Raw genomic sequence first — 56234 nt, forward strand, 5'->3', positions numbered from 1 at the left:
CCGACAATGCCCAGGCTCGCAGGTACGCGAGCTGGCCCATCGGCCAGGCCTCCTGGCCGATGCCCTTTCGGCAGAAGGAACAACGGATGTTCGCCCCCGCCAACCAGACGCATTTCAGCCTGAGCCTGCCCGGCGTCGAGCACGATTTTCAGGTGCTTGAGTTCACCGGCCACGAGGTACTCAGCCAGCCCTTCGTGTTCGAGGTCACGCTGGTCAGCCAGCGTCCGGACCTGGAGTTGGACACGCTGCTCGGCCAGCCGGCCTTTCTCACCCTGGATGCGCAGGGCAACGGCATCCACGCCCAGGTCCATGCCTGCGCCCAGGGCGATTCCGGCCAACGCCTGACCCGCTATCACCTGACCCTGCGCCCGCAGCTGGCCTGGCTCGGCCACCGGGTTAATCAGCGCATCTTCCAGCACCTCACGGTGCCGCAGATCGTCGCCCAGGTACTGAGCGACCACGGCGTCCTCGAAGGCAGTGGTCAGCGCTTCCAGCTGGGCGGTACGTATCCGGCTCGCGACTACTGCGTGCAGTACGACGAATCCGACCTGCACTTCATCCAGCGCCTGTGCGAGGAAGAAGGCATCCATTACCACTTCCAGCACACGCCCGATGGCCATGTGCTGGTGTTTGGCGACGACCAGACCGGTTTTCCCAAGCTTGCTACCACCGCCTACCAGCAGGACTCCGGCCTGGTGGCGGACGAGCCGGTGATCAAGCGCTTCGCCCTGCGCCTGGCCACCCGCACCAGCCGCGTCACCCGCCGCGACTACGACTTCGAGAAGCCGCGCCTGCAGCTGGAAGCCGCGCACAAGGGTGAGGCCAAGCCGGACCTGGAAGACTACGACTACCCCGGCCGCTTCACCGAGCGCACACGCGGCAAGCACCTGAGCCAACGTGCACTGGAGCGCCATCGCAGCGACCATCAGCTGGCCGAAGGCGAGAGCGATCAGCCGCTGCTGCGCACAGGCCATTTCCTCAATCTGTCCGCCCACCCGCGCGCGGACTGGAACCAGCTGTGGCTGCTCAACGAGATCCACCACGAGGGCAAGCAGCCGCAGGTGCTGGAAGAATCCATCACCAGCTTCCTCGGCGGCCGCAAGGAAGCAGGACAAGCCGACGACGGCTTCAACCAGGGCTACCGCAACCGCTTCAGCGCCACCCCCTGGAACACCCCCTGGCGGCCGCCGCTGGCCCACCCCAAACCGCGCATCCTCGGCAGCCAGAGCGCCGTGGTCACCGGGCCCAAGGGCGAAGAGATCCACTGCGACCAGTACGGTCGGGTGAAGGTGCAGTTCCACTGGGACCGCGAAGGCCAGGCCGACGACACCACCAGCTGTTGGCTGCGCGTCAGCTCAAGCTGGGCCGGCGACCGCTACGGCGGCATCGCCATCCCACGCATCGGCATGGAAGTGCTGGTCACTTTCCTCGAAGGCGATCCCGACCAGCCTCTGGTCACCGGCTGCCTGTACCACAAGGAACACGTCGTTCCGTACGACCTGCCAGCCAACAAGACCCGCACGGTATTCAAGACCCTGAGCAGCCCGGGCGGTGGTGGCTACAACGAGCTGCGCATCGAAGACCGCAAGGGCCAGGAGCAGATATACATCCACGCCCAGAAGGACTGGGACGAGAATGTCGAGAACGACCAGAAGATCCGCATCGGCCACGAGCGCCACGACACGGTGGAGGCCAACAGCTACACCGAGCTCAAGGCCGAGGAACACCGCACCACCCACCTCGACCGCAAGACCGAGATCCGCGCCAACGACCACCTCACCGTGGCCACCAACCAGCATGTGAAGCTGGGGACGGGGCAGTTTGTCGAGGCGGGCAGCGAGATCCACTACTACGCCGGCAGCAAGGTAATCATCGACGCCGGCATGGAGCTCACCGCCAAGGGCGGCGGCAGCTGGCTCAAACTCGACCCCAGTGGCGTCACCCTCAGCGGCGCCACCATCAAGATGAACTCCAGCGGTGCGCCGGGTGCGGGTAGCGGCATCGCCATCCTGCGGCCGGGTGCACTTATGCAGGCCGATGCCGACAAGGCAGGCGCCCTGTTGACCCCGGCGCAGATCCAGACGCTCAAGCGCAACGCGCCCTTCTGCGAGGAATGCGAGAAGTGCAAGGGAGGCGCCTGTGCCATCTGAAGCGATCTCGGTCCGAGATTGGCTGGAGGCGGAGTGGCGGGAAGGTCAGCGCCTCTATGTAGTGATGGGCAACGCCAGCGAAGCCAATCCGCTGCAGGCCTACTACCAGCAAGACAGCGCCTGCCTGCCACAGCCGATCTGGGGCGACACGCCCTACGCCGGCTGGCAGGAAGTCATGCCCTATCTGGGCGAGCTGGACTCCGGCAGCAGCTTCCTCGACTGGGTGGACGAGGTCCCCAACCGGGACTGGGGTTGGCTGGCCCTCTCCTTCCATGAGCCGAGCTCGGTACTCGACCACCTGCGCAGCCTGACCCAAGTGCTGATGCCCGATGGTGCCGAGGTGTTCTTCCGCCATTGGGACGGCAGCCACTTACTGCCAATCCTGCGCCACCTGGGCGATGCATCGAATGAGCTGCTACCGATATTTGATCACCTATTGGTCAACGGCCAGACCCTGAGCATCACAACCACCGCGCCTCCAACCCCGCGCGACTATCCCTGGTGGCAGGTTCCGCAGGCAGTGGCCTCGGCCCTCACCAAGGCTTCCTCGATGAGAACGAATTTCTAACAAAGCTGGCGGCCCTCATCGGCAAGTCGTCCAAGACCATTACTTACTAGCCAAACCAACACTTCCAAGGATGGAATCATGAACAACCTGCTGCTCGGTGCACTCGTCGTACTCGCCCTGTCGATCCTCTGCTTCCTGCTCGGTGGGGCCGGCGTCGCCGGAGCCGTGACGGGCGGCGGCCAGGTCAGCGGGAGCGTCGACGTGCTGTTCTTCTTCGCCAAACTATTGCTGGGACTGGCGCTGGTACTCGGCGTGCTCTGGCTGATGCGCTCGCCATCGCGCTGAGGGCTGCGCTGGATCAACACCCGGCGACGTGCTAGCGGGCACCATTTGCGCCCTTTTGCAGATGCCCGTGCCGCCATGTCCCCGTTGCAAGCCCCCGAACTGCTCTGCCCCGCCGGCACCCTCAAGGCCATGCGCCATGCCTTCGCCTATGGCGCCGACGCGGTGTATGCCGGGCAACCACGCTACAGCCTGCGGGTGCGCAACAACGAGTTCGACCATGCCAACCTGGCCATCGGCATCGCCGAGGCGCATGCCCAGGGCAAGCGCTTCTACGTGGTGGTCAACATCGCTCCGCACAATGCCAAACTGAAGACCTTCCTCAGGGACCTGGAGCCGGTGGCGGCCATGGGTCCGGATGCGCTGATCATGTCCGACCCGGGGCTGATCATGCTGGTACGCGAGCACTTCCCGCAGATGCAGGTGCACCTGTCGGTGCAGGCCAACGCGGTGAACTGGGCCAGTGTGGAGTTCTGGCGGCGCCAGGGGCTGAGCCGAGTGATCCTGTCGCGCGAGCTGGGCCTGGAGGAAATCGCCGAGATCCGCCAGCAGGTGCCCGGTATGGAACTGGAAGTGTTCGTCCATGGCGCCCTGTGCATGGCCTATTCGGGGCGCTGTCTGCTCTCCGGCTACCTCAACAAGCGCGACCCCAACCAGGGTACCTGCACCAACGCCTGCCGCTGGAAATACCAGGCCCAGGAAGGCCAGGAGAACGAGCTGGGCGGCATCGTACGCAGCTGCCAGCCGACCCTCGGCGAAGGCCCCGCCACCGAGCGCGTGTTCCTGCTGGAGGAGGAAGGTCGCCCCGGTGAGCCGATGGAGGCTTTCGAGGACGAGCACGGCACTTACATCATGAACTCCAAGGACCTGCGCGCCATCCAGCACGTCGAGCGCCTGGTGGCCATGGGCGTGCATTCGCTGAAGATCGAGGGGCGTACCAAGAGCCACTTCTACGTGGCACGCAGCGCCCAGGCCTATCGCCGGGCGATCGACGACGCGGTGGCCGGCCGGCCCTTCGACAGGCGCCTGCTGGATGACCTCGATTCGCTGGCCAACCGCGGCTACACCGAGGGCTTCCTGCGTCGCCACGTGCATGACGAGTACCAGAACTACGAGCGCGGCAGCTCGCTATCCGAGCGCCAGCATTTCGTCGGCGAGTTCACCGGCGTGCGCCGCGGCGAGCTGGCCGAGGTGCGGGTGAAGAACCGCTTCGAGCTCGGCGACCATTTGGAGCTGATGACCCCGCGCGGCAACCTCGGCTTCCTCCTCGGCGCGCTGGAGAAAGCCAGCGGCGAGCGCACCAGTGCCGCGCCGGGCGACGGCCACATCGTCTACCTGCCGCTGCCGGCGGACATCGCGCTCGACCACGCCCTGCTGCTGCGCCAGTTGGCCTGAGCGGCGCACCTGCCTATACTGCGCGCCCTCGCAGGAGAGCGAGGGGCCGCGAGCCCCTCCGCCGAAGGCGCAAACTCCCATGATCGCTCAGGCCCAGCACTGCGAGATTCCGATTTAGCCGACTGGAGAGCGGTCGCCACGAGCGACCCACCGAAGGGGCAAGCGGCCACGCCGCGTAAACTCTCAGGTACAGAGGACAGGGGGAGAGGCACCTGACACAGGAGTTCTGTGTGCTGCTCTACGTCTATCTGATCGCCATCACCGCCGAAGCCATGTCCGGCGCGCTCGCCGCCGGCAAACGCAACATGGACCTGTTCGGCGTCGCCCTCATCGCCTTCATCACCGCCCTCGGCGGCGGCACCGTGCGCGACATCCTGCTGGGTAACTTCCCGGTGGGCTGGACCCAGCACCCCGGCTACATCTACCTGACCATCTGCGCCGGCCTGTTCACCATGCTGATTGCGCGCTTCATGCACCACCTGCGCCGGCTGTTCCTGGTGCTCGATGCCATGGGCCTGATCGCCTTCACCGTGATCGGCTGCAACGTCGCCCTGGGCCTCGACTACGCCCTGCCGGTAGTGGTGATGGCCGGGGTGATCACCGGCGTGTTCGGCGGCATCCTGCGCGACATCCTGTGCAACCGCCTGCCCCAGGTGCTGCGCCACGAGCTGTACGCCAGCGTCTCGCTGCTGGTCGCCCTGCTCTATCTGGGCCTGCGCCACCTCGGCGTGGACGAGGACCTCAACCTGCTGGCCTCGTTCGCCGTCGGCCTGGCCCTGCGTCTGGCCGCGATCCGCTGGCACTGGTCGCTGCCGGTGTTCTCCTACGCTCCGGGGCGCTGGAACGGCTGATCAGTACATCTCGGCCTGCGCCCGCAGCAGCTCGGCGAAGCGCTCTGCCGGTACCGGCGGGCTGATCAGGTAGCCCTGGATCTCGTCGCAGCGCTGCGCCTTGAGGAAATCCATCTGCGCCTGGGTCTCGACGCCCTCGGCCACCACCTTGAGCTCCAGGCCGTGGGCCATGGCGATGATCGCGCGGGTGATCGCCGCATCCTCGCCATTGGTGGAGAGGTCGCGGACGAAGGTCTGGTCGATCTTCACGTAGTCCACCGGGAAGCGCTTGAGGTAGCTCAGCGACGAGTAGCCGGTACCGAAGTCGTCGATCGCCAGCTTCACGCCCAGGTCGCGCAATTGCTGGAAGGTGGCGATGACGTTCTCGACGTTGTCCAGCAGCTGGCTCTCGGTCAGCTCCAGTTCGAGCAGGCGCGGCGGCAGCCCGGTCTCGTCGAGCACCTGGCGCACCAGCGCGACCAGGTTGCCCTGGCGCAGCTGATGTACCGACAGATTGACCGACACGCGCAGGTCGGCCAGGCCCTGGCGCTGCCACTCACGGGCCTGCAGGCAGGCCTGGCGCAGGACGAATTCGCCGATCGGCGCGATCAGCCCGGTCTCCTCGGCCAGCGGGATGAACTCGCCGGGCGCGACCAGGCCCAGCTCCGGATGGCGCCAGCGCACCAGCGCCTCGGCGGCGTTGAGGCTGTCATCGGCCAGGCACAGCTTGGGCTGGTAGAACACCTCGAGCTGGCCATCCTCGATGCCCTTGCGTAGCTGGGTCTCCAGCTGCAGGCGCTCCAGGGTGCAGGCCTGCAGGTTGTCGGTATAGAACTGGAAGGTGTTGCCACCCAGGTGCTTGGCGTGCTGCATGGCCATACCGGCCTGGCTGATCAGCGCCGAGAGTTCGCGGGCGTTGTCCGGCAGCAGGCTGATGCCGACCGAGGCACTCACCACCAGCTCGTGGCCGCCCACCATCATCGGCGTGCGCAGCTTGCTCAGCAGGCGGCTGGCGGTGCGCGCCAGGCTCGACAGGCTGCCGTAGTCGTCGAGCAGCAGGGCGAACTCGTCGCCGGCCAGGCGCGCCACGGTGTGCGCCTCCGGTACGCTCTGGTTGATGCGGCGCGACATCTGCCGCAGCAACTGGTCGGCCACTTCGTGGCCGAGGCTGTCGTTGAGCAGCTTGAAGCGGTCCAGGTCGACGTGCAGCAGGGCCAGGCGCGAGCCTTCCTGGCGCGCGCGCTCGCAGACCTCGTGCAGGCGCTCGCGGAACAGGCTGCGGTTGGCCAGGCCGGTGAGTTCGTCGTAGTGCGACAGGTAGCGCAGGCGCTCCTCGGTCTGCCGGCGCTGCGACAGGTCGGAGAAGAAGCCGACGATGTGATTGACCCGACCGCGGCCGTCGCGCACCACGTTGAGTTGCAGCCACTGCGGGTAGAGCTCGCCGTTCTTGCGCGTCTCCACCAGTTCGCCGCGCCAGCTGCCGTGCTGGGCCAGTTCCTGGCGAATCAGCTGGTACTGGCGGCGGGTGTCACGGCTGCTGATCAGCGTCGCCACGCTGCGCCCGAGCACCTCTTCCTTGCGGTAGCCGGTGACGTCGCTGAAGGCCTGGTTGACCGACAGCAGCAGATAGTCGGCATCGAGGATCACGATGCCCTCGCCGGAGGCCTCGAACACCGTGGCGGCCAGGCGCTGTTCCTCGTCCATGCGCTTGCGTTCGGTCACGTCGCGGCGGGTGCCGAGCATGCGCAACACCCGACCCTGCTCGTCGCGCTCGACAGCGCGGCCGCGGTCCTCGACCCAGCGCCAGCGGCCGTCCGCGTGGCGCACGCGGTATTCCACGCAGTAGTCCTCGGTGCGGCCCTTGAGATGCTCGACCAGGGCCCGGCGCAGCAACGGCAGGTCATCCGGATGCAGGCGCGGCTTGAGGTGGCTGAGCACGCCCTTCACCTCCTCCTGGCGGATGCCGAAGATGCTCTCCAGGTGGCTGTGGTGCACCTCGTCGGTACTCAGGTCCCAGTCCCAAAGGCCCAGTTCGCTGGCCTCCAGGGCCAGGGCCAGGCGCGTCTCGCTCTTGCCCAGGGCATGGCTGGTATCGTCCAGCTCCAGGGTGCGCTGGGCCACGCGCACCTCCAGTTCGTCATGGGCATGGCGCAGCTCGCGCTCGGCGCGGCGACGCTGCTCGACCTCGCGGGCCAGCTCCTGGTTGAGCCCCTCGGCGCTCTGCCGGGCATGCTCCAGGCGCTCGATCAGCGCCTGGTTCTGGAAGCGCCGCAGCAGGCTGTTCTGCACCAGGCGATTGACCTGCCATGCCACCACGCACAGGCTCAGCAGCATCAGCAGGCCGAGCGCGCCCCAGCCCTGCTGGCTGGCGTTGTCGCTGACCAGCAGGTAGGCCACCGATGGCAGCAGACAGGGCAAGGCGAAGGCCAGGAAGGCCGGGCGACTGACCGCGTAGGCGACGCTGGCGGAAAGAATGGAAGCAGCGATCAGGCCATAGACGATGACCTGCAGCAGGAAGCGGTCGGCCGGCACCAGGTAGATCGCGGCGAACGCCAGGGTCAGGCCGGACAGGCCGGCACCGACCAGGAACATACGATGCCAGTGCGGGTTGGCCTGGCGCGACGGCAGCGCGCTGTTGAAGGCGGCCATCTGGATCAGCCGCAGCACCGCCAGCAGCACCACCCACACCAGCCAGCCGGCCAGCAGCAGGCTCTGTTGCGGTTGCCAGAGCAGTCCGGCGCAGACCAGGCCGCCAAGCAGCATGAATAAGGTGGGAACCTGGGAGCCCTGATACAGCAAGCGGGTTCGCTCCACCGCGATTTCGGTGGCGAACTGCTGACGGATGGCGCGCGACTCCTCCACCACCGTGCCGGCGGAGGCCCCCCGAAGAGACTGTGTCATAGGCGATTTTCTTGTAATGGGATGCCTGACTTTGCCCGAGCATACCCGAGCTAGAGCGGCTTTCCCAAGCCCGATGATGGCTTTTTAACAGCGCGCGGCGACAAAAGGCGAACGAATGTTCACTGAGACTGCCAGCCCGTCCGCCCGCGGTTTGCCGCTCCCCTACCCGGCCCGTAGAATGCCGCGATGCAGAACACTCCCGCCTCTTTCGACCCAGAACTCCTCCTCGCCTCCCTCAACGATGCGCAATGCCAGGCCGTGGCCGCCCCGCTCGGCCGCCAGCTGGTGCTGGCCGGCGCCGGCTCGGGCAAGACCCGCGTGCTGGTGCACCGCATCGCCTACCTGATCCAGTTCCTCAATGCCTCGCCCTACTCGATCCTGTCGGTGACCTTCACCAACAAGGCCGCGGCGGAGATGCGCCAACGCATCGAGCAGATGCTCGGCATGAGCCCCGCCGGCATGTGGGTCGGCACCTTCCACGGCCTGGCCCACCGTCTGCTGCGCGCGCACTGGCAGGAAGCCGGCCTGGCCGAGAACTTCCAGATCCTCGACTCCGACGACCAGCAGCGCCTGGTCAAGCGGGTGATCCGCGAGCTGGGCCTGGATGAACAGCGCTGGCCGGCCAAGCAGGCCCAGTGGTTCATCAACGGGCAGAAAGACGAGGGCATGCGCCCACAGAACATCCAGCCCGGCGGCGACCTGTTCCTCGCCACCATGCTGAAGATCTACGCGGCCTACGAGGCCGCCTGCGCCCGCGCCGGGGTCATCGACTTCGCCGAGCTGCTGCTGCGCGCCCTGGACCTGTGGCGCGACAAGCCGGACCTGCTGGCGCACTACCAGAAGCGCTTCCGCCACATCCTGGTCGACGAGTTCCAGGACACCAACGCCGTGCAGTACGCCTGGCTGCGCCTGCTGGCCAAGGGTGGCGAGACCCTGATGGTGGTGGGCGACGACGACCAGTCGATCTATGGCTGGCGCGGCGCGCGGATCGAGAACATCCAGCAGTTCTCCAGCGACTTCCCGGACAGCCAGCTGATCCGCCTGGAGCAGAACTACCGCTCCACCGCCGGCATCCTCAAGGCTGCCAACGCCCTGATCGCCAACAACAACGGGCGCCTGGGCAAGGAGCTGTGGACCGACGGCAGCGACGGCGAGCCGATCAGCCTGTACGCCGCCTTCAACGAACACGACGAGGCCCGCTACGTGGTCGAGTCGATCGAGGCGGCCCTGCGCAAGGACGGTCTCAAGCGCAGCGAGATCGCCATTCTCTACCGCTCCAACGCCCAGTCGCGGGTGCTGGAAGAGGGCCTGCTGCGCGAGAAGATTCCCTACCGCATCTACGGCGGCCAGCGCTTCTTCGAGCGCGCCGAGATCAAGAACGCCGTGGCCTACCTGCGCCTGCTCGACGGCCGCCACAACGACGCCGCCCTGGAGCGGGTGATCAACGTGCCGACCCGCGGCGTCGGCGAGAAGACCGTCGAGGCGATCCGCGAGCACGCCCGCCACGCCGACCTGTCGATGTGGGCGGCGATGCAGCAGCTGATCGCCAACAAGGGCCTCACCGGCCGCGCCGCCACGGCGCTGACCGGCTTCGTCGAACTGGTCGAGAACCTGGCCGCCAAGGTGCTGGACATGCCGCTGCACCTGATGACCCAGACCGTCATCGAGCAGAGCGGGCTGATCGCCTGGCACCAGGCTGAGAAAGGCGAGAAGGCCCAGGCTCGGGTGGAGAACCTGGAGGAACTGGTCAGCGCCGCGCGCAACTTCGAGAACGAAGAGGACGAGCTGTCCCCGCTGGCCGCCTTCCTTACCCACGCCTCCCTGGAGGCCGGCGACAGCCAGGCCGAGGAGCACGAGGACTGCGTGCAGCTGATGACCCTGCACAGCGCCAAGGGCCTGGAGTTCCCTCTGGTGTTCCTGGTCGGCATGGAGGAAGGCCTGTTCCCGCACAAGATGAGCCTGGAAGAGCCCGGCCGTCTCGAGGAAGAGCGCCGCCTGGCCTATGTCGGCGTGACCCGCGCCATGCAGAACCTGGTGCTGACCTACGCCGAGACCCGCCGCCTGTACGGCAGCGAGACCTACAACAAGGTCTCGCGCTTCGTCCGCGAGATTCCGCCGGCGCTGATTCAGGAAGTACGCCTGAGCAACAGCGTCAGCCGCCCCTACTCGGCGCCGAGCCGCAGCATGAGCGGCGGCTCGATGTTCGCCGGGGCGGCCGTGCCGGAGACGCCCTTCAGCCTCGGCCAGGCGGTGCGCCATGCGCTGTTCGGCGAGGGCGTGATCCTCAACTTCGAGGGCAGCGGCGCCCAGGCCCGGGTGCAGGTCAACTTCGCCAGCGAAGGCAGCAAGTGGCTGATGCTGGCCTACGCCAAGCTGGAAGCGCTCTAGCCCCGCCCGTCAGCCCGGCGCATCCGGCCGGGCTGGCTGACCATACTGTCGAGCGGAGGTACTCCGCATGCCCCGCTCGACGCCTTCCGCCGACACGATCCTCGATAGCGCCCTCGACCTGGCCGAAACCTGCGGCTGGGAACGCCTGCACCTGCATGACGTGGCCGCAGCCCTGGGTTGCGACCTGGGTGCCATCGCCCGTCACTACCGACAGAAGGATGATCTGGTCGAGGCCTGGCTGGATCGCGCCGATGCGGCGCTGTTCGAACGGGCCAGGGCGGCCGACCTCCTCGCGCTGGATGCCGGCAAGCGCCTGGAGGAGCTGCTGGTGGCCTGGCTCGGGGGCATGGCCGCACACCGCGCGCTGACCGGGCAGATGCTGCTGTACAAGCTGGAGCCCGGCCATATCCACCTGCAGGCCGGTGCCCTGCTACGGGTCAGCCGTACCGTGCAATGGTGGCGCGAGGCGGCGCGGCGGCAGAGCCTGCACCTGGCGCGGGTGGCCGAGGAGAGCCTGCTCAGCGCGGTGTTCCTGCGCACCTTCATCCACTGGCTGCGCCACCCCGAGGAGCACGATGCCGACCTGCGCGCCCTGCTGCGCCGCCAGCTGCGCGGTGGGCCGCTGGGCTGGCTGTTGCGCTAGCCGCCGGGTAAACGGACAGGCGCGTACATAAATCCGGAAACATTCTGCGGCTGGCCAGGGTCCCAACACTGCGGCAGCATGGCGCGCGAACCCTAACCTCAAGCGGGACCTTCCCACATGCAGCGTTTTCTCAGCATCGCCCTGGCCCTGTGCCTGGGCCTGACCCTCAGCCTCGAAGCCAGCGCGGCCAAGCGCATGGGCGGGGGCAAATCCTTCGGTTCCGCGCCGACCCACCAGTCTCGTCAGATGGAAGCGCCCAAGGCCAACCAGCCGGCTGCCGCCAACAGCATGAACGGCGCCGCCCGCCCTGCCGCCGCCAGTGGCGCCTCGCGCTGGCTGGGCCCGCTGGCCGGCATCGCCGCCGGTGGCCTGCTCGCCTCCATGTTCATGGGTGACGGCTTCGAGGGCTTCCAGTTCCTCGACTTCCTGATCCTCGGCCTGATCGCCTTCGTCATCTTCAAGCTGTTCGCCGCCCGTCGCCAGCAGCAGGGCCGCCCGGCCATGGCCGGTGGCATGCAGCGCGAAATGCCGCAACAGCAGGCGCCGATCTTCGGCAGCGCCGCACCGAGCGCCGCGCCGGCCACCATCAACGCCCCCGCCTGGTTCGACGAGCAGCGCTTCATCGAGGCCGGCCGCACCCACTTCCTGGCCCTGCAGCAGCACTGGGACGCCGCGGAGATGGACAAGATCGCCGAGTTCGTCACCCCGCAGATGCTCAGCTTCCTCAAGGAAGAGCGCGCCAGCATGGGCGAGGGCTACCAGTCCACCTACGTCGATGACCTCAGCGTGCAGCTGGACGGCATCGACGAGCTGGCCGACAAGACCGTCGCCACCCTGACCTTCCGTGGCGTGGCCAAGAGCTCGCGCTTCGACCAGGGCGACGCGTTCAGCGAAAGCTGGCGCATGGAGCGCGCCAATGGCGACAACCAGCCGTGGCTGGTCGCCGGTATCCGCCAGAACGGCTGATGCCTCGCGCGTAACGAAGAACCCGGGCCATGCCCGGGTTTTTTGTGCCTGCTCGGCTGCTAGAGTGGCGCTACCGCCCTCACCGAGCCGCAGCATGACCACCCTGTTCCTCGATACCGAATTCACCAATCTCACCGCCGACTGCCGGCTGATCAGCCTGGCCCTGGTCGACCCGGCCGGCGCCGAGTTCTATGTCGAGCTGAATGATGGATGGAGCCCGGACGACTGCTCCGAGTTCGTCCATCAGATCGTCCTGCCACAGCTGGACCTGCCCCGCCACGGGCGCAGCCGCGCCGAGGCCAGCCTGGAACTGCGCAGCTTCCTCGCCGGCTACGACGAGGTGGAAATCGTCAGCGACGCCCTGGCCTGGGACTGGCCATTGCTGCTGGAGCTACTCGGCGAACTGCCCGGGAATATCCGCTGCCGCGAGGACATCGACCTGCTGCGTGACCTGGCTGAAGCCGACATCCCCCACCACGCCCTGCTCGACGCGCGCCTGATGGGCGGCGCGGCGCAGCGGCAGAAACGTTAACCACCTCGCACCCCACCGATTCGCCACACAAGCGTCATCGTTCCGTCGTCATACAGCTCTAGCGTCATGACTCCGTCGCAACTCCTCCGCAGAAGGATCCGAACGATGAGCCTTGATGACCACGACGCCGTGCTGTTTGGCAGCGGTGACGAACTCCCCAGCAACCATTCCGCCAACCCGCACATGAGCGAGCTGATCGACCAGCGCCGCCGGCAGATCCTCGCCGGTGGTGCGGCGGTCGGCGCGCTCGGCTTCCTCGGCGTGCTGCCGCAGGTGGCCGAGGCCGCCGAGCAGAGCGCCAAGGGCGCCAAGCACGGCTGGGGCAAGCGCCAGCGCCTGCCCTTCGAGGCCATCCCGGTGAGCCGCACCGACAGCATCAACGTGCCGGCCGGCTACCAGGCCAGCGTCATCCTGCCCTGGGGCACGCCGATCAGCGGGCGCCTGCCGGCCTTCCTCGAGGACGCCAGCAACAGCGCCCAGGACCAGGCCGAGCAGGTCGGCATGCACCACGACGGCATGCACTTCTTCCCCATCGACGGCCGCCATGGCGGCGGTCGCCGCTCCAACCACGGCCTGCTGGTGTTCAACAACGAGTACATCGACGCGCCGCTGCTGCACCCCAACGGCCCGACCACGGTGAGCGGCAAGCGCACCAAGCCCGATGAAGTGCGCAAGGAAATCAACGCCCACGGCGTGACCATCGTCGAGATCCGTCGCGACCGCTTCGGCGACTGGCAGGTGGTGCCCGGCCGCTACAACCGCCGCATCACCGCCGCCACGCCGATGCAGATGGTCGGCCCGGCGCGCGGCCACGCCCTGCTGCGCACCCGCCACAGCCCGGATGGCACCGCCACTCGCGGCACGCAGAACAACTGCGCCAACGGCTTCACGCCCTGGGGCACCTACCTGACCTGCGAGGAGAACTGGGCCGGCTACTTCGCCACCCAGGACGCCAGCCTGCCGCGCGAGCTGCAACGCTATGGCCTGCGCAACGCCAGCCGCTTCGGCTGGGAGACCCTGGCCGGCGACGAGTTCGAGCGCTTCGATGCCACCCGCAAGGCCGCCGATGCCACGGGCGACTACCGCAACGAGCCCAACCAGTTCGGCTGGATCGTCGAGATCGACCCCTTCGACCCGACCTCCACCCCGGTCAAGCACAGCGCCCTCGGCCGCTTCGCCCACGAGGGTCTGATCTTCGCCCCGGTGCAGATTGGTCGCCCGCTGGTGTGCTATTCCGGCGACGATTCGCAGAACGAGTACGTCTACAAGTACGTCAGCCGCAGCAAGTACCTGCCACTGCTGCGCCAGCCCGGCCGCCTGCTCGACGACGGCACCCTCTACGTGGCGCGCTTCAACGCCGACGGCAGCGGTGACTGGCTGGCCCTGGACATCAAGGACAGGGCCTTCCGCGCAGCATGCGCCAAGGCCGGGGTGAGCTTCGCCGACCAGGGCGAAGTGCTGATCAACACCCGCCTGGCCGCCGATATCGTCGGCGCCACCAAGATGGACCGTCCGGAATGGGGCGCGGTCAATCCGGACAATGGCGAGGTCTACTTCACCCTCACCAACAACAGCTCGCGCACCGTCGCCGACGCCGCCAACCCGCGTGCCGCCAACCCCTACGGGCACATCATCCGCTGGCGCGAGAACCAGCGCGACCACGCCGGCAAGCGCTTCAACTGGGACATCTTCCTGCTCGCCGGCCCGCAGAGCGACAGCCGCGGCCCCAACGGCGCGGCGCTGGACGCCAGCAACATCCTGGCCAGCCCGGACGGCCTGTGGTTCGACCCGGACGGCCGCCTGTGGATCCAGACCGACATGAGCGGCAGCCAGCTCTCCAGCGGCCCGTTCGGTCACAACCAGATGCTGGTGGCCGACCCGCGCACCGGCCAGGTCAAGCGCTTCCTCACCGGCCCGCTCGGCGCGGAGATCACCGGCATCAGCGCCACGCCGGACTTCTGCACCCTGTTCGTCAACATCCAGCACCCGGGCGAAGGCTCCACCGCCACCAACCTGCTCAGCGCCTGGCCGGACGGCCCGGGCCGCCGCCCGCGCTCGGCCACCGTGGTAGTCACCCGCGAGGACGGCAAACGCCTGATGTAGTCCCCCTCGCAGCAAAGAAACCCGGGCTCGCCCGGGTTTCTTTTTGTCCGGACTTCCCCTCGCCCGGCGCACAGGGTAAAACGCGCCTCCGATCGGCTACCCTCTAGCCGAATCCGTTTTTGCCTGGAGACGTACCGTGGAAGAAGTCATCGATCAGCTGCGCGAACTCAACGAGACGGTGCCGGTACCCCTGGAGCTGCCGGAAGAGGAAACCCTGGTGGAGATCCAGGAGCAGATCCTCATCCACCTGCCGTTCGAACTGCGCGAGTACCTGCTCAAGGTCAGTGACGTGGTCTACGGCCGCCTGGAGCCGGTCACCGCCAGCGACCCGCAATCGCACACCTACCTGCCGGAAGTCGCCTCGGTAGCCTGGGACCGCGGCCTGCCGCGCGACCTGGTGCCGCTGTGCCAGGACGGCCGCGACTACTACGCGGTGGACGTCGAAGGCACCGTGTGGCTGTGGGACGGCGACGAAGGCGAGCTGACCGACGAGAGCTGGGACTCGGTCTGGCACTGGTGCCGCGACGTCTGGCTGGAGAGCTGAGCCTGCCGCCACGCTGGCCGCTGCACCGCTCCTGGACTTAACTGGCAGACGACACCTCTGCACAAGACCAGGACATGGCCAGCATCAAGACCCGTCTGCTCATCAGCGGCCTCGCCGCCCTCGCCATCGGCGGTGGGTTATGGCTGGGCCTGGCCGGCTCCGCGAGCACGCCGGGCGACCAGCCAAGCTCGGTAGCGCCGACACCGAGCAGCACCGCCAACATGACCACCACCGAGCCCACCCCCGCTAGCCGCCAGGCGCTGCAGGACGACCCCGCCGTGCAGGGCTACCAGGCGCGCCTGCAGTTCGCCGGCGATTACCAGAGCTTCGTCAAAGGCGCCGCCGAACTGAGCGAGGCCGAGCGGCGCCAGCGTGCCGCGGCGCTGGCCAAGGAGATCGACCGGCGCGAGGCGGCCGGTGAACTGGCGCTGAGCGAGGCACTGTTGCTGCAGGTCGGCCTGGCCCAGGCCGAGGGCGGCGACGAGGAAGCGCAGAAGGCCCGCGCCGATGCGCTGGTGTCCCGCTACCAGGCGTTGAGCGCGGCGCGTGAGGCACAGGCCAAGGCGCCCGATGCGCGCTTCAACCGCTACAAGTCCGACGAGAAACGCATCGTCGAGGAAGTCATGGCCATGGACAGCATCCCCGACGGCCTCAGCCGCGACCAGTACCTGCGCCAGCGCCTGCAGGAGGCGCGGGAGCAGGCGTATCAGTAGCCCAAGAGTCTGCTCTCAGAGCAGCTGGTCGAGGATGTAGTAGAGCAGGTTGAACGGCTTGGCCTTGTCCGCCGCCGGGCTGCTCTCCGACGCCGACAGCACCGCGCCGTTGCCCTCCAGCAGGTTGTTGACGAAGTTATCCAGCTGCAGGTTCTGCTCCTGCACATCCGAGTTGGCGAACTCGATGATGCTGGTGCAGTGGCTCTCGTTCACCGCGCGGTACTGCGGGAAGTAGCCGCCGAAGTTGCTCAGGTTGGCCAGTTGGCCGCGCAGGCGGCCGGTGTCCACCGCCCACTTGGCGTGGATCAGTGCCTCCTTGGTGGCGGCGTCCGGGGCGTTGATAATGTCCGGATGGAAGCGCTCGTAGGAGTAGGACGAGTAGTTGAGGTCCTGCCAGAAGTGCGTGTGGCCGAGGCGATCACCCGGCAGGTTGGTCGACAGCGCCGTGTACAGGCTGCCCAAGTCGCTGCCATTGAGCCCCGGCAGGCGGCTCTGCAGGTAGGCCACCGGACCATCGTTGATACCCCAGGCCGCGCGAATGTAGTCCTGCAGCGGTCGCGACGGGTACTGGCTGATGTCGCTGCCGGGCGGTGCGCTGAACACCGGGCCGGAGTCGTCGAGCAGGAAGCCACGGGTCGGCGCCATATCCTGGCGGATACCCACGTAGTTGGTCAGGCTGCCGGCGCCGCCGGCGCTGCAGCCGGTGGTGAGCAGCTGGGCCGGGCGTGGCAGGTTGTTCTTCAGCCAGGCCACCACGGCGCGGGTGTTGCGCATGCCGTTGTGGTGCCACACCAGCGGCGGCTTCTGGTTCTGCGGGTCGTTGTACACCGCCACCTTGTCGCCGGAGTAGATGTCGCCGGTGCAGTAGGGCACGTAGATCATGTTCCAGTTCTGCGTCTTGGTCCGCGTCCAGGGGTGCAGGCGCACCACCAGCGGACTGACCAGGCTGGCGCCGGGGTTGAGCAGGCCCATGTAGTCGTCGGGGATGCCGTCCGGGTTGCGCGCACCACGGATGCCGGTCTGTCCGGTGCAGCTGGCGTAGTCCCAGCAGGCGCCGCCGCCTTCCAGGTAGATGATGGTGTTGGTGGTGTTCGGCACGCGGTTGACGAAGAACTTGTAGGGCGAGCCGTTGCCGCACACCGCGCCGGTCTGCGGCGCCAGCTGGATGGCCTGCCAGCCGTAGTAGTTGCCAGGTTTGAAGCCCGAGTTGAAACCGCCCGGGTTGTTCAGCAGCGGGTACGGGCCGAGGCCCTGTTCGGCGGTGACCGTGTTGTCCGCCGGCGGCGGCGAGGTGAGGTTGAGCAGGGTCTTCCAGACGCTGTAGTCGCCCAGTTCGGCATGGGCAGGCGTGGTGGTGAGCAGCGCCGCCGCGGATACGCAGCAGGCCAGCAGGGCAGACTTCATGGGCACGTCCTCGTCTTGTTCTTCTTGTCGAGGGCATGGGCCACGGCCGGAGACTTCCATGCCCGGTGGCGGTCCCGGTCGGGGACCGAAGCACAAGAGGCACGCTAGTACATGGCGCCGGCATGGCCAAGGCGCGCTTATATTGATTCGGGATAGTGAGGCTAAAAGAAGCTAACCGGCGCGATGCTGCGGGGATCGGCGTACATCCACTCAGGGTAGGTATATGCGAAATTCGCCCCCGCCCAGCGGCCCGCCGTTGCGCAGCTCGATGCGCCCGCGCCGGCCCTGGCGCTCGTGCAGCTCGGCGATGCGCGCGGCGAAGTACAGACCGAGGCCGGTGCTGCCGCTGCTCTGGTTGAGGCCGAGCACGTAGTCGCCCTGATGGTCGAGCATCGCCTGTGGATAACCGGCGCCGTCGTCGTTGATGCTCAGCAGCAGCTCGCCGTTCTCTTCGTAGGCGCTCAGCAGCAAGGAGCTGCGCGCATAGCGGATCGAGTTGGCGATGATGTTGGCCACCACCGAGCCGAGCAGCTCCTGGTCGAAGAAGCCCATCAGGTCGAAGGTCTCCACCTCGCAGCGGCCGGCGATGCCCCGGCTATGCAGCACCTCGTCGTGGCGAGCCAGCTGGGCCTGCAGGAAGTCCTCCACCTCCTGATAACCGGGGCGCAGCGGCAGCTGGTTGACGCCCAGTTTGTACAGGCCGAGCAGCTGCACCAGCATGCCGTTGAGGCGGGCGAACTCGTACTCGATCACCCCGCGCTGCGGGCCGTCCTGCAGCTCCGCCGGCAGCTGTGCCAGCCACTGCGCGTGGGCCTGGCCGAGCATGGCCAGGGAGTTCTTCATGTCGTGCACGGTGGAGGCAATCACCGTGGAGAAATCCAGCCCGCTCATTCGTCGAAGGCCCGGCGCCGCAGCTGCTGGTAACGCTCATAGCGCGCATCGTCGTGGGGGATCATGCGCACCGCGTCGAGGCACGCGCGGCACTCCTCGGTGAGCGCGTCCGAGGCCTCCTCACCACTCAGGCGCTGCAGCGACTGGGCGGTGTTGAGGGCGATGCTGATGTTCTTCGGCTGCAGCACCAGCGCCCGGCGGAACAGCTCCAGGGCATCGGCGAAGCGGCTCAGCTGGTAGGCACGCACGCCCTGGCGGTTGAGCTCCACCGCCTCCTTGGCGCTGCTGAGGATGGCCGGATCGTTGGTCAGCTTGGCCACGCCCTGCAGCACCGCCGGGTCGTCGCCATAGATTTCCACGCAGCTCTTCAGCACACCCTCGCCCGCCTCGGCCTGGCCCAGCTGCTTGAGCTGGCTGGCCACGGCCAGGGCAGCGTCGGCACAGAAGAACTCGCCGAGCTGCGCCATCTCGGCCACCGCCTGCGCGGCCAGCTGGTTGGCCCGCGCCGCGTCGCCGGACTTGTGCAGGCTGCTGGCCTGCATCAGCCGCGCGCGCACCTGCAGCACCTTGTCCTGGCCGAACTGGTTGTCCAGCTCGGCCAGGGTCTGGTTGATCTCGGCCTGGGCGCGCTTGTCCAGGGTCTCCTCGCCGGCGCCGGAGATCAGCGCCTGGCTCAGGCTCAGGTAGTTCTCCGCACTCTTGAAGCGCGAGTTCTTGCCCTGCTCCACCGCGCTGCGGAAAGCCTTGGAAGCGCCGCTGAAGTCCTCGTTGCGCAGCGCCAGCTTGCCCAGCTGGGCCTGGCGGCGGATGGCCAGGGGCGACAAGCGCACGGCGTCCTCGAGGATTTCCTGGGCGCGCTTGGCCTCGCCCTGGGCTTCCAGCACTGCGGCTAGGCCGTCGTAAAGGCCGGGCTGCATGGGAAAGGTCTGCAGCGCCTTCTCGTACAGCTGACGCGCATGCACGTGCTCGCCACGCGCCTGCAGCTGCGCGCCCAGGGCCTGGTAGGCCCAGGGGATGGCGCGCTCGGCCAGCACGGCGTTGAGCAGACGCTCCAGCTCCTCGCCGCGCCCCAGCGTGCGCAGGGCGCCGGCCTTGTAGCGCTGGCACAGCGGTAGCAGGCGCTTGTCCTGCTGGCTGAGGCGGTCGCAGGCGGCCAGCACGTCGGCCGGGGCCTGCTTGTCCAGCGCCTGCAGCACCGGCTTGAGCAGGGCCTTGCGCTCCATCAGCTTGTCCAGGCGCTGGGCCAGGCTGGCGCGGTTGAAGGGCTTGGTCAGGTAGGCATCCGGCTCGTGCTCCAGGGCGCTGAGCACCATGGCCTGGCTGCTCTCGGCGGTGACCATGACGAAGATGCACAAGTGGCTGATCAGCCGTGCGGCGATCAGCTCCTCCAGCACCTGCTGGCCGTTCTTGCCGGCGCCCAGGTTGTAGTCGTGGAGGATGATGTCGTAGCGCTTCTGCCGGCACATGGCGATGGCTTCCTCGCCGCGGTCGGCGGTGTCCACGTCGCGCGCGCCCATCTCGCGCAGCATGGCCTTGACCGAGCTGCGGAAGTCGGAGAAGTCGTCGACGATGAGAAAGCGCTGCTGGCTGTAGTCCTGCATGTGCTTGGCCTTCCTGGAGCCGGGGAAGCTTCAGTGTAAGCCAGGATTGGCTGCCGTCTCGCTCGCCGCGAGACGGCGCAGCGTTCAGCGGCTACGTGCCTGGCTGCCCTCCAGCTCCAGCAGGTTGAGGAGGAAGCGGGCGAAGTAGATCAGGTCCTGCTCCATGGCCTTGCGCGCGGCCTTGGCATCGCCGGCCTCGATGGCGGCGAAGGCTTCCTCGTGGAAGTCGTTGAGCCGCAGCGACAGGTCGGCGCCGGTGAACAGGCGGTTGAAGAACGGACCGATCTGCAGCCACAGCGACTCGATCGAGCGCAGCAGTATCGGGTTGCCGCAGGCGCCGTAGAGATGCAGGTGGAAGCGGCTGTTGGCCTCCAGGTAGTCCTGGATCTGGCGCTGCTCGATGGCCACGTCCATGCGCGCCACACAGTCGCGCAGCTCGGCCATGTCGGCGGGAGTCAGGTTGGGCGTGGCCAGCTCCACGGCCAGGCCTTCGAGGCCCAGGCGCACCTGGAAGATGTTCTGGTAGCGCTCGCGGGTCATCGCCGGCACGCGCACCGAGCGCTGCGGCTCGCCCTCCAGGGCGCCCTCGGCGACCAGGCGCTGCAGCGCGGCGCGTACCGGCATCGGGCTGGTGCCCCACTGCGCGGCGAGGTCGCGGATCTTCAGGCGCTCGCCGGGCTGGAAGCGCCCCTCGAGCAGGCTTTCGCGGATACGTTGGTAGAGAGTTTCCTGCAGATTGTCGGCCATGAAGTTCAGCGTCCCCGTGGTGGCGCAGGGAGCTGGCTGAGGGTCAGAGAACAGTCGCGCATAGAGTGCACCTTGTCTTTTGTGATCACATAAACGGCAAAAAAGCTCTAATAGGCAGTATTAAACCACTCATTGCTATTTCTGTGATCACAAAATAGCATGTGCAGAAATTCGAACGAGGTGTTCAGCATGACTGCCAGTGGTATCAGCCCGTCCGCCGTGGAGACTTTCGCCGCCCGCGAGCGCGAGCGCTTCATCGCCCGCAACCCGAAGTCGGTGGCCCTGGCCGAGCGTGCGCGCAACTCCCTGTACGGCGGCGTGCCGATGCACTGGATGGCCGACTGGTCGACCCCGGTGCCGCTGTTCGTCGAACGCGCCAAGGGCGCGCGCTTCTATGACGTCGACGGCCACGAGTACATCGACTTTTGCCTGGGCGACACTGGCACCATGTTCGGCCACTCGCCGGACCCGATCGCCAAGGCCATCGCCGAACAGGGCAACAACGGCCTGACCACCATGCTGCCGGGCGAGGACGCGGTGGTCTGCGGCGAGCTGCTGGCCGCACGCTTCGGCCTGCCATTCTGGCAGGTCACCGCCACCGCCACCGACTCCAACCGCTACGTACTGCGCTGGGCCCGGGCGATCACCGAGCGCAAGACCCTGCTGGTGTTCGACGGCTGCTACCACGGCACCGTCGACGACGTGATGGTGCGCTACCGCGACGGCGAGACCGTGCCGCGCTCCGGCCTGGTCGGCCAGGCCTACGACCTGACTCAGTACAGCCGCTCGATCCCGTTCAACGACGTGGCCGCACTGGAAGCCGCGCTGGCTAAAGGCGACGTCTGCGCTCTGCTCTGCGAGCCGGCGATGACCAATATCGGCATGGTCCTGCCCGAACCGGGCTTCATGCAGAAGTGCCGCGAGCTGACCAGGAAATACGGCGCACTGCTGATCATCGACGAGACCCACACCATCTCCACCGATATCGGCGGCTGCACCAAACTGTGGGATCTCGACCCGGACTTCTTCGTGGTCGGCAAGCCGATCGCTGGCGGTGTGCCGTGCGGCATCTTCGGCTGCAGTGCAGCGATGGCCGAGGCCATGACCGAGGCGCGCAAACGCGCCAGCGCGGGTAGCCATGGCCACGGCCACAGCGGCATGGGCACCACGCTGTCGGCCAACGCCCTGGCCATGCACTGCATGCGCGCCAACCTGGAACAGGTGATGACCCCGGCGGCCTACGCGCACATGCTGCCGCTGGCCAAGCGCCTGGCCGACGGCTTCCGCAGCCTGATCGGCAAGCACAACCTGCAGTGGTCGGTCACCGAGCTGGGCGCGCGCAGTGAGTTCCAGTTCTGCCCGGTGTCACCGAAGACCGGCGCCGAGGCCGAGGCCGCCTTCCACGACGAACTGCAGATGGCCCTGCACCTGTACCTGATCAACCGCGGCATCCTGATCACCCCGTTCCACAACATGACCCTGTGCTGCCCCAGCACCACGGCGGAGGATGTGGACAAGCTGATCGGCATGCTCGATACGGCCCTTACCGAGCTGCTGGCCATCCCCGGCGCCCGCGAATAACCGAGACGACTCCATGAACTTCGCCGATATCCAGGAAGCCCGCGACTTCCTCGCCAAGCACCCGGAAGTCCGTAGCATCGAGCTGATGCTGATCGACGCCAACGGCATCCCGCGCGGCAAGCTGCTGCACCGCGACGAACTGCTGGCCATCTACGAGAACGGCCGTCCGCTGCCCAGCTCGATCCTCTCGCTGACCATCCAGGGTGAAGACGTCGAGGCCAGCGGTCTGGTCTGGGAAGTCGCCGACGCCGACTGCTGGACCTACCCGATCCCCGGCAGCCTGACCCTGCAACCCTGGCGCACAGTACCGACCGGCCAGCTGCAGGTGAGCATGCACCCGACCCAGGGCCTACCGGCCACGCCCGGCGATCCACGCCATGTGCTGGCCCGCGCCATCGACGCGCTCAAGGCCGACGGCTACCACCCGGTGATGGCGGTGGAACTGGAGTTCTACCTGCTGGATAAACAGCGCGACGCCAATGGCCGTCCGCAACCGGCGCTGCAGGCCAACGGCGTGCGTCCGCAGGCGCCACAGGTGTATGGCGTGTACGAGCTGGAGCAGCTGCAGCCGTTCCTCGACGATCTCTACGCCGCCTGCGAAGTGCAGGGCCTGCCGGTGCGCACGGCGATCTCCGAATACGCCCCGGGCCAGGTCGAGCTGACCCTGGAGCACCGCTTCGACGCCCTGCAGGCAGTCGACGAAGGCGTGCGCTACAAGCGCCTGGTCAAGGGCGTGGCCAACAAGCACGGGCTGCAGGCCTGCTTCATGGCCAAGCCGTTCGGCGACCTGGCCGGCAGCGGCCTGCATATGCACGTCAGCCTGGCCGACGCCGAAGGCAACAATTTGATGGCCAGCGAAGATCCACACGGCACGCCGCTGCTCAAGCACGCCATCGGCGGGATGATGGCCACGCTCAACGACGCCCTGGCGATCTTCTGCCCCAACGCCAACTCCTACCGGCGCTTCCAGGCCAACAGCTACGCGCCGCTGGCCAAGAGCTGGGGGGTGAACAACCGCACCGTGTCGTTCCGCGTACCGGGCGGCCCGGCCAAGAGTCGCCATGTCGAGCACCGCATCTGCGGCGCCGACGCCAACCCCTACCTGGCGGCGGCGGCGATCCTCGCCGGCATCCACCACGGCATCAAGAACCAGATCGATCCGGGCGAGGCCATCATCGGCAACGGCTACGAACAGGCCCGCGAGACGCTACCGACCGACTGGCTGACCGCGCTGCGCAACCTGGAGCAATCGACCTGGGCCAAGGAAGCCCTGGGCGAGGACTTCCTGAAGATCTTCCTGGCGATCAAGTGGGAAGAGTTCCGCCAGTTCGTCGGCGAGGTCGGCGAGCAGGATTGGCGCTGGTACCTGACCCACGCCTGAGGCGAATCAGCGGGCGGCGGGTGCTTCCACCTTGAAGTACTCGCCGGCCACGCTGATGCCAGCACCGCCGTACTCCTGGCAGGCATCGGCGAACACCTCCAGCACGCGCAGGCGCATGCCGTCGCGCAGCAGCTGCACCTTGCACTCGGCCGCCAGGCCGGCGTCCTGCAGCTCGAAGTAATCGCCCGCGCCACTCAGGCGGCCGTCCAGTTCGCCGATGGCCGCCGGCCCCCACTCCTCGATATCCCTGCCGGCCCGTATCGGCGCGAAGGAAGCACGGTAGGCCGTACCCTCGCGGCGGATCTGCAGGGTGCTCCAGGCTGCCTGGCCGGCATAGCGCCGATACTCGCCCTCCACCACGGCGGACAGCGCGGACACATCGCGCTCGCCCACCTTGGCCAGGTTGTGGCGGGTCGCCGCGCCGTCGAAGTCGTTGCGCAGCGCCACCTGCAGCCAGGCGCGGGCCATGCCGGCATGACCGGCCTTGAGATTGGCCAGCATCAGATTGTTCAGCGCCAGCTCCTGGGCGGCACGGTCCTCGGCCTGCTCGGCCTGCTTGAGCTGACGTTCGAACGCCTCTATGGCCTCGGCATGGCGTCCCGCCTGGTAGGCGGCGGTACCGGCCTGGTTGCAGGCGGCCGGGCTGTCGCAACTCTGCTGCGCGGCGGTGCAGAGCGCGCCGAAAGGGAGCAGCAACAGGGGCAGGTAATGGGCTCGCATGGTCGGTCTCCTGGCGCAAAAGCCCCAGCTTAGCGCCTCGGCCCCACCCTGTCGGCCGGCGGCCGCAAAGTTGCATGCCTGGCGGCGCTGGCACAGCGAAGTAAACAGGCAGCATCTATAACAACCAGCAGACCCCGCAGGAACTGCACCGCCAGCACCCTAAAAACTGCCTATGAGATACCCATGGATTTCGAAACCAACACCCTGTCGATGACGGTCCTGATGACCCCGGACATGGCCAACTTTTCCGGCAACGTGCATGGAGGCACCCTGCTCAAGTACCTCGATGAAGTCGCCTATGCCTGCGCCGCGCGCTACGCCGGTTGCTACGTGGTGACCCTGTCGGTGGACCAGGTGATCTTCCGCGAGCCGGTACATGTCGGCGAGCTGGTCACCTTCCTCGCCTCGGTCAACTACACCGGGCGCACCTCGATGGAGATCGGCATCAAGGTGGTCACCGAGAACATCCGCGAGCGCTCGGTGCGTCACAGCAACAGCTGCTTCTTCACCATGGTGGCGATGGACGAACAGGGCCAGCCCAAGCCGGTGCCACCGCTGCAGCCGCAGAGCGCCGACGAACAGCGGCGCTTCCGCCAGGCCCAGCGCCGGCGGGAAATCCGCGAGGAACTGGTACGCCGCTACCAGTCCCTGCACGAGGAGATCTAGCCCCCAGCCGTAGCACCGGTCACTCAGCCAGCGACTGCCTCGGCCCCGCGCCGGGTCAGGCGCTGGCCGATCCATTCCAGCAGCAGCGCCAGGAGCAGCGACGCGCCCACCAGAGGGAACAGCAGCCCCAGGCCCAGCATGATCGCCACCCCGCCCTTCCACAGCGGCAGGTCGTGGCGCAGTGGCGGCACGCCGAAGCGCCCCTGCGGGCGGCGCTTCCACCACATCAGCAGGCCACTGAGCGAGCCGAGCAGGATCAACAGGCACACGGCGAGCATCAGCAACTGGTTGGCCAGGCCGAACATCCTGCCCTCGTGCAGCATCGCCCCGCTCTCCACCGCCCGCGCCACCAGGCCGTAGTCGGCCCAGCGAATGTCTGCCAGCACCTTGCCGCTGTATTGGTCCAGGTGCAGAGTCGCGTCATTGCGCGGGTCGTCGGCGAAGATGGCGATAGTGAACACGCCCTTGGCATCGCCTGGCAGGGTCACGCTGTAGCCAGGATGAACGCCAAGGCGGCTGGCCGTGTCGACCACCAGCTGCAGACCGATACGCTCGGCCGTGGCCGGCGCGGCGGCGGCATGGCCGTGGTGCGCGGCATGCGGGTCGGACTGCGGCAGCGGGGTGTTCTCCACCGCCCAGGCCACGGTCTGCCCGGAGGCGCTGTTGAGGCTGCGCGCCAGCTGGTCCGACTGCGGCACCGCGTCCCACATCTGCGCCGGGAAGTGATTCCAGGCGCCGGCGAACTGCGCGCCCCAGAAGCCGGTCCAGGTCATGCCGGTGAGCAGCATGAACAGCAGCACCGCGCTGCCCCAGAACCCGCTCACCGCGTGCAGGTCACGCCAGAACAGACGCCCGCGCGCCGCCAGGCGCGGCCACAGCACCCCGGCGCCGCCCTGCCCGCGCGGCCACCACAGGTACAGGCCGGACACCACCAGGACGATGCCCCAGCCAGCCGCCAGCTCGATCAGGCGGTCGCCCAGCGGGCCGATCATCAGCTCGCCGTGCAGGGCACGGGCGATGGCCTGCAGGTTGTTCTCGGCATCCTGCTGGCCAAGCAGCGCGCCGCTGTAGGGGTCGAGGAACAGATTGGTCTTGCGCCCGTCGAACTGGGCGACGAACTGCGCGCTGCGCTCGGCGGACTCCGGCGGCAAGTACTGACTGACCTGCACCTGCGGCAGGGCCTGCTGCAGCCGCGCCAGTTGCTGGTCGGCGGACAGCACCACGCCAGCCGGCTGCACCTCGAGCAGCTCGGCGTACATCAACTGGTCCAGCTGCGGCTTGAACAGATACACGATGCCGGTCAGCGATAGCAGGACCATGAAGGGAATGACGAACAGCCCGGCATAGAAATGCCAGCGCCAGGCCAGGTTGTAGAAGGATGGCTTGCTCACGAGAAGACTCCGCAATGGTCGGATCGAGGGCTCTGCGGCCCTGTGCAAAAACGATCAGGCCAGGCGCTGCGGAGGCGCGCGCGGCGCAGCGTCGTGCGCAGTGACGCTCGCAAGCACGATATGGGGCCGCATCGGCAGCGGCGCGTCGGCAACGAACCCCGCGCCGCCCTGCAGCACCGGCGCGGCTCCAGCCAGCGCCGGGCTGGACAGCAACAGGATGCAGTAACCGCACTGGGCCCAGGCAGGTACATCGTGCGCCGGCTGGTCGTGCCCGCCGTCGCCGCAGACCATCTCGCTCATCCAGCCCGGCGCCTGCGCGGCTGCCAGAGCCTGGGAGAACAGCGGCGCGGCCAGCAGCAGGAACATGGCCAGCAGGGCCAGGCACGCGGATCGCTGTAGATGGCGGGTCGAGGGCAAGGTCGGTATCCGGGGGCAGTGAACGGGGCGCCACTGCGCCCCGGCTGCAAGGATAGCCGCTACGACGCCGCTGGTGGGGTCCAGGGCAGGCAGCGCAGGCCCTGCTTGTCCGCCAGCGGGCCGGCGAAGCAGTAGGCCTGGCGCTTGGCATCCCAGCTCGCACGCTGGTCTGCCCGGTAGGGATTGTCGACCTCGGGCACGGCCTGGCCGAGGGCATTGAACAACACCAGCTTGGCGTCCAGGTCGTGCAGACGGGCCAGGTACTGGTTGAAGTCAGGCGTCGCTACCTGGCCCAGGATCGCCCCCAGCGGGTTGCGCACGCGGCGCCACAGGCTCGGTTCGGCGCGCGCCGGCGACTGCAGGCTGCGCACGAAGGCTGCGGTGTCCAGCTGCGAAGCGTTCGCCACCCGCCGGTATGCCGGCAGGCTGTCGTTGACCGTCATCTGCGGCTTGTACAACCAGCGCAGCTGCCAGCGAAGCACGCCCAACTCGGAAGCAGTCTGCGGATTGTCCAGCAGCGTCATCAGCCCGAAGCCTACCAGGGCGAACTCGCGCTGCATGGCGCCCTGCAGGGAGCGCTCGGCCTCGCTCAGCGCGGGTTGCGCCGCGGGGCGCGGCAGCAGGCCGGCGTCATGCAGCACGGCGATGGCGTCCAGATCGGCAGCGAGCAAGCGCACCAGCATCATCTTCAGGATCAGGTTGTCGGCCCGCCCCAGCCACTCGCGCAGCTGGCGCACGTCCTGTTGCAGCAACGCCAGGCCTGCAGCGCCGAGACCACCCTCGGCCAAGACCAGGGCCTGAGCGGCAAGCAGCCGGTTGGCACGGTCCAGGCTGGTGTAGTTGGCCAGTGGCTCGTCCATGCTCGGCTGGCTGAGGGTGCGGTAATCGCTCTGGGCCAGCAGGTTCTCGTAGCGCTGCCGCAGTTCGGCATGGCGCGCCAGTAGACCGGCCAGCTGTGCGGGGTTGTCACGCAGCTGCTGCAAGCATCCGGGCTCACCCAAAGCGCAGAGGCCGGCGGGCAGCTCGATACGCTCGGCGGCCGCGGCCGGCTGCAGCAGATCACTGAAGCCATGCTCGGCGCGCCATTGCCGGTGCGCATCCAGCAGCTGACGCCCCGCGGCCTGCGGGTCCTGGCCGGCGGGCGCATCCAGCCCCAGCAACTGGTAGTAGGCGACACTCTCGGCGGCCGCTGGCGGAGCCTGCAGCCAGGCACGCGCGTCGGCCAGCAGCGGCTCATCGCGCAGCCATAGCCAGGCCAGCGCCGCCAGGAGCAGGAAGGAGACAAGGCTGATCCACTGCCATTTCTTCATCGGGCAAACGTCCTCTGTTCGTCGTGAGCGGCGACCCTAACGGGATCGCGATCGCAGCTCAATCCCCTCCTCCACGGATAGGTTAAGCTTGGGCCTGTGACTGCCGGAGTTCCCATGATCGACCTGTTCGATGTGCTGTTGCTGATGCTGTTCGCCACCGCTTGCGCCTGGTTGTGGCGCGGCCATGGCATTCGCGAGCGCGCCCTGGCGCTGGCCAAGCAGCATTGCGCCAAGCTCGATATCGAGCTGCTCGACGGCAACGTCGCCTTCCGCCGCCTGGCCATGACCCGCGACAGCCGCGGCCGGCGCCGTGTGGCGCGCATCTACGACTTCGAGTTCACCGTCACCGGCGAGCAGCGCCTGAGCGGCAGCATCAGCATGTACGGGCGCCAGCTGGGCAGCATCGAGCTGCAGGCCCACCCGTTCCAGGCGCCCATGCAGCACGACGACAAGGTGATCCAGCTGGATGACTGGCGGCGCAGCCACCCGCGCCCGGATGATCGCCGCCGCGTCGACTGAGTCAGCCGCGCAGCTCCTCCATGCGCAGCAGCACCTGCTGCCACTCCGGCTCCGCCGCGTAGGTCATCGGCCTGCGCAACAGGCGGCAGCGCCAGCGATGCCAGCTCCGCCCGCGTAACTGCTGGAAGCGCCGGCAGCCGGCACTCAGCCAATGCGCATCGAAGCCATCCCAGACACCCGCGGTCGTCCAGTGGTTGCCCCACAGCAGCGGCGCCACTTCTTCCAGATAGATACCCTGCAGCTCGTCGACGGACAGGCCGCTGGCCAGCAGCACGCGAGCGATATGACGGTGGTCGTGCTCGTCCAGCTGGTTGTCCAGCCACAGTTCGGACAGCGCCAGCCACACCTCCTCGCGGCTGGCGCTCATCTCAGACCTGCGCCAGGAGGAAGGCCTGCACCCGCTCGGCCGTGTCCTCGGGGTGCTCCTGCATGAAGCAGTGGCCACCCGGCACCTCGGCGATGCTCACCGCCGGATTGAGCCCGCTCAGGCGCTTGGCGGACTGGCCGACGAAGGGGTAGGTTTTGTCGCCGTAGAGCAGCAGGCTCGGCGTGCGGATCTTGCCAAGCGACGGCCACAGGCGCTTGGGGAAGGAACTGAAGATATCCACCTCGCGGCTCGGCCGGCACTTCAACTCGACACCGCCGCCCTCCGCATCCTTCAACGCGTGGTCGACATAGGCCTGCAGCGCGGCATCGGTCCAGCCACGGAAGATGCCCTTGCCCTGCAGCAGCCCGAAGGCATTGTCCCGGTCCGGCCAGTGGCGCCGACGGCTGGCGGACTTCTTCGCCATCACGTTGCGGCGGTGCAGGCCGACCAGTTCGGACAGCGCCATCGCGCCGATCATCGACTTGCTGAAGAGCACCGGGTCGAGCAGCGCCGCACGGCGGAACAGGTGCGGCTCGCGCGCCAGGATCAGGCTGGTCAGCACCCCGCCGAAACTGTGGCCCAGCGCGTAGCGCGGCACCTCGCCGAAGATCCCGCGCCCGGCCGCGAAGGCCTCCACCGCCAGCTCGGCGCTGCGGTTCCAGCCGTGGAAGCGGCCGCCGTGCTCGGTATCACCATGGCCCTGGGCATCACACAGCCACAGGTCGAAGTACTCGGCCAGGGGCGCCAGCAACGGCTCATAGGTACGCCCGCAGAAGCCGTTGCCGTGCAGGAAGTGCAGCAGCGGCTTGCCGCTCGGCGCGGTATGCCAGCCAGTCAGGGTGAAGCCGGCGGAGGTGGGGTGGGACCAGGGAAGCAGGTGCATGGGAAAAGGCGCCGCAGCGGAAACTGCGGCCAGTGTAACGACGCACCGCGAGAGAGTCAGGCCGACAAAGGTGCCGAATGTTCGGCGATAAAGGCCTGCAGTAGCTGGTTCAGCCGCTCCGGCTGGTCCAGCGGAGTGGCGTGGCCGGAGTCCTCGATCACCTCCAGGCGGGCGTCGCTCAGCTGGTCCAGGTAGGCGCGCTTGTACTCCAGCGGGGTGTAGTCGCGATCGCCGCTGACCACCAGCAGGGGCACGTTCGCCTCGCCGGACCTGGGCAGGGACGACCAGCCGGGAATGGCGCGCATGGCATGCAGGTAGGAGGTAGGGTCGTTGCTGGCAATGCGCTCGGCCACCCGCTCGCGCAGCGCCTGTTGCTCGGGTTTGGGGAATAGCTTGCCGGCCAGCATCCCGGCCAGTGCCGGCAGGCCCAGCAGGCGCACCAGGCCCAGGCGCAGCCAGACCTGGCCACGCACCTTCCAGGTATCGACCGGGAAGCTCGGCGCGCTGTTGACCACCACGGCCGCGCGCACCAGCTGCGGCTGGTCCGCCAGCAGCTGGAAGGTGAGCATGCCGCCCATGGAGATGCCCACCAGGATGCACGGCTCGAGTCGCAGGGTACGGATGAAATCGGCCACGTCCTCGGCCAGCTCGGCCATGCTTACCGGGGCGCGCAAGGGTTCGCTCTGGCCATGGCCGCGCACGTCCATGGCGATTACCTCGCAATGCGCGGCCAGATGCTCGATCTGCGGCTGCCAGTCGAGCAGTGACGAGCCCAGACCATGCAGCAGCAAAACAGGACGACCCTGGCCCCGGCGAACATAGGCGAAGCGGCCACTGGCCAAGTTCAGATATTCCATCAAAGTTCTTCCATTCAATATTAAATGGCAATACATCGCCGTCACCGATGACAACTTATGACCACTAATAAAGTTGCTCGACAGGATAACTTTTCAATAAAACTTTATTGCCTGCCTTGTTATTTGCCTTGCTCTGGCAAACCCCCTAGAATCGCCACGATCCGATTCGAGAACTGATCATGTACAACATTGCCAGCCCCACCCAGGCACGTAGCAAGAAGGCTCTGGAGCGCTTCCTGAACGCCGCTGCCGAATTGCTGGCCAGCAACCAGTTCGAAGAAACCGGCATTTCGCAGATCGCCCAGCTTTCCGAATCCTCGGTCGGCACCTTCTACCGCCTGCTCGGCGACAAGGACGTCCTGCTGTATGCCGTGCATGAGCGCTTCGTCGAGCAGAGCCGTACCGCCGTAGACGCCCTGCTGGACGACCTGGCGCGTGACGCGCTGCCGCTGGACGCCCAGGTGGAGGCCTTCATCCACGGCGTGGTGCGCCTGTTCGAAGGCAGTGAAGGCCTGTTGCGCGCCCTGATCCGGCGCAGCTCGATGGACCCGCAGTTCCGCCAGCGCTTCCACCAGCTCAACGCCTACATCGGTCAGGCCTTCGGGCGCATCGTGTTGAACCACCGCAGCCATCTGCACCACCCCTGCCCGGAGCAGGCCGCCGATCTCAGCGCCCATATGCTGCTCTCCGGTTTGAACTACTTCACCATGGTCGGCAGTCTCGGCGCGACGCCTCGGGAAGTTCTGCCTGCAGAACTTTCCCGAATGATCTGCCACTACCTGCAAGTTAGCCAAAGTTAGACGGCTTATATAACAACCCAACTTAGCGACGGCTGTCACGGCGTAATTGTGCCGGCGTGAAGTCGGTCGGTTTCAGTGCAATATCGAACTGATCCGCCGGCTCTTCGTTGGACAATATGCCGATCACATAGCGGCCACCGATCAGGTCATATACCGCATCGCCTTTGGTCCAGATCAGCGGCTGGTCGTACATGTTGAGGGTGTACGACTCGCCGAGGCGCCAGAGGTTGTCGCGGTTGTCGTAGTGGTCGACCACCAGGATCTGGTAGCTGTCCTCGTCGAAGTACAGATCGCGCTGCTTGTACTGGTGGCGCTGACCGGCCTTGAGGGTGGCGCGCACGTGCCAGACGCGGTGCAGCTCGTAGCGCAGCAGGTCCGGATTGACGTGGCCGGGTTTGACGATATCGCTGTACTTGTTGGTCTTCGCCGCGAAGCGGTAGCTGTTGTAGGGCACGTACAGCTCCTCCTTGCCCACCAGCTGCCAGTCGTACTTGTCCGGGGCGCCGGAGAACATGTCGAAGTTGTCGGTGGTACGCATGCCTTCGGAGGCGGTGCCGGGCGAGTCGTAGGCCACGTTCGGCGTGCGCCGCACACGGCGCTGGCCGGAGGCATAGAGCCAGGCCAGGCGCGGCTCCTTGACCTGGTTGACGGTCTCGTGGACCAGCAGCTCGGTACCCGCCAGGCGCGCCGGCGCCAGCACCGACTGGCGGAAGTAGAACAGCACGTTGCCGTTGTCCTTGCTGGCGTTGCCGGCATCCTGGTTGAACAGGAACAGGTCTTCGATCTGGGTCATGAAGTAGTTGCCGCTGGCATGCGGCACGGCCTGGGCGTAGTAGCGCTTGACGCTGTCGCCGCGGTAGCGGACCAGGTGGTTCCACAGCACTTCCAGCGCCGACTGCGGGATCGGGAACGGCGTGGCCAGCTTGAAGTCGGCGATGCCGTTACCGTTCTCGATCAGCTTGGCCGTGGCGGCGTTGCCCTTGATCGCGCTGTACACCTTGTCCGGGTAGGAGGCCGAGCGGCGGCTGGGGTAAACGTTGAGCTTCCAGCTGTTCGCATAGCGCTTGAGCATGGCCACCTGGCCGGGGCTGAGGTGCTCGCGGTACTGCTCGACGTTGGCGGCGGTGATGCTGAACAGCGGCTGGTCGGCGGCGAAGGGGTCCTTGTAGCCGAGCTTGGAGTCGAACGCCGCGGCGTCACGCGGCAGGCCGCCATCCCACGCGGGGATGGTGCCGGCGGCGTTGCCGGCCTTCTCGGCTCCCAGGGGCGTCAGGTCCTGGCCCAGGCGGGCAACCTGATCGGCATCCACCTCGGCCATGGCCAGTGGCGCAGCCACGAGGGCGGCGGCCAGCAGGGTAATTCTCAGACGATGCATGGCGTTCCCTCTCAGAAGCTGTATTTGACGTTGAAGGTCAGGTAGTCGCGGTCGGTGCGCTTGTTCGACAGACCGCCACCGCTGTAACCGACATATTTGGCGCCCACGGTCAGCGACTCCTGGTAGATCGCATCCAGGCCCACCGACCAGCTCTGCGCCTCCTCGTCCAGGCCGTTGGTGAGCTGGGGCGCCACACCGTTGATGCTGTACTGGTAGCTGACGCTGGGCACCAGGTTCACCAGGTTGAACACGTTGCTGTAGGTCAGGCTCATGCTGGCCTGGGCGCCATAGGCGCTGCTGGTCGCCTCGTAGTAGTCGACGTCCGACTCCAGGCCCTGCACGCGGCTGGCCACCAGCTCGGAGAACAGGGTCGCCGAGTCCGCGCCGAGCACGCTGGTGAAGTTGTAGATGGCGGCCAGCGAGGCCTGGTACATGTCCTTCTCGCGGTAACCATCGAGGTGAGTGCCAGCCGGCAGCCCCTGCGGATTGAGCAGCGCGATGGGCAGGTACTCGTTGAGGCCGAGAGCGATCGGCGTGTCCGGCCGGTAGCTCAGTTCGCCAGCCAGGGACAGGCCGTTGAAGATGCTCTCGCCACCGATCGAGGTGTTGAAGCTGATGCCGAACAGGTCGCGCTTCTCCAGGTACTCGGCGTAGTAGCGCGAGCTGCTGGCGTTGGGCAGCGCACCGACCACCGGCAGCACCAGCGGCTCGCCGACGGTCAGGCCGATCATCGGCACCTGCATGCTGTAGCGCAGGTAGTAGAAGCCCAGTTCGGTGTCGTTCAGCTCCGGCACGAACCAGCGCAGGGCCAGGCCGTACTGGGCCGAGTCGTCGGCGTCGATATCCTGGGCGCGCGGGATAAAGGTGGTGGGGACATAGGCACGCAGCAGGTCGTTGACCAGGCCGGGCGGCAGACTGTTGGCCCAGGCCTGGGCGGCCGCCGGGCTGTCGAAGGCCATGGCCTGGCCGGCGAGACCGGTGACCTGTTCCTGCAGCGGCGAGGCAGACAGGTAGTCGCAGTCCTCACCGAGCGGGTCGAGGGTCGAGAAGTAGGTGCCGCAGGGGTCGATCTTCGAGGCTTCCCAGGCCTTGCCCGGCTGCCAGTAGCCCTCGACGGAGAGGTTGTCACGCAGCTCGTAGGAGCCGTAGATCATGAAGGTCGGCAGGTAGGCCTCCTTGATCTCCGAACCGGGCGCGCGCAGGGCGTTGATGTCCACCGGGTTGGTCGCGCCGATGCCGTTCTGATAGAACAGCCCCTCGCCCCAGTTGATCACCTGGCGGCCGAGGCGGGCATTGAGGTCGCGGTCATTGACCGTCCAGCTGCCATAGACGAAGGCGTCGAGCAGGTCGATGCTGGACCCCGCTTCCTCGAGGCCGCCGTCGCTGATCTCGCGATGCCGGCGCGAGTCGTCTTCCAGTTCGAAGTCGTAGAAGGCGCGTCCGCGGATGAACACGCCATGGCGCTCTTGGTAGCGCAGGTCCATCTCCGAGACGACCTTGGCCATCTGCGAGAACAGGTCGCCCTTGCGGAAGTTCAGGTTGCCGTCGTCGGAGTTGATCAGCCCCGAGTTGCTACCGCTGCCGCCATTGGCGCGGGCGATCAGCTTGTCGTCCTGCCCCTCCATGCGGTAGCTGACACCGTAGGAGATGGTGGTGTCGAGCGAGGTGGTCCAGTCTCCCGAGCGCACCTGAAATGCCTGTGCTACCCCGATGGGTAGCGCGCCGAGCAGTGCCAGGCCGGCGACCGCCAGGCCCCTTCCTTGATACATCACGATGACCTCCAGCTGTTGTTTTTATCGGAATCGGAACATCGGTTCCGAAACAATGTAGATTCCGCCGCACCAGCTGGCAAGCCCCAGCACGCATATTTTTTCGATAGCGGGTCGTCACGATCGGCGTCCAGCCTGATCGCATGTTTTATCGATGGCCACGCAGGCGCTCTAGCCTGGGAGATTGCACCTGCAGCCCGCTCGATGCCGCGCCATCCGTGGCCTTCACCCACTTGACGGAATCGGAATTCCTGTTTCTATTTGAATGGCAACGCCCACAATAACAACGGAGATCACCTCCATGACTGCTCTGCGTACGCTGCTCTTTTCCCTGCTGTTGTTCACCCTGCCCCACGCCATGGCCGACTCGCGCTGCAGCGACCGGTCCCGCACGCTACTGCTGCCCGCCAAGGTCAGTTGCAGCCACCAGACCACCTGGATCGACTCCGGCATCGTCGGTGCCCGCCAGGTGATCTACCAGACACCACTGGGTACTCCGCCCAGCGGCGGCTGGCCCGTAGTGCTGATCTACCAGGGTTCGTTCTTCCCGCTCGATGACTTCAGCTACACCAGCAACCTGCCATTCGGTGGCTACTACGAAGGCAAACTGGTGCAGACCCTGCTCAACAATGGCTACGCGGTGATTGCCCCCAGCGCACCCGCCGACCTGTTCTGGCAGACCAATATCCCCGGCCTGGCCCAGGCCTATGAGCTGACCACCGACTACGACTTCCTCGGCAACGTGCTGGCGGCCATCGCCAGCGGTCACTTCGGCCCGCTCAATACCCAGCGTCAGTACGCCACCGGCATTTCCAGTGGCGGCTACAACAGCAGCCGCATGGCCGTGTCGTTCCCCGGGCAGTTCAAGGCGCTGGCCATCCAGTCCGGCTCCTACGCCACCTGCAGCGGCCCGCTGTGCGTGGTGCCCGACACCTTGCCCGCGGACCATCCGCCAACCCTGTTCCTGCATGGCTTCGTCGATACGGTGGTGCCCTGGTGGAGCATGGACCTGTACTACGACCGTCTGCTCCAGCAGGGCACGGAGACGGCGCGCTACACCGAGCCGCTCGGCGGTCACGAGTGGTTCGCCGCCTCGCCGGCCAAGGTTCTGGCCTGGTTCAACGCCCATCCCTGAGCGGGATAAATGTTAACTGCGTCGCAACATGGCACTCTGCTACCATCCGAGCCGGCCGCCTCTTGGCCGGCTCCCTCCACTGTGGACAAGGACCACGCCTTGCAGAACCTGCGCACCTCAGACAACGGCGGCTACATCGACTTTCTCCGCGACCACCTCGGCCAGCAAGGCATCGAGTCCATCGCCTGCGACCTCGGCGAGGAAGCCCGCGGCCATCGCTTCGCCCTGCTGCTGCCGCACGAGCACGACGCCTCGCGCGCCTGGCAGCTTCTGAGCGCAGCGCCCAGCGAGTTCGATCACCACCTGCAGGTTGCAGACGAGCAAGACGATCGCCGGATCGCCTTCTACCGCTCGCCCCTGGTGCGCCGCTACAGCCTGGGCGTGCTGGCCCTGTTGCTGCTCGGCATGGGCGTGGAGGCGCTGCTGGCCCGCTAGCCCAGGCGGCAGTCCGCTAGGGCGGCGGACAGTTTCTCGGCATCCTGCGGCGCGGCGAAGATCAGCTCCAGTCGCGAATCCCGCCGCCACTCACTGACGCGCCATTGCAGAGCGCTGCCGTCCAGGGCGTTGGCCGATTGCCAGTCGCTCTCGCCATGCACCACCAATTTGGCTCGGCGCCAGGGCAGGCCGCTCAACCAGCGCCCGAGCCTGTCGAGGTCGAAGACCTGGCCGGGATGGAAACGCCAACCGATGCTCCAACCCTCGGCCTGCGCCTGCACCTGGCAGATCGGCCGGCGCGGATCGCTCCAGATTGCCGCCAGCGGCGCGCGCCCCGAAGGCAGCTCGGGTGATTGTGCGCCAGGCTGTGCATGGGCCTCGGCCCCCGGCAATGCGGCGAAATCCAGCTCGCCATTGCTGGTCCAGCGCAGTGGCCGTGCCGGCAGCCGTACGCGCACCCGCTCGCGGCTCGCCTCGTCCAGCGCCTCGGCCTTGTTCAGCAGCAATAGGCCAGCCTTCTCCAGCGTCGCCTGCTGGCTCTCCGGCAATTCCTGGTCAGCCGCCAGGGCCGCTGCGTCGAGCACCAGTACCGGCGGTTGCAGCGCCAGCACTCCGGCCCAGGGCGCCTCACCCAGCTGGCGCAACAGTTCGAGCGGGTGACCGAGGCCGGATGGCTCGATCAGCAGGCGATCCGGCCGCGCCTGGCGCAGCAGCCGTCCGAGACCGACCTGGAACGGCGCACCGGCCACACAGCACAGGCAGCCGCCGGGAATCTCGGACAGCGACACTCCCTCCTGCCCAGTGCTCAGCAGCGCCTGGTCGAGGCCGATCTGGCCGAACTCGTTGATCAGCACCGCCCAGCGCTCGGCCGCCGGCTTGTGCGCCAACAGGTGGCGGATCAGGCTGGTCTTGCCGGCGCCCAGAGGGCCGGCGATCAGGTGTGTGGGGATATTGGCGAGCATGGCGCTATGGTGCGGTTTCACGCGGCGCCGGGAAAGGCTAAAGTCGCCGCTTTGTCGTTGAGGACTGTGCGATGCGAGCGATGGTTGCCCTGCTACTGCTGGGCCTGGCCGGCCAAGCCTGGGCCGAGGCCTGCGTGGTACACAGCGAGGGCCAGGAGGTGGAGGTCAAACTCTGCCAGCAGAACCGCAGCATCCCCACCAACCTGTTCCGCAACGGCTTCTGCGCCCCGCAGCTGAAGGACCAGAAGGTCCAGGTGCGCTTCGCCGACCAGTGCCCCAGCGGCGCCTTCGGCGAGTGCCGCAACGCCAAGGTGCAGGGCACGCCGTACCAGCAGGACATCCACTACTACGGCGTGGCCAGCGATGCCCGCTACCTCAAGCCCGCCTGCGAGCAGCAGAGCAAGGGCGAGTGGCTGGAACCCTGATCAGGCCGCAGCCGCGAACGGGTCCGGTAGCTGCGCCCAGGCCGTCGGACCGCCAGCCATCTCCACATCGCTGAGCAGGCAGGCGTCGAGCTCGGCGTGCAGGCGGGCGAAGTCGATGTCCTGGCCGATGAACACCAGTTCCTGCCGGCAGTCGCCGACTGCCACGTCCCACTTGTCCATCACCGTGCGCAGCCCCTCCTCGTCCTGCGGCCACTGCTCGCGTGGCACGAAGCGCCACCAGCGCCCGGCCTGGCCGTAGCGCATCAACCCGCCGGCCTGCGACCAACTGCCCGCCTCGCGATGCTGGCTGGCCAGCCAGAAATAACCCTTGGAGCGCAGCAGCCGGCCGTTGACCCATTCGCGGTCGAGGAAGGCGAAGAAGCGTTCCGGATGGAACGGCCGGCGCGCCTGATAGGCAGTCGAGCCGATGCCATACTCCTCGCTCTCCGCCACGTGCTCGCCACGCATCTCCTTGAGCCAGCCCGGCGCCTGGGACGCACGCTCGAAGTCGAAGCGGCCGGTGTTGAGCACCTTTTCCAGCGCCACCTCACCCATCTGCATCGGCAGGATCTCGGCGTGGGTGTTGAGGCGGCGCAGGATGGCCTGCAGTTCCGCACACTGCTCGGCGCCGATCAGGTCGGCCTTGCTTACCAGCAGCACGTCGGCGAACTCCACCTGTTCGATCAGCAGGTCGGTGATGGCGCGATGATCGTCCTCGCCCAGGGTCTCGCCACGGCTGGACAGGCTCTCGGCAGCGTGGAAATCACGCAGGAAATTCACCCCGTCGACCACCGTGACCATGGTGTCCAGCCGCGCCAGGTCGGACAGGCTCTGTCCCTGCTCATCGCGGAAGGTGAAGGTCTCGGCCACTGGCAACGGCTCGCCGATGCCGGTCGACTCGATCAGCAGGTAGTCGAAACGCCCCTCGCGAGCCAGGCGGGCGACCTCCTCCAGCAGGTCTTCGCGCAGGGTGCAGCAGATGCAGCCGTTGCTCATCTCCACCAGTTTTTCTTCGGCGCGGTTGAGGCTGACGTCGCGCTGCACCGCCGCGCCGTCGAGGTTGATCTCGCTCATGTCGTTGACGATCACCGCCACGCGCAGGCCGGCGCGGTTGCGCAATACCTGGTTGAGCAGGGTGCTCTTGCCGGCGCCGAGGAAGCCGGAGAGCACGGTTACGGGGAGACGCGGGTCCATTGGAATGTCCTCACAGATCACGGATATGTCGTTCACGGCGCTCCTGACGCTCCTTGGCCTCGACGCACAGAGTCGCCGTCGGACGCAGCAGCAAGCGGGGCAACCCGATCGCCTCGCCGGTCTCCGCACACCAGCCGTAGTCGCCATGAGCCAGGCGCTGCAGCGCAGCATCAATCTTGTCCAGCAGCCGCTTCTCACGCTCCAGCACGCGCAACTGCCACTGGCGCTGCTCTTCGGCACTGCCGGCATCGGCCGGATCGCTGGTCGGCTCCAGTTCACGCAGATCGGCGCACTCGGCGGCGATGCGCAACTGCAACTCCTCACGCTGCGCCAACAGCAGCAGACGGAAGAACGACTGTTGCGCCGCATCCATATAGGCGTCGGCGGGCATGGCCAGGAGTTCGGCTTGGCTGAGCAAGGGCAGGTCTCATCAGGGCTTATTTTATTGTTATAACATAACACAAGAAATGAAAATTGCCCCTGACCAGGCAACGACACACGGACCGATGGCGAGGCGGAGAGCTACCGCCCAGCCATCAGATACCCATTGGCGAGGCTTACCAGCCGCCGCAACTCCAGGAACCGAAGGACAACGGCACCCAGCCAGGCCTCAGCGCGGCGGCAGCCCGCCGCAGTCCTCGCCGACCCAATGCGCCTCGCTGTTCATGGTGCTCTCATGGCCGTCATAGACACCCTTCACCTGAGTGGTGAAGGCCGTGTCGCTCTGGAAGCGCGTCTCCCCCTCCCCCTGGCCATTGGGGCAGGTGAAGCGGAACTTCCACAGGTCCGCAGTGCGTTCGGTGATCTCATGACTGCAACCGGAGCTCGGGTCCTGCAGAGGAATGTTCTGACCCTTGGCACTTTCCGGGCTAATGCACAGCTGCACCCCGGAGCTACCTAGCTTCACGCCCTTCTGCGCGAGCATCTGCTCCATTATCTGGCGTTGCTCGGGCGGCAAGTTCTGCAACTGACCGAGCATCTCCTGCATGTTCGGCATCTGCTGGTCGCCCCTCTGCGCCTGACCGCTGAACTCCCACAGGCCGGGGCGAATTTCGGCCACCGCAATGGCGGGCAGCAGGCACAAGGCCAATGACAAGAGGCGTGTTGGCGACATGGTCCGGCTCCTCGGGGTGATGGCTGACTCTGAAAGCTTAGGTCAGATGAGATGGGCCACCGCAGGTTTGAGCAGAACTTCCACAATTAAATTTTTAAGATAAACAAAATTAGTCACAAACTTTTTACCACTTGGCGCACGTACTCTCCCCAGCTTCTATAACACCTAATTGATGCACTTTGAACGCGAGGAGCCTTTTCAGTAATATCTAACTTGCTTTTCAAAAGCCACATTGTTTGCGCTATATTTTGAGCGCTTGCATACTTACTAATACTGGGTATGTATTTTGAATCAATGAACCCTTTCTCTATATTTCTTGGAACAGAATAAATATTACTCTCCCAAAATCCTCTTTCTCGACCATTAGAAGGATTAACTACTCCAGACTCAAAATCATAGGACCACTCATTGAAATTTTTTACAACTTTTTCAAACAGATCACTGGACACCACAAACAAATCCAAATCCGAGTGCTCACCAAATCCAGTGCCAATTTTGGCAGGCGCTAGTGACTGACCAATACGTCCACTTCCGGTCAAACTAATTTCCTTGGGATCGACACTTAATCGAACCCCCAACCAAGACCTTACAGTCTCATACAGGGCCGGATTGTCCTTGAAAGCGTATGGAATACCCTCAGAAAGCCAGAGTCTGGCAATAGCAATTTTTGACTGTTCCCCGCCATTTGCTGCAGCTTTAACAATATTCTCAGCATTCGGATAACTACTTAAAAAATCCGACAAATGTGTCGAGAACTTGAATGCTTCCATTCACCCACCTCGGTCAAAAGACTTCATCCAGACGACTTAAAATATAAGCCTCTCGTTTTTTTATTTTATCAGAATAAATTTTCCCACTGCTCTTTGGCTCCGGATATTTCAGCCTGGCAACAACTCTTACAGCATCGCCTATTGAAATATCAGAATAATCCAGCCCTAACTCCTTAGTAGCCTGCAGCAAGCCATTCATTCCAGCCCCATAATAAGCGACAAATAGGTAAAATCTCGGAATTTCAATTTTACCTAATCTCTTAGTCAAAAGAAGCGCATAAAACATCTCTAACGCTTTTCTTCTAACGGTTCTCTCATATTTCCCGGTAAGGACTCTAACAAGTTGCATTGCAATAGTAGATCCCCCCTCACGTCTACCACATGCATATGTTCTCCATATTGCTCTACACATGGAGAACATATCCACGCCGGGGTGAATCTTATATCTATGATCTTCAGCAGCTATTAAAGCTAATACTAAATTCTTGGAAATTTCAGAGTTACTTATTTGACTACTTATCTTAGCTATACCCTTTTCTATCAAGCCCCAATCAGCTCTCACCTAAAAGCTCCAAGCATTTAATTAAAGACAATAGCTAATAGATTATTACCAGAAATCTAACCCAATAAAAAAGCGGGCAATCTGCCCGCTTTCTGGTTTCGCTCTCGGCTTACTCCACCGTCACTGACTTAGCCAGGTTACGCGGCTGGTCCACGTCGGTGCCTTTGAGCACTGCCACGTAGTAGGACAGCAGCTGCAGCGGCACGGTGTAGAGGATCGGAGCCAGCACGTCGTGGATGTGCGGCATGTTGATCACCTGGGTGCCCTCGCCGTTGCTCATGCCGGCGGCGCCGTCGGCGAAGACGATCAGCTCGCCACCACGGGCGCGGACTTCCTGCAGGTTGGATTTGAGCTTTTCCAGCAGCTCGTTGTTCGGCGCCACGGTGACTACCGGCATGTCGGCATCGACCAGGGCCAGCGGGCCGTGCTTGAGCTCGCCGGCCGGGTAGGCCTCGGCGTGGATGTAGGAGATTTCCTTGAGTTTGAGCGCACCTTCCATGGCCACCGGATACTGGGCACCACGGCCGAGGAACAGGGTGTGGTGCTTCTCGGCGAACAGCTCGGCGACTTTCTCCACGGTCTTGTCCATGGCCAGTGCCTCGCCCAGGCGAGTCGGCAGGCGACGCAGCTCTTCCACCAGTTCGGCAGCAACGCCGGCTTGCAGGGTGCCACGCACTTGGCCGAGGGCCAGGGTCAGCAGCAGCAGGGAGACCAGCTGGGTGGTGAAGGCCTTGGTCGAGGCGACGCCGATTTCCGGGCCGGCCTGGGTCAGCAGGCACAGGTCGGACTCGCGCACCAGAGAACTGGTGCCGACGTTGCAGATGGTCAGACTGGCCAGATATCCGGCCTGCTTGGCGTTGCGCAGGGCGGCCAGGGTGTCGGCAGTCTCGCCGGACTGGGAGATGGTGATGAACAGGCTGGCGGGCTGCACGGCCACCTGGCGGTAGCGGAATTCGCTGGCCACTTCGATCTGGCAGGGAATGCCGGTCAAGGCTTCCAGCCAGTAACGGGCGACCATGCCGGCGTGGTAGCTGGTACCGCAGGCGACGATCTGTACGTTGCGCACCTTGGCGAACAGTTCAGCGGCCTGCGGGCCGAAGGCCTGGACCAGCACGTGGTCGCCGCCCAGGCGGCCTTCCAGGGTGCGCTGCACGACCTTGGGCTGCTCGTGGATTTCCTTGAGCATGAAGTGGCGGTATTCGCCCTTGTCGGCGGCCTCGGCGCCTTCGTGGTACTGCACCGATTCACGCTGTACCGGCTGGCCGGCGACGTCCCAGATCTGCACGCTGTCGCGGCGGATCTCGGCGATATCGCCCTCTTCCAGGTACATGAAGCGGTCGGTGACCTGACGCAGGGCGAGCTGGTCGGAGGCGAGGAAGTTCTCTCCCAGGCCCAGGCCGATCACCAGCGGGCTGCCGCTGCGGGCGGCGAGGATGCGGTCCGGCTGGGCAGCGCTGATCACGGCCAGGCCGTAGGCACCATGCAGCTCGGGAATCGCGGCCTTGAGCGCGGTGGTGAGGTCGCCAAGCTGCTGCAGCTTGTGGTGCAGCAGGTGGACGATGGTCTCGGTGTCGGTATCGGAGGTGAAGACGTAGCCGAGGCCCTTGAGGCGCTCGCGCAGTTCCTCGTGGTTCTCGATGATGCCGTTGTGCACCACGGCCAGTTGCTCGCCCGAGAAATGGGGGTGCGCGTTGCGCTCGCTCGGCGCACCGTGGGTGGCCCAACGGGTGTGGGCGATGCCCAGGTAGCCGGTCAACGGCTCGCCGGCCAGGGCCTGCTCCAGCTCGGCGACCTTGCCGACGCGGCGCCGACGCTGCAGTTCACCAGCCTGGGTGAAGACCGCCACGCCGGCGCTGTCATAGCCGCGGTACTCCAGGCGCTTGAGGCCTTCGACCAGTATTGGGGTGATGTTGCGTTCGGCGACGGCGCCAACGATGCCACACATAGCGGTTCTCCTCAGGAAGCTGCGGCGAGGATCAGCTGGACCCCACGCGCGCGTATCTGTTCGGCCACCTGGCTATCCAGGCGGTCGTCGGTGATCAGGGTATGGAGGCTGCTCCAGGGCAGCTCCAGGTTGGGAATGCGCCGGCCGACCTTGTCGCTCTCGACCATGACGATGACCTCGCGGGCCACCTCGGCCATGACCCGCGATAGGCCCAGCAGCTCGTTGAAGGTGGTAGTGCCACGCTCCAGGTCGATGCCATCGGCGCCGATGAACAGCTGGTCGAAGTCGTAGGAGCGCAGGACCTGCTCGGCGACCTGGCCCTGGAAGGACTCCGAGTGCGGGTCCCAGGTGCCGCCGGTCATCAGCAGCACCGGTTCGTGCTCGATGTCGCGCAGGGCGTTGGCCACGTTCAGCGAGTTGGTCATCACCACCAGGCCGGGCTTGTGGCCGAGCTGGCGGATCATCGCCGCGGTAGTGCTGCCGCTGTCGATGATGATGCGCGCGTGCTCGCGGATCAGGCCGACCGCCGCACGGGCGATGGCCTGCTTGCGCCGGGAGACGGGCTGCGCCGGTTCGCCGATCAGCTCCTGCGGCATGGGCACGGCACCGCCGTAGCGGCGCAGCAGCAGACCGTTCTTCTCCAGCTCGGCCAGATCCTTTCGAATCGTAACTTCGGAGGTGGCGAAATGCTGCGCCAGGGCATCCACGACCACCTCGCCCTGCTCGTTGAGCAAGGCAAGAATCGCGTGGCGGCGCTGGGGAGTGTTGCGCTTCGACATTTAAGTTTCGATTCGAAAGATAAGTGCGCGAATCAAAACCTAATGAAAGCTAGCGGTCAAGCGCTGGATGGAAAAAAGGCGGCCTTGGCCGCCTTTTATTCAATCGCTTCGGACTACTTGGGAGTCTTCTGCGGACGCTTCCAGCCTTCGATGTTGCGCTGCTTGGCACGCCCAACAGCCAGGGCGGCGGCCGGCACATCCTGGGTCACGGTGGAGCCGGCACCGGTGGTGGCGCCATCGCCCAGAGTAACCGGGGCGACGATGGAACTGTTGGAGCCGATGAACACGTCCTCGCCCATCACCGTCTTGTGCTTGTTGGCGCCGTCGTAATTGCAGGTGATGGTGCCGGCACCGATGTTGGTGCGTGCGCCGATCTCGGCATCGCCCAGGTAGCTCAGATGGCCGGCCTTGGCGCCCTCGCCCAGCACCGCATTCTTCAGCTCGACGAAGTTGCCGACATGGGCCTTAGCACCCAGCTTGGCCCCAGGACGCAGGCGGGCGAACGGGCCGCAGTCGGCGCCCTCGCCTACTTCGGCACCTTCCAGGTGGCTGTTGGCTTTGACGATGGAGCCACGGCGCAGGATGGAATCCTTGATCACGCAGTTCGGGCCGATCTGCACATCGTCCTCGATCACCACGCGGCCTTCGAGAATCACGTTGATGTCGATGGTCACGTCGCGGCCCACGGTCACTTCGCCACGCACGTCGAAACGGTGTGGGTCGAACAGGGTCACGCCCTGGGCCATCAGCTGGCGAGCCATGCGCTGCTGGTAGTGGCATTCGAGCTGCGACAGCTGGATGCGGTCGTTGGCGCCGAGCACTTCCATTTCGTCCTGGGCGGTTTCGGTGGCCACCACCAGGCCGTCGGCCACCGCCATTGCGATGACGTCGGTGAGGTAGTACTCGCCCTGGGCATTGCTGTTGGACAGGCGACCCAGCCAATCGCCCAGGCGCTTGCCCGGTACGGCGAGGATGCCGGTGTTGCCTTCGCGGATGGCGCGCTGCGTCTCGCTGGCATCCTTGTGCTCGACGATCGCCTGCACCACACCGTTGGCGTCGCGGACGATGCGGCCATAGCCGGTGGGGTCGGCCAGGTTGACGGTCAGCAGTCCCAGCTGGAATTCGTTGGCCTGCTCGAGCAGACGGGTCAGGGTCTCCACCTGGGTCAGCGGCACGTCGCCGTAGAGGATCAGTACCTTCTCCGCTTCCAGCGCTGGCAGCGCCTGGGCCACGGCATGGCCGGTACCCAGCTGCTCGGCCTGCAGCACGAAGTTGATATCGTCGGCCGCCAGGCGCTCGCGGACCAGCTCGGCACCGTGGCCGATCACCACGTGGATCTTGCGCGGCGACAGCTTGCGGGCGGTGTCGATGACGTGGCCGAGCATAGGCTTGCCGGCAACCGGATGCAGGACCTTGGGCAGGGCCGAGCGCATGCGGGTGCCCTGGCCGGCGGCGAGGATGACGATATCGAGGGACATGACGGAATCCTGAGCGGGCACAGGCGGAACACCACCTGTGGATAAAAACGGCAGAAAAGAAAAAGGGTAGCCAAGGCTACCCTTTTACTCGCTAACGCTGAAGCCGGAGTACGAGACTCAGTACTTCTTGCGCAGCTGCTGGACGGTACGCAGCTGGGCTGCGACTTCGGCCAGGTGAGCGGCGGCGGAACCGTAATCGAATTCCGAGCCCTTCTCGTTGAGTGCCTTCTCGGCGGCCTTGAGGGCCTCCTGGGCAGCAGCTTCGTCGATGTCGCCAGCGCGGGTCACGGTGTCGGCCAGGACCTTCACCATGTTCGGCTGAACTTCGAGGAAACCACCCGAGATGTAGAACACCTCATGCTCGCCACCCTGCTTGACCAGGCGGATTGGGCCCGGCTTCAGGTCGGTGATCAGCGGGGCGTGGCCCGGAGCGATACCGAGATCGCCCAGGTTGCCGTGCGCGATCACCATCTCGACCAGACCGGAGAAGATCTCCGCTTCGGCACTGACGATGTCGCAATGGACAGTAATGGCCATACGCTTGCCTCACGAGCGCCCGTTGCCGGGCGCACAGGGGATTACAGTTTCTTGGCTTTCTCGATGGCTTCGTCGATGCTGCCAACCATGTAGAACGCCTGCTCCGGCAGGTGATCGTAGTCACCTTTCAGGATGCCGCTGAAACCAGCGATGGTGTCCTTCAGGGAAACGTACTTGCCTGGCGAACCGGTGAAGACTTCGGCCACGAAGAACGGCTGGGACAGGAAGCGCTGAATCTTACGAGCACGGGATACCAGCTGCTTGTCGCCTTCAGACAGTTCGTCCATACCGAGGATCGCGATGATGTCCTTCAGCTCCTTGTAGCGCTGCAGAACGTACTGCACGCCACGCGCGGTCTCGTAGTGGTCAACACCTACAACCAGCGGATCGAGCTGGCGGGAGGTGGAGTCCAGCGGGTCCACGGCCGGGTAGATACCCAGGGAGGCGATGTCACGCGACAGTACGACGGTGGCGTCCAAGTGGGCGAAGGTGGTCGCCGGGCTCGGGTCGGTCAGGTCGTCCGCAGGTACGTATACGGCCTGTACCGAGGTGATCGAGCCGTTCTTGGTAGAGGTAATACGCTCCTGCAGAACGCCCATCTCTTCGGCCAGAGTCGGCTGGTAACCTACTGCGGAAGGCATACGGCCCAGCAGTGCGGATACTTCGGTACCGGCGAGGGTGTAACGGTAGATGTTGTCGACGAACAGCAGAACGTCACGACCTTCGTCACGGAACTTCTCGGCCATGGTCAGGCCGGTCAGTGCCACGCGCAGACGGTTGCCTGGCGGCTCGTTCATCTGGCCATAGACCAGGGCCACTTTGTCGAGAACGTTGGAGTCCTTCATCTCGTGGTAGAAGTCGTTACCCTCACGAGTACGCTCACCCACACCAGCGAACACGGAGTAACCGCTGTGTTCCATGGCGATGTTACGGATCAGTTCCATCATGTTCACGGTCTTGCCGACGCCGGCACCACCGAACAGACCGACCTTACCGCCCTTGGCGAACGGGCAGACCAGGTCGATTACCTTGATACCGGTTTCCAGCAGCTCGTTGCCGCCAGCTTGCTCGGCGTACGACGGAGCAGCGCGGTGGATTTCCCACTGCTCTTCTTCGCCGATCGGGCCAGCTTCGTCGATCGGGTTGCCCAGCACGTCCATGATCCGGCCCAGGGTCGCTTTACCGACCGGTACGGAGATGGCCTTGCCAGTGCGGGTGACGTCCAGGCCACGCTTCAGACCTTCGGTCGAGCCCATGGCGATGGAACGAACCACGCCGTCGCCCAGCTGCTGCTGAACTTCGAGGGTGGTTTCGGCGCCGACTACTTTCAGCGCTTCATAAACACTCGGCACCTGATCACGCGGGAATTCCACGTCGATAACGGCGCCGATGATTTGAACGATACGTCCGCTACTCATCTTTGGTTCCTCTGAATATTTGAACCGTTCTTAAACCGCGGCAGCGCCGCCGACGATTTCCGAAATTTCCTGGGTGATCGCTGCCTGACGAGCCTTGTTGTAAATCAGCTGCAGATCTTTGATCAGATCGCCAGCGTTGTCGGTGGCGTTCTTCATCGCGATCATCCGCGCCGCTTGTTCAGCAGCGTTGTTCTCTACTACCGACTGGTACACCTGCGACTCCACATAACGCACCATCAGGCCGTCGAGCAGCTGTTTGGCGTCAGGTTCGTACAGGTAGTCCCAGTGGTGCTTGAGACCTTCATCCGGAGTCGCCACCAGGGGAACGAGCTGCTCCACTGTCGGCTTTTGCGTCATGGTATTGACGAACTTGTTCGAGACCACGGACAGACGATCGATGCGACCTTCGAGGTAAGCATCGAGCATGACCTTGACGGAACCGATCAGATCGTTGATCGACGGTTCTTCGCCCAGGTGGCTGATCGCAGCAACAACATTGCCACCAAAGTTGCGGAAGAACGCCGCACCCTTGCTGCCAATCACGCAGAGATCAACCTCTACGCCTTGCTCGCGATTGCTCGCCATGTCCTTGACCAGAGCCTTGAACAGGTTGGTATTCAGACCACCGCACAGACCACGGTCCGAACTCACCACCACGTAACCGACGCGCTTGACTTCACGCTCGATCATGAACGGGTGACGATATTCCGGGTTGGCGTTGGCCAGATGACCAATCACCTGGCGGATACGCTCCGCGTAGGGACGACTAGCAGCCATGCGCTGTTGAGCTCTGCGCATCTTGCTGGTCGCCACCTTTTCCATGGCGCTGGTGATCTTCTGCGTGCTTTTGATGCTCGCAATCTTGCTGCGAATCTCTTTTGCGCCTGCCATGTAACACCTATCAGGTTAGCAAGCGGGGGCCTCGCGACCCCCACTGCGGCTTACCAGGTTTGGGTGGCCTTGAACTTCTCGATACCGGCTTTCAGCTGGCCATCGATGTCGTCATTGAAGTCGCCCTTCTCGTTGATCTTCGCCATCAGAGCGGCGTTCTCACGGTTGAAGAAGGCGATCAGGGCCTGCTCGAAGCTGATGATCTTGGCGACTTCGACGTCGGCCAGGAAACCACGCTCGGCGGCGTACAGGCTCACCGACATGTCGGCGATCGACATCGGCGCGTACTGCTTCTGCTTCATCAGCTCGGTAACGCGCTGACCGTGATCCAGCTGCTTGCGGGTAGCCTCGTCCAGGTCAGAAGCGAACTGGGCGAAGGCCGCCAGTTCACGGTACTGAGCCAGAGCGGTACGGATACCACCGGACAGCTTCTTGATGATCTTGGTCTGAGCGGCACCACCCACGCGGGAAACCGAGATACCGGCGTTGACGGCCGGACGGATACCCGAGTTGAACATGGCCGATTCCAGGAAGATCTGACCGTCGGTGATCGAGATCACGTTGGTCGGAACGAACGCGGAAACGTCACCAGCCTGGGTTTCGATGATCGGCAGAGCGGTCAGGGAACCGGTCTTGCCAGTCACGGCGCCATTGGTGAACTTCTCGACGTACTCTTCGGAAACGCGGGAAGCGCGCTCCAGCAGACGGCTGTGGAGATAGAACACGTCGCCCGGGTAGGCTTCGCGGCCCGGCGGACGGCGCAGCAGCAGGGAGATCTGGCGGTAGGCAACGGCCTGCTTGGACAGGTCGTCGTACACGATCAGGGCGTCTTCACCGCGGTCGCGGAAGTATTCGCCCATGGTGCAACCGGCGTACGGAGCGAGGAACTGCAGGGCAGCCGACTCGGACGCGGACGCGGCGACAACGATGGTGTTGGCCAGGGCGCCAGCTTCTTCCAGCTTGCGAACCACGTTGGCGATGGTCGATTGCTTCTGACCGATGGCTACGTAGACGCAGCGGATGCCGCTGTTCTTCTGGTTGATGATGGCGTCGACGGCCAGAGCGGTCTTACCGATCTGACGGTCACCGATGATCAGCTCGCGCTGGCCACGGCCTACCGGGATCATGGCATCGACCGACTTGTAACCGGTTTGCACCGGCTGGTCGACCGACTTACGCCAGATCACGCCCGGAGCGACTTTCTCAACGGCGTCGGTGGCTTGAGCATTGATCGGGCCTTTGCCATCGATCGGGTTGCCCAGTGCGTCGACTACGCGGCCCAGCAGTTCCGGACCAACCGGTACTTCCAGGATGCGGCCGGTGCACTTGGCGCTCATGCCTTCGGCGAGGCTGGTGTATGCACCCAGCACTACGGCGCCGACGGAGTCTTGCTCCAGGTTCAGCGCCATACCGTAGACGCCGCCCGGGAACTCGATCATTTCGCCGTACATAACGTCGGCCAGACCGTAGATACGCACGATACCGTCGGAAACGGATACCACGGTACCTTCGTTGCGGGCTTGGGAAGAGACGTCGAGTTTCTCGATACGTCCCTTGATGATTTCACTAATTTCGGAAGGATTGAGTTGCTGCATTGCTCTGCTGCCCCTTCAAACTCAAGATTTCAACGCTTCGGCCAGCTTCGCGATTTTGCCGCGAACCGAGCCATCGATAACCAGGTCGCCCGCGCGGATAACCACACCACCCAGTAGGGCAGCGTCTTCCGTCACGTGCAGACGCACTTCTCGGCTGAGCCGTGCGTTGAGAACCTTGGCGAGTTTGTCTTGCTGTTCTGTGCTCAATGCGAAGGCACTGGTCACTTCCACGTCTACCGACTTTTCCTGCTCGGCCTTGTACAGCTCGAACTGGGCGGCGATTTCCGGCAACAGGTCGAGACGACCGTTTTCGGAAACGATGGAAATGAAGTTACGTGCCTGGGCGTCGAACTTGTCACCACACACTTCGTTAAAAGCGGTGGCCTTTTCTGCGCTCGTCAAACGCGGGGCCTTGAGCACGCGCTGCATGGTGTCGTCTTGCGACACCGCTGCAGCGAGGCCCAGCATTGCCGACCAAGCGGCCAGCTGCTGGTTGCCTTGTGCGTACTCGAAGGCAGCCTTAGCGTAAGGACGGGCCAGCGTGGTCAGTTCTGCCATGATCGCCCTCGCTTAGATTTCGGCGGCCAGTTTGTTAACCAGCTCCGCGTGCGCGTTCTGATCGATGGTGGCACCCAGGATCTTCTCAGCACCGCCAACGGCCAGGGCACCCACTTGGGCACGCAGGGCGTCTTTGACGCTGTTCAGTTCCTGTTCGATCTCGGCCTGAGCCTGAGCCTTCACGCGGTCAGCTTCGACACGAGCCTGATCACGGGCTTCGTCGACGATCTGAGTGCCGCGCTTCTTGGCTTGCTCGATGATTTCAGCAGCCTGGGTTTTGGCTTCGCGCAGTTGCTGAGCCACTTTCTCGTGGGCCAGTTCCAGATCGCGAGCCGCACGGTTGGCGGCGTCCAGACCATCGGCGATCTTCTTTTGGCGTTCGCGCAGAGCCGTGATGACCGGAGGCCATACGAACTTCATGCAGAACAGCACGAAAATGAAGAACGCAACGGCCTGGCCAATCAGGGTTGCATTAATGTTCACGCCAGTACCTCGCTCGTTCTTTGTCAGTCAGATTCTCGGAGAACCGAGAATTACTGGGCTACTTGGGCCAGGAACGGGTTAGCGAAGGTGAAGAACAGGGCGATACCAACACCGATCATGGTCACGGCGTCCAGCAGACCGGCGACGATGAACATTTTGACCTGCAGCATCGGAACCATTTCCGGCTGACGAGCAGCGCCTTCCAGGAATTTGCCGCCCAGCAGGCCGAAGCCAATGGCGGTACCCAGAGCGCCCAGACCGATCAGCAGGGCAACAGCAATCGCGGTGAGACCAACTACAGTTTCCATTTTTCCTCCCGACTTTTACGTCGTATTTGTTTAAAGGGTTAAGTGAAGCGGTAAAGCGGTTTTGGTTACCTAAAGAGGCCGAAGCCTCTTAGTGGTTGTCTTCGTGTGCCATCGACAGGTAGACGATGGTCAGCATCATGAAGATGAACGCCTGCAGGGTGATGATCAGGATGTGGAACACAGCCCACGCCCAGTTCAGCGCAACACCCAGGGTGCTGAGCAGGAACAGACCACTGCCAAACATCACGGCAATCAGGATGAAGATCAGTTCGCCGGCATACATGTTGCCGAACAGACGCAGAGCCAGAGAAATCGGCTTGGCGATCAGGGTGACGAACTCGAGCAGGAAGTTCACCGGGATCAGCAGGATTTGCACAACGATGTTGCTGCTGCTGAACGGGTGCAGGGTCAGTTCGCCGAGGAAGCCGCCGATACCCTTGACCTTGATGCTGTAGAAGATGATCAGCGCGAACACCGACAGGGCCATGCCCAGGGTGGCGTTCGGGTCGGTGGTCGGCACGACGCGGAAGAACAGATGCTCGTTGCCGGTGATCTTGGCAGCCAGGACCGGCAGGAAGTCGACCGGCACCAGGTCCATCAGGTTCATCAGGAAGATCCAGACGAAGATGGTCAGGGCCAGCGGAGCGATCAGGGCGTTACGGCCGTGGAAGGTGTCCTTCACGCTGCCGTCGACGAACTCGATCAGTACTTCGACGAAGTTCTGCAGACCACCCGGTTGACCGCTGGTGGCGCGCTTGGCGGCCATGCGGAACAGCAGGATGAACACCAGGCCGAGAACTACCGACCAGCCCAGGGTGTCTACGTGGAAGGCCCAGAAGCCCATTTCCTTTGCTTCTTGCGCGGTGTGGGCGAAGCCCCAGTCACCATTCGGCAGTTGCCCGAAAGTCAGGTTCTGCAGGTGGTGCTGGATATAGCCCGAAGCGGTTTGTTCTGCCATGTTTGCCTCAAACGCTCTAAGGTCTCGAAAGTCTTGTTCTCATCAGCAGCGGAGAAAACCAGCCAACGCTGAGCGCCAGCACGAAGACACCGAACAGGGCCGGTGCCGCCAGTGGTTTCACCACCACGAACGTCAGTGCAAACAGCACTGCCGTCAGAATCAGCTTGCCCGCCTCGCCGGCGTAGAACGACCGGACGATGCTCTGGGCCGCCCGAGCCCCGCTGAAGCGGAAAGCCTTGTGGGCGAAGTACAGGTTGGGGAGCCAGGCAATAAGCCCCCCGCAGAGTCCCGAGTAGCCGGTCACTGTGCCGCGCCAGCCATACAGGGTAGCGGCAGCCAGCAGGATCACGACCAGTTGGGCCAGGAGCACCGGAAAGACCGGTAGACGATGGAAGGGCAGGCGGTTCTGCGTGCGGGCGTCCATCTCTCGCTGTTCCTCTGGGTCGGCACGTTAAATCAACAACTTGGCATACTTTGTGCCGACAAAATGCGCGCAGAGTATAGGGGGCGTTCCCACCCCGTTCAACTGGCCGGTAGTGAATTCCGACCGCTCGCTACATGTGCAATTGTGTCGAGATTTCAGCGGATGTGGGCGAGTACGCCCTGCAGCTCATCCAGCGAGTTGTAGCGGATCACCAGTTGGCCCTTGCCCTTCTGGCCATGCTTGATCTGCACGGGAGCCCCTAGCTTCTCGGCCAGGCGCTGCTCCAGACGATTGATGTCCGGGTCGGCCTTGACCTTCTCGGCAGGTTTTTCCTTGCTGTTCAGCCACTGGCGGACCAGCGCCTCGGTTTGGCGCACGGTGAGGCCGCGTGCGACAACATGTCGCGCGCCTTCCACCTGTTGCTCCAGGGGCAGACCGAGCAGCGCACGGGCGTGGCCCATCTCCAGGTCGCCATGGGCGAGCAGGGTCTTGATCTCTTCCGGCAGGGCGATCAGGCGCAGCAGGTTGGTGATGGTGACACGCGACTTGCCCACCGCATCGGCGACCTGCTGCTGGGTCAGCTCGAACTCCTGCTGCAGGCGCTGCAGAGCCACGGCTTCCTCGATCGGATTGAGATCCTCGCGCTGGATGTTCTCGATCAGCGCCATGGCGATGGCTGCTTCGTCCGGCACTTCGCGAACCATGGCCGGGATCTTGTCCAGCCCGGCCTGCTGGCTGGCACGCCAGCGACGTTCACCGGCGATGATCTCGAAGCGACCGCCGCCGATGGGGCGCACCACGATCGGCTGCATCACGCCCTGGACCTTGATCGAGTTGGCCAGCTCTTCGAGGGCCGACGGGTCCATGTCGCGACGCGGCTGGTACTTGCCGCGCTGGATCAGGTCCAGCGGCAGGTGCTGCAGCTCACGGCTGTCGACCTTGACCGCTTCCTCTTCCAGGGTGGCGGCGGTGCTACCGCCGAGCAGAGCGTCCAGGCCGCGGCCGAGTCCTCGTTTCTTGGTGGCCATGGGATTCCTTATGCGGTTGCGGTTTTCGCGGCGGAGCGCTGGCGGCGCACCAGTTCGCCGGCCAGGGCCAGGTAGGCGATGGCGCCGCGCGATTGCTTGTCGTAGGCCAGCGCTGGCATGCCGAAGCTGGGGGCCTCTGCCAGGCGCACGTTGCGCGGAATGACCGCGTCGTACAGCTGGTCGCCGAAGTGGGTCTTAAGCTGGGCGCTGACATCGTTGGTCAGGCTAATGCGCGGGTCATACATGGTGCGCAGCAGACCTTCGATCTTCAGGGTCGGATTGAGCAGCTGGGCGATGCGCTGGATGCTGTTCATCAGGTCGGTCAGACCTTCCAGTGCGTAGTACTCGCACTGCATGGGGATGATCACGCCATCGGCGGCGACCAGGGCGTTGACCGTGAGCATCGACAGCGCCGGCGGGCAGTCGATGAGGATGTAGTCGTAGTTCTCGCGGATCGGCGCCAGGGCGTAGCGCAGGCGGCTTTCCTTCATCTTCATCTCGAGCAGCGCGACTTCCGCGGCGGTCAGGTCGCGGTTGGCCGGCAGCAGTTGGTAGCCGCCGTGCTCGGAGAACTGCATGGCCTCGCCGACAGTGCTTTCGCCGATCAACACATCGTAGATGGAATGCTCCAGAGCCTGCTTATCCACACCACTGCCCATGGTGGCGTTGCCCTGTGGATCGAGGTCGATCAGCAGCACGCGGCGCTTGGTCGCGACCAGCGAGGCGGCCAGGTTGATGCAGGTGGTGGTCTTGCCGACCCCGCCTTTCTGATTGGCGATCGCGAATACCTTGGCCATCTTGCTTCCCCCTAGACCGAGCGACGCAGTATCAACAGATGGCGCTGGCCTTGGCAACCGGGAACCTTGAGCACATCGCAGCTTTGCAGACGGAAGTCCACCGGCAGTGCCTGCAGCTCGTCGTCGGGCTGCACGCCCTTCATCGCCAGCCAGTGGGTGTCGGCGTCGCCCAGGTGACGGGTCCAGTTGCTGAAATCTTCCAGCGAGCTGAAGGCACGCGAGCAGATACCGGTGAACGGCTGCTGTGGCTGGAACTCTTCGACCCGGCTGTGGATAACTTCCAGGTTGGCCAGTTTCAGTTCCAGCTTCACCTGGGTGAGGAAGCGGGTCTTCTTGCCGTTGGAGTCAAGCAGGGTGAAGCGGCGCTCGGGGAACAGGATGGCCAGCGGGATGCCGGGCATGCCGCCGCCGCTGCCGACGTCCAGCCAGTTGTCACCATGCTGGGCGACGAAGGGCACCACGGACAGGCTGTCGAGCAGATGGCGCGAGACCATCTCGTCCGGGTTGCGCACGGCGGTCAGGTTGTAGGCCTTGTTCCACTTGATCAGCAGGGCCAGGTAGCCGAGCAGCTGCTCCTGCTGCAGGGCAGTGAGTGTTACGCCAAGCGTCTGCGCGCCCTGCGCGAGTTCATCGGCATGGCGTTGGGTGACAACGGACATCAGGCGCTCTGCTCCAGCTGGCGGCCGGCGCCGCGTTTCTTCAGGTGGATCAGCAGCAGGGAGATGGCTGCCGGGGTCACACCCGGGATGCGGCCGGCCTGGCCGAGCGTCTCGGGGCGGGCGTTGCCGAGCTTGTGCTGAATTTCCTTGGACAGGCCGGAGATGCCGGCATAGTCGATATCGGCCGGCAGCTTGGTGTCTTCGCTGGCACGCAGACGCTCGATCTCTTCCTGCTGGCGGTCGATGTAGCCGGCGTACTTGGTCTTGATCTCCACCTGTTCGGCGACCTGGGCATCCACCTGCGGCGCTTCAGTCACTTCGGCCAGGGCGGCGTAGTCGATTTCCGGGCGGGCCAGCAGGTTGAGCAGGTTGTACTCATGGGCAAGCGGCGTGCCGAAGCGCGCGACGATGGCATCGCCCTGCGGAGTGCCGGGGCGCACCCAGGTGCTCTTCAGGCGCTGCTCTTCCTGAACGATGCCCTCGCGCTTGGCCTCGAAGGCAGCCCAGCGGGTGTCGTCGACCAGGCCGAGCTCACGGCCTTTCTCGGTCAGGCGCAGATCAGCGTTGTCCTCGCGCAGGATCAGCCGGTATTCGGCGCGCGAGGTGAACATGCGGTATGGCTCCTGGGTGCCCAGGGTGATCAGGTCGTCGACCAACACGCCGATATAGGCCTCGTCACGGCGCGGGCACCAGGCGTCTTTACCCTGGGCACGCAGCGCGGCGTTGGCACCGGCCAGCAGGCCCTGAGCACCGGCTTCTTCGTAACCGGTGGTGCCGTTGATCTGCCCGGCGAAGAACAGGCCGCCGATGACCTTGGTCTCCAGGCTGTACTTGAGGTCGCGCGGGTCGAAGTAGTCATATTCGATGGCGTAGCCGGGACGCACGATATGGGCGTTCTCCATACCGCGGATCGAACGCACGATCTCCAGCTGCACGTCGAACGGCAGCGAGGTGGAGATGCCGTTGGGGTACAGCTCGTGGGTGGTCAGGCCTTCCGGCTCGATGAACACCTGGTGGCTGTCCTTGTCGGCGAAGCGATGGATCTTGTCCTCGATCGACGGGCAGTAACGCGGGCCGATGCCCTC

The 56234-nt window shown here is 65.1% G+C and carries 56 protein-coding genes and 2 riboswitches (1 of these 58 running past the window's edge); of the genes, 20 read left to right on the forward strand and 36 right to left on the reverse strand.

Features of this window, described 5'->3' with window-relative positions; genetic code table 11:
• The first annotated feature begins 86 nt into the window (after positions 1-86).
• From PTT45_RS18465 to PTT45_RS18485, 5 genes are all read left to right on the forward strand, one after another.
• Positions 87-2150, forward strand: coding sequence for a type VI secretion system Vgr family protein (locus PTT45_RS18465; RefSeq protein ID WP_273815284.1), 2064 nt, complete (start codon positions 87-89; stop codon positions 2148-2150).
• Positions 2140-2718 carry a DUF4123 domain-containing protein gene (locus PTT45_RS18470; RefSeq protein WP_273815287.1) on the forward strand — a complete coding sequence of 193 codons (579 nt, stop codon included), beginning with the start codon at positions 2140-2142 and terminating at the stop codon, positions 2716-2718. The genes PTT45_RS18465 and PTT45_RS18470 overlap by 11 nt, the downstream gene beginning before the upstream one ends.
• A 78-nt stretch (positions 2719-2796) precedes the next feature.
• Positions 2797-3003, forward strand: coding sequence for a hypothetical protein (locus PTT45_RS18475; RefSeq protein WP_273815289.1), 207 nt, complete (start codon positions 2797-2799; stop codon positions 3001-3003).
• Positions 3004-3078: 75 nt separating this feature from the next.
• Positions 3079-4395: a prephenate-dependent tRNA uridine(34) hydroxylase TrhP gene (gene trhP, locus PTT45_RS18480; RefSeq protein ID WP_273815291.1), complete on the forward strand. Its 1317-nt coding sequence runs from the start codon at positions 3079-3081 to the stop codon at positions 4393-4395.
• Positions 4396-4416: 21 nt separating this feature from the next.
• Positions 4417-4507: riboswitch (glycine riboswitch) on the forward strand.
• Positions 4508-4605, forward strand: a riboswitch (glycine riboswitch).
• 20 nt (positions 4606-4625) lie between these two features.
• Positions 4626-5246 (forward strand): trimeric intracellular cation channel family protein, encoded by a 621-nt coding sequence (locus tag PTT45_RS18485; RefSeq protein ID WP_273815293.1) that lies wholly within the window; start codon positions 4626-4628, stop codon positions 5244-5246.
• On the opposite strand, the gene PTT45_RS18490 is transcribed toward PTT45_RS18485, so the two are convergent.
• Positions 5247-8126 carry an EAL domain-containing protein gene (locus tag PTT45_RS18490; RefSeq protein ID WP_273815294.1) on the reverse strand — a complete coding sequence of 960 codons (2880 nt, stop codon included), beginning with the start codon at positions 8124-8126 and terminating at the stop codon, positions 5247-5249.
• Between the two features lie 186 nt (positions 8127-8312).
• Here PTT45_RS18490 and uvrD point away from each other — a divergent pair, with 186 nt between their 5' ends.
• The 7 genes from uvrD (at position 8313) to PTT45_RS18525 (ending at position 16015) form a co-directional block, all read left to right on the forward strand.
• Positions 8313-10514, forward strand: a complete 2202-nt coding sequence (gene uvrD, locus PTT45_RS18495; RefSeq protein WP_273815295.1) for a DNA helicase II — start codon at positions 8313-8315, stop codon at positions 10512-10514.
• A 67-nt stretch (positions 10515-10581) separates the two neighbouring features.
• Positions 10582-11157, forward strand: a complete 576-nt coding sequence (locus PTT45_RS18500) for a TetR/AcrR family transcriptional regulator (protein WP_273815297.1) — start codon at positions 10582-10584, stop codon at positions 11155-11157.
• 117 nt (positions 11158-11274) lie between these two features.
• Positions 11275-12123, forward strand: coding sequence for a Tim44 domain-containing protein (locus PTT45_RS18505; RefSeq protein ID WP_273815298.1), 849 nt, complete (start codon positions 11275-11277; stop codon positions 12121-12123).
• 94 nt (positions 12124-12217) lie between these two features.
• Positions 12218-12655 (forward strand): 3'-5' exoribonuclease, encoded by a 438-nt coding sequence (locus tag PTT45_RS18510; RefSeq protein WP_273815301.1) that lies wholly within the window; start codon positions 12218-12220, stop codon positions 12653-12655.
• Between the two features lie 105 nt (positions 12656-12760).
• On the forward strand, positions 12761-14758 hold the full coding sequence (locus PTT45_RS18515) for a PhoX family protein (RefSeq protein ID WP_273815303.1): 1998 nt from the start codon (positions 12761-12763) through the stop codon (positions 14756-14758).
• 136 nt (positions 14759-14894) lie between these two features.
• Positions 14895-15302, forward strand: a complete 408-nt coding sequence (locus tag PTT45_RS18520) for an SMI1/KNR4 family protein (RefSeq protein WP_273815304.1) — start codon at positions 14895-14897, stop codon at positions 15300-15302.
• Between the two features lie 74 nt (positions 15303-15376).
• Positions 15377-16015, forward strand: coding sequence for a hypothetical protein (locus PTT45_RS18525; protein ID WP_273815306.1), 639 nt, complete (start codon positions 15377-15379; stop codon positions 16013-16015).
• A gap of 15 nt (positions 16016-16030) precedes the next feature.
• Here the strand turns inward: PTT45_RS18525 and PTT45_RS18530 are convergent, their stop codons facing one another.
• The 4 genes from PTT45_RS18530 to PTT45_RS18545 form a co-directional block, all read right to left on the reverse strand.
• Positions 16031-17419 (reverse strand): pectin acetylesterase-family hydrolase, encoded by a 1389-nt coding sequence (locus PTT45_RS18530; RefSeq protein WP_273815308.1) that lies wholly within the window; start codon positions 17417-17419, stop codon positions 16031-16033.
• A 210-nt stretch (positions 17420-17629) separates the two neighbouring features.
• Positions 17630-18310: a sensor histidine kinase gene (locus PTT45_RS18535; RefSeq protein ID WP_273815310.1), complete on the reverse strand. Its 681-nt coding sequence runs from the start codon at positions 18308-18310 to the stop codon at positions 17630-17632.
• On the reverse strand, positions 18307-19911 hold the full coding sequence (locus PTT45_RS18540; RefSeq protein WP_273815312.1) for a response regulator: 1605 nt from the start codon (positions 19909-19911) through the stop codon (positions 18307-18309). The genes PTT45_RS18535 and PTT45_RS18540 overlap by 4 nt, the downstream gene beginning before the upstream one ends.
• A gap of 84 nt (positions 19912-19995) precedes the next feature.
• Entirely contained in the window at positions 19996-20658 is a 663-nt protein-coding gene (locus tag PTT45_RS18545; RefSeq protein WP_273815313.1) for a GntR family transcriptional regulator, read from the reverse strand.
• 189 nt (positions 20659-20847) lie between these two features.
• On the opposite strand from PTT45_RS18545, the gene PTT45_RS18550 reads away from it, so the two are divergent.
• Together PTT45_RS18550 and PTT45_RS18555 are read left to right on the forward strand one after the other, a co-directional pair.
• The gene (locus PTT45_RS18550; protein WP_273815315.1) at positions 20848-22239 is read left to right on the forward strand and encodes an aspartate aminotransferase family protein; all 1392 of its coding nucleotides are present in this window, start codon (positions 20848-20850) and stop codon (positions 22237-22239) included.
• 13 nt (positions 22240-22252) lie between these two features.
• The gene (locus PTT45_RS18555) at positions 22253-23620 is read left to right on the forward strand and encodes a glutamine synthetase family protein (protein WP_273815317.1); all 1368 of its coding nucleotides are present in this window, start codon (positions 22253-22255) and stop codon (positions 23618-23620) included.
• Between the two features lie 6 nt (positions 23621-23626).
• Here PTT45_RS18555 and PTT45_RS18560 read toward each other — a convergent pair whose 3' ends face one another.
• On the reverse strand, positions 23627-24340 hold the full coding sequence (locus PTT45_RS18560; RefSeq protein WP_273815318.1) for a tetratricopeptide repeat protein: 714 nt from the start codon (positions 24338-24340) through the stop codon (positions 23627-23629).
• 183 nt (positions 24341-24523) lie between these two features.
• Between PTT45_RS18560 and PTT45_RS18565 the strand changes: the two genes are divergently transcribed.
• On the forward strand, positions 24524-25006 hold the full coding sequence (locus tag PTT45_RS18565) for an acyl-CoA thioesterase (protein ID WP_273815320.1): 483 nt from the start codon (positions 24524-24526) through the stop codon (positions 25004-25006).
• 23 nt (positions 25007-25029) lie between these two features.
• Here PTT45_RS18565 and PTT45_RS18570 read toward each other — a convergent pair whose 3' ends face one another.
• The 3 genes from PTT45_RS18570 to PTT45_RS18580 are packed head-to-tail and all read right to left on the reverse strand — an operon-like array spanning position 25030 to position 28124.
• A complete protein-coding gene (locus PTT45_RS18570) occupies positions 25030-26397 on the reverse strand; it encodes a PepSY-associated TM helix domain-containing protein (RefSeq protein WP_273815322.1) in 1368 nt (455 codons plus the stop codon).
• 54 nt (positions 26398-26451) lie between these two features.
• Positions 26452-26814 (reverse strand): DUF2946 family protein, encoded by a 363-nt coding sequence (locus PTT45_RS18575; protein WP_273815324.1) that lies wholly within the window; start codon positions 26812-26814, stop codon positions 26452-26454.
• Between the two features lie 59 nt (positions 26815-26873).
• On the reverse strand, positions 26874-28124 hold the full coding sequence (locus PTT45_RS18580) for a hypothetical protein (protein ID WP_273815326.1): 1251 nt from the start codon (positions 28122-28124) through the stop codon (positions 26874-26876).
• A 114-nt stretch (positions 28125-28238) separates the two neighbouring features.
• Between PTT45_RS18580 and PTT45_RS18585 the strand changes: the two genes are divergently transcribed.
• On the forward strand, positions 28239-28643 hold the full coding sequence (locus PTT45_RS18585; RefSeq protein ID WP_273815328.1) for a DUF3301 domain-containing protein: 405 nt from the start codon (positions 28239-28241) through the stop codon (positions 28641-28643).
• Position 28644: 1 nt separating this feature from the next.
• Here PTT45_RS18585 and PTT45_RS18590 read toward each other — a convergent pair whose 3' ends face one another.
• The 3 genes from PTT45_RS18590 to PTT45_RS18600 are packed head-to-tail and all read right to left on the reverse strand — an operon-like array spanning position 28645 to position 30750.
• Positions 28645-29010, reverse strand: coding sequence for a DUF7079 family protein (locus tag PTT45_RS18590; RefSeq protein ID WP_273815329.1), 366 nt, complete (start codon positions 29008-29010; stop codon positions 28645-28647).
• A gap of 1 nt (position 29011) precedes the next feature.
• Positions 29012-29893: an alpha/beta fold hydrolase gene (locus tag PTT45_RS18595; protein ID WP_273815330.1), complete on the reverse strand. Its 882-nt coding sequence runs from the start codon at positions 29891-29893 to the stop codon at positions 29012-29014.
• A 56-nt stretch (positions 29894-29949) separates the two neighbouring features.
• Positions 29950-30750, reverse strand: coding sequence for an alpha/beta fold hydrolase (locus PTT45_RS18600; protein WP_273815332.1), 801 nt, complete (start codon positions 30748-30750; stop codon positions 29950-29952).
• A gap of 179 nt (positions 30751-30929) precedes the next feature.
• On the opposite strand from PTT45_RS18600, the gene PTT45_RS18605 reads away from it, so the two are divergent.
• Positions 30930-31550: a TetR/AcrR family transcriptional regulator gene (locus PTT45_RS18605; protein ID WP_273815333.1), complete on the forward strand. Its 621-nt coding sequence runs from the start codon at positions 30930-30932 to the stop codon at positions 31548-31550.
• A gap of 22 nt (positions 31551-31572) precedes the next feature.
• Here PTT45_RS18605 and PTT45_RS18610 read toward each other — a convergent pair whose 3' ends face one another.
• Entirely contained in the window at positions 31573-32925 is a 1353-nt protein-coding gene (locus PTT45_RS18610) for a DUF1329 domain-containing protein (RefSeq protein ID WP_273815334.1), read from the reverse strand.
• A gap of 11 nt (positions 32926-32936) precedes the next feature.
• Positions 32937-34694 carry a DUF1302 domain-containing protein gene (locus tag PTT45_RS18615; RefSeq protein WP_273815336.1) on the reverse strand — a complete coding sequence of 586 codons (1758 nt, stop codon included), beginning with the start codon at positions 34692-34694 and terminating at the stop codon, positions 32937-32939.
• Positions 34695-34995: 301 nt separating this feature from the next.
• Here PTT45_RS18615 and PTT45_RS18620 point away from each other — a divergent pair, with 301 nt between their 5' ends.
• Both PTT45_RS18620 and PTT45_RS18625 read left to right on the forward strand, forming a co-directional pair.
• Positions 34996-35829 (forward strand): extracellular medium-chain-length polyhydroxyalkanoate depolymerase, encoded by an 834-nt coding sequence (locus PTT45_RS18620; protein WP_273815338.1) that lies wholly within the window; start codon positions 34996-34998, stop codon positions 35827-35829.
• Between the two features lie 99 nt (positions 35830-35928).
• On the forward strand, positions 35929-36264 hold the full coding sequence (locus PTT45_RS18625) for a hypothetical protein (protein ID WP_273815339.1): 336 nt from the start codon (positions 35929-35931) through the stop codon (positions 36262-36264).
• Here the strand turns inward: PTT45_RS18625 and PTT45_RS18630 are convergent.
• The gene (locus tag PTT45_RS18630; RefSeq protein WP_273815341.1) at positions 36261-37226 is read right to left on the reverse strand and encodes a CobW family GTP-binding protein; all 966 of its coding nucleotides are present in this window, start codon (positions 37224-37226) and stop codon (positions 36261-36263) included. The genes PTT45_RS18625 and PTT45_RS18630 overlap by 4 nt on opposite strands.
• Positions 37227-37297: 71 nt before the next feature.
• On the opposite strand from PTT45_RS18630, the gene PTT45_RS18635 reads away from it, so the two are divergent.
• Positions 37298-37651, forward strand: a complete 354-nt coding sequence (locus PTT45_RS18635; protein WP_273815343.1) for an NADH:ubiquinone oxidoreductase — start codon at positions 37298-37300, stop codon at positions 37649-37651.
• Here the strand turns inward: PTT45_RS18635 and zigA are convergent, their stop codons facing one another.
• The 21 genes from zigA to mnmG form a co-directional block, all read right to left on the reverse strand.
• The gene (gene zigA / locus PTT45_RS18640) at positions 37652-38845 is read right to left on the reverse strand and encodes a zinc metallochaperone GTPase ZigA (protein ID WP_273815345.1); all 1194 of its coding nucleotides are present in this window, start codon (positions 38843-38845) and stop codon (positions 37652-37654) included.
• A gap of 10 nt (positions 38846-38855) precedes the next feature.
• Positions 38856-39236, reverse strand: a complete 381-nt coding sequence (dksA, locus tag PTT45_RS18645; RefSeq protein WP_273816035.1) for an RNA polymerase-binding protein DksA — start codon at positions 39234-39236, stop codon at positions 38856-38858.
• Between the two features lie 219 nt (positions 39237-39455).
• Positions 39456-39959, reverse strand: coding sequence for a DUF3617 domain-containing protein (locus tag PTT45_RS18650; protein ID WP_273815347.1), 504 nt, complete (start codon positions 39957-39959; stop codon positions 39456-39458).
• 113 nt (positions 39960-40072) lie between these two features.
• The gene (locus PTT45_RS18655; RefSeq protein WP_273815348.1) at positions 40073-40729 is read right to left on the reverse strand and encodes a hypothetical protein; all 657 of its coding nucleotides are present in this window, start codon (positions 40727-40729) and stop codon (positions 40073-40075) included.
• A gap of 13 nt (positions 40730-40742) precedes the next feature.
• Entirely contained in the window at positions 40743-41291 is a 549-nt protein-coding gene (locus PTT45_RS18660) for a biosynthetic peptidoglycan transglycosylase (RefSeq protein WP_273815349.1), read from the reverse strand.
• Positions 41292-41400: 109 nt separating this feature from the next.
• Complete coding sequence (gene glmS / locus PTT45_RS18665; RefSeq protein ID WP_273815350.1) at positions 41401-43236, reverse strand: glutamine--fructose-6-phosphate transaminase (isomerizing); 1836 nt, start codon at positions 43234-43236, stop codon at positions 41401-41403.
• Between the two features lie 11 nt (positions 43237-43247).
• Positions 43248-44015, reverse strand: a complete 768-nt coding sequence (locus PTT45_RS18670; protein ID WP_273815352.1) for a DeoR/GlpR family DNA-binding transcription regulator — start codon at positions 44013-44015, stop codon at positions 43248-43250.
• Between the two features lie 113 nt (positions 44016-44128).
• Positions 44129-45493 carry a bifunctional UDP-N-acetylglucosamine diphosphorylase/glucosamine-1-phosphate N-acetyltransferase GlmU gene (glmU, locus tag PTT45_RS18675; protein ID WP_273815354.1) on the reverse strand — a complete coding sequence of 455 codons (1365 nt, stop codon included), beginning with the start codon at positions 45491-45493 and terminating at the stop codon, positions 44129-44131.
• 117 nt (positions 45494-45610) lie between these two features.
• On the reverse strand, positions 45611-46030 hold the full coding sequence (locus PTT45_RS18680; RefSeq protein ID WP_043311985.1) for a F0F1 ATP synthase subunit epsilon: 420 nt from the start codon (positions 46028-46030) through the stop codon (positions 45611-45613).
• Positions 46031-46071: 41 nt separating this feature from the next.
• Positions 46072-47448, reverse strand: coding sequence for a F0F1 ATP synthase subunit beta (gene atpD / locus PTT45_RS18685; protein ID WP_273815356.1), 1377 nt, complete (start codon positions 47446-47448; stop codon positions 46072-46074).
• Between the two features lie 30 nt (positions 47449-47478).
• Complete coding sequence (gene atpG, locus PTT45_RS18690) at positions 47479-48339, reverse strand: F0F1 ATP synthase subunit gamma (RefSeq protein ID WP_043311983.1); 861 nt, start codon at positions 48337-48339, stop codon at positions 47479-47481.
• Between the two features lie 50 nt (positions 48340-48389).
• On the reverse strand, positions 48390-49934 hold the full coding sequence (gene atpA, locus PTT45_RS18695) for a F0F1 ATP synthase subunit alpha (RefSeq protein WP_021702536.1): 1545 nt from the start codon (positions 49932-49934) through the stop codon (positions 48390-48392).
• 21 nt (positions 49935-49955) lie between these two features.
• Entirely contained in the window at positions 49956-50492 is a 537-nt protein-coding gene (locus PTT45_RS18700; RefSeq protein WP_043311982.1) for a F0F1 ATP synthase subunit delta, read from the reverse strand.
• A gap of 12 nt (positions 50493-50504) precedes the next feature.
• The gene (locus PTT45_RS18705) at positions 50505-50975 is read right to left on the reverse strand and encodes a F0F1 ATP synthase subunit B (protein ID WP_043311981.1); all 471 of its coding nucleotides are present in this window, start codon (positions 50973-50975) and stop codon (positions 50505-50507) included.
• 50 nt (positions 50976-51025) lie between these two features.
• Positions 51026-51283: a F0F1 ATP synthase subunit C gene (gene atpE / locus PTT45_RS18710; RefSeq protein ID WP_273815360.1), complete on the reverse strand. Its 258-nt coding sequence runs from the start codon at positions 51281-51283 to the stop codon at positions 51026-51028.
• Between the two features lie 88 nt (positions 51284-51371).
• Positions 51372-52241 carry a F0F1 ATP synthase subunit A gene (gene atpB / locus PTT45_RS18715; protein ID WP_273815362.1) on the reverse strand — a complete coding sequence of 290 codons (870 nt, stop codon included), beginning with the start codon at positions 52239-52241 and terminating at the stop codon, positions 51372-51374.
• A gap of 16 nt (positions 52242-52257) precedes the next feature.
• Positions 52258-52665: a F0F1 ATP synthase subunit I gene (locus tag PTT45_RS18720; RefSeq protein WP_273815364.1), complete on the reverse strand. Its 408-nt coding sequence runs from the start codon at positions 52663-52665 to the stop codon at positions 52258-52260.
• A 155-nt stretch (positions 52666-52820) separates the two neighbouring features.
• Entirely contained in the window at positions 52821-53693 is an 873-nt protein-coding gene (locus PTT45_RS18725; RefSeq protein WP_273815366.1) for a ParB/RepB/Spo0J family partition protein, read from the reverse strand.
• An 8-nt stretch (positions 53694-53701) separates the two neighbouring features.
• Positions 53702-54490: a ParA family protein gene (locus PTT45_RS18730; RefSeq protein WP_273815368.1), complete on the reverse strand. Its 789-nt coding sequence runs from the start codon at positions 54488-54490 to the stop codon at positions 53702-53704.
• Positions 54491-54501: 11 nt separating this feature from the next.
• The gene (gene rsmG / locus PTT45_RS18735) at positions 54502-55149 is read right to left on the reverse strand and encodes a 16S rRNA (guanine(527)-N(7))-methyltransferase RsmG (RefSeq protein ID WP_273815369.1); all 648 of its coding nucleotides are present in this window, start codon (positions 55147-55149) and stop codon (positions 54502-54504) included.
• On the reverse strand, positions 55149-56234 hold the 3' portion of the coding sequence (gene mnmG, locus PTT45_RS18740; protein ID WP_273815371.1) for a tRNA uridine-5-carboxymethylaminomethyl(34) synthesis enzyme MnmG. It continues 807 nt past the right edge of the window; the window shows 1086 of its 1893 coding nt (coding positions 808-1893); the start codon falls outside the window, past its right edge — the gene reads right to left on this strand; the stop codon is at positions 55149-55151. Before mnmG ends, rsmG begins: the two co-directional genes overlap by 1 nt.

Origin of the sequence: Pseudomonas sp. Gutcm_11s, assembly GCF_028649395.1 — a bacterium.
Lineage (GTDB): Bacteria > Pseudomonadota > Gammaproteobacteria > Pseudomonadales > Pseudomonadaceae > Aquipseudomonas.

Coding starts and splice junctions, on each gene's coding strand:
- atpD (WP_273815356.1), bottom strand. CDS start 47,448: ATGAGTAGCGGACGTATCGTTCAAATCATCGGCGCCGTTATCGACGTG.
- PTT45_RS18590 (WP_273815329.1), bottom strand. CDS start 29,010: ATGAGCGCCAGCCGCGAGGAGGTGTGGCTGGCGCTGTCCGAACTGTGG.
- PTT45_RS18535 (WP_273815310.1), bottom strand. CDS start 18,310: ATGAGCGGGCTGGATTTCTCCACGGTGATTGCCTCCACCGTGCACGAC.
- PTT45_RS18510 (WP_273815301.1), top strand. CDS start 12,218: ATGACCACCCTGTTCCTCGATACCGAATTCACCAATCTCACCGCCGAC.
- PTT45_RS18525 (WP_273815306.1), top strand. CDS start 15,377: ATGGCCAGCATCAAGACCCGTCTGCTCATCAGCGGCCTCGCCGCCCTC.
- PTT45_RS18610 (WP_273815334.1), bottom strand. CDS start 32,925: ATGCATCGTCTGAGAATTACCCTGCTGGCCGCCGCCCTCGTGGCTGCG.
- PTT45_RS18595 (WP_273815330.1), bottom strand. CDS start 29,893: ATGCACCTGCTTCCCTGGTCCCACCCCACCTCCGCCGGCTTCACCCTG.
- PTT45_RS18465 (WP_273815284.1), top strand. CDS start 87: ATGTTCGCCCCCGCCAACCAGACGCATTTCAGCCTGAGCCTGCCCGGC.
- glmU (WP_273815354.1), bottom strand. CDS start 45,493: ATGTCCCTCGATATCGTCATCCTCGCCGCCGGCCAGGGCACCCGCATG.
- glmS (WP_273815350.1), bottom strand. CDS start 43,236: ATGTGTGGCATCGTTGGCGCCGTCGCCGAACGCAACATCACCCCAATA.
- atpA (WP_021702536.1), bottom strand. CDS start 49,934: ATGCAGCAACTCAATCCTTCCGAAATTAGTGAAATCATCAAGGGACGT.
- PTT45_RS18635 (WP_273815343.1), top strand. CDS start 37,298: ATGCGAGCGATGGTTGCCCTGCTACTGCTGGGCCTGGCCGGCCAAGCC.
- PTT45_RS18500 (WP_273815297.1), top strand. CDS start 10,582: ATGCCCCGCTCGACGCCTTCCGCCGACACGATCCTCGATAGCGCCCTC.
- atpE (WP_273815360.1), bottom strand. CDS start 51,283: ATGGAAACTGTAGTTGGTCTCACCGCGATTGCTGTTGCCCTGCTGATC.
- PTT45_RS18490 (WP_273815294.1), bottom strand. CDS start 8,126: ATGACACAGTCTCTTCGGGGGGCCTCCGCCGGCACGGTGGTGGAGGAG.
- PTT45_RS18515 (WP_273815303.1), top strand. CDS start 12,761: ATGAGCCTTGATGACCACGACGCCGTGCTGTTTGGCAGCGGTGACGAA.
- PTT45_RS18605 (WP_273815333.1), top strand. CDS start 30,930: ATGTACAACATTGCCAGCCCCACCCAGGCACGTAGCAAGAAGGCTCTG.
- PTT45_RS18600 (WP_273815332.1), bottom strand. CDS start 30,750: ATGGAATATCTGAACTTGGCCAGTGGCCGCTTCGCCTATGTTCGCCGG.
- PTT45_RS18620 (WP_273815338.1), top strand. CDS start 34,996: ATGACTGCTCTGCGTACGCTGCTCTTTTCCCTGCTGTTGTTCACCCTG.
- PTT45_RS18720 (WP_273815364.1), bottom strand. CDS start 52,665: ATGGACGCCCGCACGCAGAACCGCCTGCCCTTCCATCGTCTACCGGTC.
- PTT45_RS18630 (WP_273815341.1), bottom strand. CDS start 37,226: ATGCTCGCCAATATCCCCACACACCTGATCGCCGGCCCTCTGGGCGCC.
- PTT45_RS18540 (WP_273815312.1), bottom strand. CDS start 19,911: ATGCAGGACTACAGCCAGCAGCGCTTTCTCATCGTCGACGACTTCTCC.
- PTT45_RS18530 (WP_273815308.1), bottom strand. CDS start 17,419: ATGAAGTCTGCCCTGCTGGCCTGCTGCGTATCCGCGGCGGCGCTGCTC.
- uvrD (WP_273815295.1), top strand. CDS start 8,313: ATGCAGAACACTCCCGCCTCTTTCGACCCAGAACTCCTCCTCGCCTCC.
- PTT45_RS18725 (WP_273815366.1), bottom strand. CDS start 53,693: ATGGCCACCAAGAAACGAGGACTCGGCCGCGGCCTGGACGCTCTGCTC.
- atpG (WP_043311983.1), bottom strand. CDS start 48,339: ATGGCAGGCGCAAAAGAGATTCGCAGCAAGATTGCGAGCATCAAAAGC.
- PTT45_RS18565 (WP_273815320.1), top strand. CDS start 24,524: ATGGATTTCGAAACCAACACCCTGTCGATGACGGTCCTGATGACCCCG.
- trhP (WP_273815291.1), top strand. CDS start 3,079: ATGTCCCCGTTGCAAGCCCCCGAACTGCTCTGCCCCGCCGGCACCCTC.
- dksA (WP_273816035.1), bottom strand. CDS start 39,236: ATGCCCGCCGACGCCTATATGGATGCGGCGCAACAGTCGTTCTTCCGT.
- PTT45_RS18505 (WP_273815298.1), top strand. CDS start 11,275: ATGCAGCGTTTTCTCAGCATCGCCCTGGCCCTGTGCCTGGGCCTGACC.
- PTT45_RS18580 (WP_273815326.1), bottom strand. CDS start 28,124: ATGAAGAAATGGCAGTGGATCAGCCTTGTCTCCTTCCTGCTCCTGGCG.
- PTT45_RS18650 (WP_273815347.1), bottom strand. CDS start 39,959: ATGTCGCCAACACGCCTCTTGTCATTGGCCTTGTGCCTGCTGCCCGCC.
- PTT45_RS18555 (WP_273815317.1), top strand. CDS start 22,253: ATGAACTTCGCCGATATCCAGGAAGCCCGCGACTTCCTCGCCAAGCAC.
- PTT45_RS18615 (WP_273815336.1), bottom strand. CDS start 34,694: ATGTATCAAGGAAGGGGCCTGGCGGTCGCCGGCCTGGCACTGCTCGGC.
- PTT45_RS18545 (WP_273815313.1), bottom strand. CDS start 20,658: ATGGCCGACAATCTGCAGGAAACTCTCTACCAACGTATCCGCGAAAGC.
- PTT45_RS18655 (WP_273815348.1), bottom strand. CDS start 40,729: ATGGAAGCATTCAAGTTCTCGACACATTTGTCGGATTTTTTAAGTAGT.
- PTT45_RS18680 (WP_043311985.1), bottom strand. CDS start 46,030: ATGGCCATTACTGTCCATTGCGACATCGTCAGTGCCGAAGCGGAGATC.
- PTT45_RS18475 (WP_273815289.1), top strand. CDS start 2,797: ATGAACAACCTGCTGCTCGGTGCACTCGTCGTACTCGCCCTGTCGATC.
- PTT45_RS18585 (WP_273815328.1), top strand. CDS start 28,239: ATGATCGACCTGTTCGATGTGCTGTTGCTGATGCTGTTCGCCACCGCT.
- atpB (WP_273815362.1), bottom strand. CDS start 52,241: ATGGCAGAACAAACCGCTTCGGGCTATATCCAGCACCACCTGCAGAAC.
- zigA (WP_273815345.1), bottom strand. CDS start 38,845: ATGGACCCGCGTCTCCCCGTAACCGTGCTCTCCGGCTTCCTCGGCGCC.
- rsmG (WP_273815369.1), bottom strand. CDS start 55,149: ATGTCCGTTGTCACCCAACGCCATGCCGATGAACTCGCGCAGGGCGCG.
- PTT45_RS18730 (WP_273815368.1), bottom strand. CDS start 54,490: ATGGCCAAGGTATTCGCGATCGCCAATCAGAAAGGCGGGGTCGGCAAG.
- PTT45_RS18700 (WP_043311982.1), bottom strand. CDS start 50,492: ATGGCAGAACTGACCACGCTGGCCCGTCCTTACGCTAAGGCTGCCTTC.
- PTT45_RS18560 (WP_273815318.1), bottom strand. CDS start 24,340: ATGCGAGCCCATTACCTGCCCCTGTTGCTGCTCCCTTTCGGCGCGCTC.
- PTT45_RS18670 (WP_273815352.1), bottom strand. CDS start 44,015: ATGTCGAAGCGCAACACTCCCCAGCGCCGCCACGCGATTCTTGCCTTG.
- PTT45_RS18550 (WP_273815315.1), top strand. CDS start 20,848: ATGACTGCCAGTGGTATCAGCCCGTCCGCCGTGGAGACTTTCGCCGCC.